Here is a 57,671-nt window from a genome sequence, read left to right as displayed (position 1 = left end):
ATATAGATAACCACGCTTTGTTAAAAGCCGTTGAGAAATACCCGCAATTGCTCGAACGGCCGATTGCAGTGGCCGGCTGCCGTGCCGCGATAGGCCGGCCCTTGGAAAATATCGAGGCGATTTTGCCCGAGTGAGTTTTTGGAAATATGGTTTTTTCGCTTACCCGCAGCCGTAACGGTTTGCGTTATGCCTTATTGCGCGGATTTTTACTCAGCCTTTTTTTGGTGTCGGCCGCATTTGCCTATTGCGTGTGGCAGGTTTGGCACACCGGTAATCAAACGTTGGCGGCAGATACGCGCGCAGATGCTGCGGTTGTATTGGGAGCGGCGGCTTGGGATACGCGCCCTTCGCCTGTATTTCGCGAACGCATCAACCATGCTTTGGCACTATATCAGAGCGGCAGGGTGGAAAAGCTGGTGTTTACAGGAGGGTCCCCGAAGCCGGGCTTTATGACAGAGGCCGAAGTAGGACGCCGCTATGCGATCAAACAAGGCGTGCGCAGCCGCGATATCATTTTTGAAAACACCTCGCGCGATACTTACCATAATTTGTTCAATATCCGCCCTTTGCTACGCAGCCATGATATCCAAACCGTGGTGATTGTCAGCGATCCTTACCACTTGGCCCGTGCCGCTGCGATTGCCGATGATTTGGGTATAAATGCTTATACTTCTGCAACTCCTACCAGCCGCTACAGCGAGTCGCGAAAGAAAAGAGAATTTCTGATGCAGGAAAGCTATGCGCTTTTTTTATATTACGGCAGCAAAATGGCCGATGATATGTTGGGCTGGCTGAGGATTTCCTGAATATCAATCCGATACCCGCATGCCGCTGTAATCCTATCCGTTTTAACGCTACAATACGCCCATCTTTTCCAAGAGGCCGTCTGAAATGTATCCGTGGTTTAAACTGCTGCATGTCTTTTTTATTATCGCTTGGTTTGCGGGCTTGTTTTACCTGCCGCGTATTTATGTCAACCTGGCTCAGGTGGAGGCGGGCAACCGTGGGGAATACCAACGCCTGTTGGGTATGGCGGAGCGTTTGTTTAAATTTATGACGCCTTTGGGTATCGGCGCGGTGCTATTTGGCTTTGCCATTCCGTTTGTTACGGGCTGGTGGGGTTCGGGCTGGGTACACACCAAAGTAACGCTGAGCGTCATATTGCTCGGCTATCACTTTTACTGCTACCGCTTGTTGGCAGACTTCAAAGAAAACCGTAACCGCTATTCGCATAAATGGTACCGTGTATTCAATGAGATTCCGGTAGTGGTGATGGCGCTGGCATTGTATTTGGTTATCTTTAAACCTTTCTAAATTTTTCTATCAAGGCCGTCTGAAAACATGACTGTAGAAATCGAGCGCCGTTTTTTATTGCAAAACGATCATTGGCGTACGCTGGCCGGCGCGCCTAAGATATTGCGGCAGGGCTATTTGAGCGTGGAGAAAGAACGAACCATCCGTGTGCGTATTATCGGCAACCGGGCATGGTTGACTTTAAAAGGCTATATTTCGGACGTTTCGCGCAGTGAGTTCGAGTATGAAATTCCTTTGGAACATGCCGAGGTGATGATGGATACTATGTGTCCGTTTAAATTGGAAAAATACCGTTATGAAATCGAATACGCGGGTTTTGTTTTCGAAATAGACGAATATTTTGGTGAGAACGTACCGTTGGTCGTGGCCGAATTGGAATTGCCGTCTGAAAGTACCCCTTTCGAACGCCCTGAGTGGCTGGGTGAAGAGATTACTGCAAACGGCATGTTTACCAATGCCTATTTAAGCAAACATCCTTATTCCACATGGCCTCGAAGCCGATAAATTTACGCCGACTAGTATTTGAAATTACACAAAAAACCGCCAAAGAGACGCTGCATCGTACGTTTGGCGGTTTTTTGTTGCATAATCATTTTTTTTGCTGCAAACTTTTGCAAAGAAAAGCACGGAATCTGCCGGGCAGATTCCGTGCTTTTCTTTTATGTGTGGCCGAGCAAGATACAAAGGGGAAGGTGATTCAGGCTGGCAGGATGCTAATGTAGTGCTGCATAGCCGAAAGAAGTACCGTTTGATTTTGAACGGCTATAAAAACAACAAAATTTCAAAGTGAAAGAGTGCGCTTGAAAAGGCGTAACCTCGGAGGTGTATCGTGTCAAAAACACAACAACAATCAGAACGTGCGACTTTCTCCAGCCGGCGGATGTTTATGTTCGCAGCCATCGGTTCGGCAGTCGGTTTGGGCAATATTTGGCGTTTTCCTTATGTCACCTATGACAACGGCGGCGGCGCCTTTATTCTGCCGTATCTTGTAGCCCTGCTAACCGCCGGTATTCCGCTTTTATTCTTGGATTATGCGATCGGGCATAAATACCGCGGATCCGCACCGTTGGCCTTTCGACGTTTGAGTAAAAGTTTTGAAACTTTCGGTTGGTGGCAGGTATTGATCAATGTCATTATCGCCATTTACTACGCCGTGATTATCGGCTGGGCGGCCAGTTATACCTACTATGCTTTTAACAGCGGCTGGGGTGCCGATCCTGCTGCATTTTTCTTCGGCGATTTTCTAAAGATGTCGAAAGAGGTGGGGATAGGTTTTGATTTTGTCGATACTATCGTAGGCCCGTTGTTGGGCGTATGGATTGCCGTATTGCTGATTATGGCTTTGGGCGTGCAGAACGGCGTGGGTAAGTCTTCGGTGTTCTTTATGCCCCTGCTGACCGTGATGTTTATCATTTTGGTGCTCAGCTCATTGACGCTAGACGGCGCAGCCAAAGGTTTGAATGCGCTGTTTACGCCGGATTGGAGTAAGTTGGCCGAACCAAGCGTATGGATTGCCGCTTACGGGCAAATCTTTTTTTCGCTGTCTATTTGCTTCGGTATTATGATTACCTATGCCTCATACCTGAAAAAGCAAACCGATCTGACCGGAGCCGGCTTGGTTGTGGGATTTGCCAATAGTAGTTTTGAGTTGCTGGCAGGTATCGGTGTCTTTGCCGCTTTAGGTTTTATGGCGGTTTCGACGGGCAAAGAGGTGAGCGAAGTGGCAACTTCGGGTATAGGTTTGGCTTTCATCGCATTCCCGACCATTATCGATAAAGCCCCTTTTGGCTCGGTAATCGGTGTGTTGTTTTTCGGCTCGCTTGTTTTTGCAGGCCTCACTTCTCTGATCTCGATTTTGGAAGTTATCATTGCTGCGATTCAAGATAAGTTGCGCTGGGGGCGTATTACTGCAACGTTTGCAGTCGGTTTGCCCCTGATGGTGATATCGACCATTTTATTCGGCACGACTACCGGCTTGCCTGTTTTGGATGTGCTGGATAAATTCGTCAATAGCTTTGGTATTGTGGCAGTCGGTTTTGCTTCTATCTGCTGTATCATGCTGACCAAGCGTTTTGATATGTTGGCAGCTCACGTTAATTCGGTTTCTTCGCTGAAGTTAGGAACAGGCTGGAAACTGTTTGCCGGCATTATCACGCCGATCGTATTGGCCTATATGTTGGTATCTGAGGTTTTCAAGCTGGCCAAAGAGGGCTATGAAGGCTATCCTGCTTGGTTTGTCGGTACGTTTGGCTGGGCTATGGCTGTCGGCTTGGTGGTGCTGGCTTTTATCTTGTCAAAATTGGCTTGGCACGACGGTGCTGATAATTACCGTGAAGGAGAAGAATAATGAGTACCGGTGCAATCGTGATGATGGTAATTGCTTTGGTAGTGATTTGGGGCGGTTTGGTTGTGTCCGTTCTGCGCCTTCCCAAAGAATAAATTGATATCCCTAACCTGCCTGTAAAGGCAGGTTTTTTATTTGCTGTTTGGTGGCAAAGTGGCGCTGCTGCTAAAATAGCGATTTAATGCTGAATATACAGGCCGTCTGAAGCGTGTAACGGATAGGGATCGGAATTTTATTTTCAGACGGCCTAAATCAAATAAGGAATCATGATGAACCGTAACGAACAACTCTTCAACCGTGCAAAAGCCATTATTCCGGGCGGAGTTAATTCTCCCGTGCGCGCATTCGGTAGTGTGGGCGGCGTACCGCGTTTTATTACCAAAGCCGAAGGAGCTTATGTATGGGATGCCGAGGGTAAGCGTTATATTGATTATGTCGGCTCGTGGGGGCCGGCAATTGTCGGGCATGCGCATCCCGAAGTGGTTGAGGCCGTGCGTGAAGCGGCATTAGGCGGGCTGTCTTTCGGGGCGCCTACCGAAGCGGAAATCGTGATTGCGGAAGAAATCGCTAAAATCGTACCGAGCGTTGAGCAGTTGCGTTTGGTCAGCTCTGGTACTGAAGCTACCATGAGCGCCATCCGTTTGGCGCGTGGTTTTACCGGTCGCGATAAAATCATCAAATTCGAAGGCTGCTATCACGGTCATTCCGATAGCTTGTTGGTAAAAGCAGGCAGCGGCTTGCTGACTTTCGGTAACCCCAGTTCTGCCGGTGTTCCTGCCGATTTCACCAAACATACGTTGGTGTTGTCATATAACGATGTCGCACAATTGGAAGAAACTTTCGCCGCTGTTGGTGATGAGATTGCCTGTGTGATTTTAGAACCTTTTGCCGGCAATATGAATCTGATTAGGCCGTCTGAAAACTTTATCCGTACTTTGCGCGCATTAACGGAAAAACATGGCGCAGTATTGATTTATGATGAAGTGATGACCGGATTCCGCGTAGCATTAGGCGGTGCGCAATCGCTGCATGGTATTAAGCCCGATTTGACTACCATGGGCAAAGTTATCGGCGGCGGCATGCCTTTGGCGGCATTCGGTGGCCGCAAAGATATTATGGCTTGTATTTCACCTTTGGGCGGGGTTTATCAGGCAGGTACATTGTCGGGTAATCCGGTTGCCGTTGCGGCAGGTTTGAAAACCTTGGAAATTATCCAACGCTCCGGCTTCTATGAAACGTTGGCTGACCGTGCCCGGCAACTGACTCAGGGTTTGGAGGAGGCTGCCAAAGCGGCAGGGGTAACTTTCAGTACCGATTTCATCGGCGGTATGTACGGTTTGTATTTTGCGGCGGAACGCCCGAACAGCTATACGGATATGACACGTTCGGATATCGAAGCCTTTAAACGTTTCTTCCATGGAATGCTGGATAAAGGTGTAGCTTTCGGTCCATCGGCATACGAAGCCTGCTTTGTTTCTGCCGTACATACGCCGGAGTTGATAGAAGAAACCGTAGCCATCGCACGGGAAGTGTTCGGCCAATCTGTTTGACATTTGTTTACAGGGGCAGGTATCAAGAATAAAACAGCGGGAGTCAGGCTGAATTGACTGTCCGAACGGTTTTTACTTGAATTACCTGTCTGTATATAATGAATGAGCGTGAAATTATTTTTATAAAAAATAGCCGTTTAGAATTTTAGTTTGCTTTTTTTTAGATAAAAGCTTGCGGATAGCGGGAAATTCTGTTTTAATACGCATCTCTCAGAGAGACAAGGCCAGATAGCTCAGTTGGTAGAGCAACGGATTGAAAATCCGTGTGTCGGCGGTTCGATCCCGCCTCTGGCCACCAAATAAACCGCTTTTAAAAAGCGGTTATTTTTTTGCCTTTTATTTATGTGGTAGAGGATAGAAATAAAGCTTCTGGCTGGAAGTGTACTCCTAACTTTTCAGACGGCTTGTCGGCAAAAAATGAAGATTACAATTTTGAGATAAAAAATATTTGAATAACAAAAAAACCGGGCGGTGTACGCCCGGTTTTTTTATACCGCTTTAGATTACAGAGAATAATACATTTCGAATTCGAGCGGATGAGGTGCCATGCGGATGCGTTTCACATCTTCTTCTTTGAAGGCGATGTAGCTGTCAATCCAATCTTGGCTGAATACACCGCCGCGAGTCAGGAACTCATGGTCTGCCTTCAGGGCGGCCAGCGCTTCTTCTAAAGAAGCGCATACGGTCGGCACCAATGCATCTTCTTCAGGCGGCAGGTCATAAAGGTTTTTATCAGCAGGATCGCCCGGATGGATTTTGTTTTGGATACCGTCCAAACCGGCCATCAACAGGGCGGCAAAGCACAGATAGGGGTTGGCCATCGGATCGGGGAAGCGTGCTTCGATACGACGGGCTTTGCTGCTGGCAACGTGCGGAATGCGGATGGAAGCCGAACGGTTTTTGGCCGAGTAAGCCAGCTTGGTCGGTGCTTCGAAATGAGGAACCAAACGTTTGTACGAGTTGGTGGAAGGATTGGTAATGGCATTCAGAGCTTTGGCATGCTTGATAATGCCGCCGATGTAATAGAGTGCCATTTCGGACAGGCCGGCATAACCGTCGCCCGCAAACAGGTTTTTGCCGTCTTTCCAGATTGATTGGTGAACGTGCATACCTGAGCCGTTGTCGCCCATAATCGGTTTGGGCATGAAGGTGGCTGTTTTGCCGAAATTATGTGCTACGTTGTGGATAACGTATTTCATGTCTTGAGTCCAGTCGGCGCGCTTGGTGAGCGTGCTGAACTTGGTGCCGATTTCCATTTGGCCGGCAGTCGCCACTTCGTGGTGGTGTACTTCGACAGGAATACCGATTTCTTCGAGAATGTTTACGCAGGCAGAGCGCAGGTCTTGCCCTGAATCTACGGGGGCAACCGGGAAGTAGCCGCCTTTTACTGTCGGGCGGTGGCCGGTATTTTGGCCGTCGTAAGAAGTACCGCTTGACCAAGCCGCTTCTTCGGAATGGATTTTATAGCGGGTGCCTTGCATAGAGGTTTCCCACTCGATGCCGTCGAATACGAAGAACTCGGGCTCAGGGCCGAAGAATGCGGTGTCGCCCAAGCCTGAAGATTTCAGGTAGGCTTCGGCGCGTTTGGCGATAGAACGGGGGTCGCGGTCATAGCCTTGGCCGTTTGCGGGATCAATCACATCGCAAGTAATGACAATGGTAGCATCATCATAGAAGGGATCGATATAGGCGGTATCGGCATCGGGCTTTAAAACCATGTCTGATGCTTGGATGCCTTTCCAACCGGCGATAGAAGAGCCGTCGAAGGCTTGGCCGTTTTCGAACCATTCTTCCGGATCTTCCAGTACGATGCGGGCGGGTACGGAAACGTGTTGTTGTTTGCCTTTAGTGTCGGTGAAACGTAGGTCGACGAAGCGGACTTCGTTTTCCTCGATCAGTTTGACAACATCTTTTACAGACATGGTTTTGCTCCTGATTGTTGGGAAGTATTACGATAAAAAGGCTGTTGCATACCGCTATTGTGCCACAAGCATGTCGTTAGAGGCACAGAGATTATGTAAAACATACCGCCGTGAGGTTTTTGTAATTAAACTTCATTTTAGCGGTTTTTGTATTTCAGACGGCCTTTTTCTCCGAAGCCGCCGTCATTCAAATGTTTAAAAGAAATATAAATTCCACTAGAAAAATTGTCAACAATTTATTCAAAAAATTTTATTGTATTACGCGGAGTGATTTTCGTTGGATTTAGTTAAACTACACGAAAGGATAGTGATAAAATCAAACCGCTTTCCATGTGGCAGTTTTATTCAAAAATAATGTAACGACCAAATTAGTGCGGCAAATTTTTTAACGTGCGCCGGTAGGCTAACTTGGTCAGCCTCCTTGCCGATATTCATTAAAGAGAGAAAATTAATGGCGAACCATAAGCCTCGTTATGCTGTTTTTGGCAATCCGATTGCCCATAGTAAATCACCGCAGATTCATGCCCGTTTTGCTTTGCAAGAAGGGGTGGAAATCGAATACGAGCGTATTTGGGCTGATGAAAGCGGTTTTGCAGAGGCAGTGGAAGCTTTTTTTGCAGCAGGAGGTTTGGGGGCAAATGTAACAGTGCCTTTTAAAACTGATGCTTATCACTGGGTGGATGAGCTTTCCGAGCGAGCCCGAGCGGCGGGAGCGGTGAATACGCTGATTCCGTTGGGCGGGGGACGGTTTCGCGGTGAAAATACGGACGGCCTCGGTTTGGTAAATGATATCGTATGCGGTTGTGGTGTGGATTTGGCCGGTAAAAAGATTTTGATATTGGGTGCCGGTGGTGCGGTACGCGGTGTGATTCAACCTATATTGGAGCAAAAGCCGGCAGAAATTGTGATTGCCAACCGTACTGCGGCTAAGGCGGATGGTTTGGCACGGCAGTTTGGTGTGGCGTCTTCGGACTTGGCTGATTTGCCCCATGCTTATTTTGATATCGTGATAAACGGCACTTCAGGCGGTTTGAGCGGGCAACTGCCCGAAATAGATGGGCGCGTGTTGGCTGATTGTGCTTTGGCTTATGATATGGTTTACGGTGCGGCGGCAGAAGCGTTTCTTGAATTTGCCCGTACCAACGGAGCCTGCCAAACAGCCGATGGCTTAGGTATGCTGGTCGGTCAGGCTGCGGCTGCCTATGAGCTATGGCGAGGCTTTGCGCCTGATGCCGATGCGGTTAAAGAATATATGCGGAAAGGTTGAAGGGGATGTTTAAATGGTTGTTGGCACTGCCTTTTGCGGCGGTGATCCTGTTTAATGCCTATGTTTATGGCAACATCATTACATATCGGGCAGTTGCGCCGCAGGCCAGCTCTTTCATGACGATGCGTATGAGTGAGTATCGTCAGGCAGGGAAACAAGTGGCTTTGGATTACCGTTGGGTGGCCTATGACGATATTTCCACTAATTTGAAAAAAGCCTTGATTGCTTCTGAAGATGCCAAGTTTGCCGAACACGGCGGCTTCGATTGGAGCGGGATCCGAAATGCAATGAAGCGTAACCAGAGCAGCGGGCAGGTTAGGGCCGGCGGTTCAACCATCAGCCAGCAGCTCTCGAAAAATCTTTTTTTGAATGACAGCCGCAGTTATATACGTAAAGTGGAAGAGGCTGCGATTACGGCCATGCTGGAGGCGACAACGGATAAAGACCGCATTTTCGCACTATATCTAAATATAATCGAATGGGGGCCGGGTGTGTTCGGAGCGGAAGCCGCTTCACAGTATTTCTTTAAGAAGCCGGCGGTGGGATTAACCAAACAGCAGGCGGCCCAATTAGCGGCGCGTGTGCCGCGACCTTTGTATTATGCGGAAAATCCGCGTGACCGTACGTTACGCAACCGGACTAATATTATTTTACGGCGTATGGGCTCGGCGGAACTGCCGGAAAATTAAAATGCCGCCCTTTGAGAAGATAAGGCCGTCTGAAACTTTCAGACGGCCTTAATTGATTCGTATATTGTATTAGAAAAGCTGATAAACGGTTGGCTGCATAAAACGGATACTTGGTGTTGAAAGATTGTAAAACCGTATTTTGAGTAAAATGGCACCGTGTTGGCCGGTGAAGTATAGAAGTGGTCGGAATAATCTGTTTGGTTTGTGTTACGGCAGATTTGGGTGCTTTAAATTCCCTTAAGGTTACCAACAAAAAATGCCGTCTGAAAGTTTCAGACGGCATTTCATGATGCATATCCATAGTAAGCTTAACTGTTTTTCAGCCCTAAAACGTCTTGCATATCAAACAAGCCTTTATCGTGGGCTCGCAGCCAAACAGCAGCACGCACCGCGCCTGAGGCAAAAGTCATGCGGCTGCTGGCTTTGTGGGTAATTTCTACCCGCTCACCGTCGGTAGCGAACAATGCCGTATGGTCGCCGACAATATCGCCTGCACGCACGGTGGCGAAACCGATGGTCGATGGGTCACGAGGGCCGGTATGGCCTTCGCGGCCATAAACGGCGCATTCTTTCAAATCACGGCCTAGCGCAGCGGCAACCACTTCTCCCATCCGCAGAGCGGTACCGCTGGGGGCGTCGACTTTATGGCGGTGGTGGCCTTCAATGATTTCAATGTCGTAACCTTCGTTGAGTACGCGGGCGACAGTGTCGAGTACGTGGAAAGTCAGGTTGACGCCCACGCTGAAATTGGCAGCAAATACAATGGCGGTTTTTTCCGCCGCCGCTGCAATCGCAGCTTTGCCCGCATCATCGAAGCCGGTGGTGCCGATAATCATCTTCACACCGTGTTGCACACATTTTTGCAGATGGCCGAGTGTAGGCTCGGGACGGGTGAAGTCGATTAATACGTCGCTTACGGCCAAAACGGCATCAACATCGCTGCTGATGGCAACGCCGGTTTTAATGCCTATAGCGTAGCCTGCATCAAGGCCGAGGGCTTCGGAGGCTGTATGTTCGAGTGCGCCGCTCAATACGGTATCGGGATGTTTGCTGACGGCTTCAATCAATACGCGGCCCATACGGCCGTTCGCGCCGGCAATGGCGATTTTCAACTGAGTCATAAAAATTCCTGTTTACGGATTGGCCTCGGAGGCAGTTTCGGTTTTTAACTGCTCGATGGCATATTCGATGGCATTACCTTCGGCACGGGTCAATCGGTCATCGGTGAAAAAGAGTGTAAGGGTACGCTGTTCTTCCAAAACACCATTACGTGCGGTGTTGTAAGTGTAGTCCCAACGGTCGGCATGAAACGGATCGCGCAGCAGCGGGGTACCGAGCAGTAGTTGCACTTGGTCGCGGCTCATACCCGGTTGCAGGGAAACCACCGCGCGCGGATCAAGCTGGTTTCCTTGCACGACTTGCAGCTTGTAAGAGGGGAAGTTGGAAACACGCTCGACTGAGCAGGCAGCCAGGCCGAGAAGGGCCGCCAAAGCTAGGCATAATGGTTTGTTCACGATGTTACCTTTCATGCGGTAGATGAGGTTTTAGGTTAGCGCGTATCGAAAATTTCGACAATTGAAAACCTTTATCATCTGATAGTGGGCAAAGCTGCTAAAAATGCGTATTATAACGACAATTATACTACACGGGTATGGAAACCATTATGGACAGCAATATCGCTCAATTAAAAGACAGCGGCCTGAAAGTGACCGGCCCGCGTTTGAAGATTTTGGATTTGTTCGAGCAGCATGCCGAAGAGCATTTGAGTGCCGAAGACGTTTACCGTATTTTGTTGGACGAAGGCATTGAAATCGGTGTGGCGACTATCTACCGCGTACTGACCCAATTCGAACAGGCCGGTATTTTGCTGCGCCATCACTTCGAAACCGGCAAAGCGGTATATGAATTGAATGCCGGCGGTCACCATGATCATATCGTTTGCGTAAAATGCGGTAAGGTTACCGAATTCCACAACGACGAAATCGAAAAACTGCAAGATAAAATCGCAGAAGAAAATGGTTACCGCATTGTTGATCATGCGCTGTATATGTACGGCGTATGCAGCGAGTGTCAGAAAAAAGACAAACGCTGAGCCTGTATTGTGCAAATGTTTCAGGCGGCCCGGGCGGAACGGTTCAGGCCGTCTGAAAATATATTGGTAAGGCCCGATTGGAAACTATGGATATTCCTGTGTTGGATCCCGGCATACCGTTCTTTCCCGATGCGGCGGAGGCAGTGGCACGGAGAGAGGGTTTGGTGGCGGTGGGCGGAAGTTTGCGCCCCGAATGGCTGCTGACGGCTTATCCGCAAGGTATTTTCCCGTGGTTTTCAGAGGGCGAACCGATTTGCTGGTGGGCGTTGGCACCGCGTACCGTGCTTTATCCTGATAAACTGCATATCGGCCGTTCATTGGCTAAAACACTGCGTAACAAGCCTTATGTGGTTACTGTTAACCGTGCGTTTGCCGAAGTGGTTGCCGCTTGTGCCGCCGCATCCAGGCCGGGGCAAAACGGTACTTGGATTACCCGTCGGATGCGTCAGGCTTATGAGGAGTTGCACCGTATCGGACACGCCCATTCTTTCGAATGCTGGTATCCTGATGGGGAAGGCTGTTTGAAATTGGCAGGCGGACTATATGGCGTACAAATCGGCAGCGTGTTTTTCGGTGAGTCTATGTTTGCCGCTGTTTCCGATGCCAGTAAAATAGCTTTTGCCCGAGCCGTACCTTATTTGGCGCAATGCGGTATAAAAATGATTGATTGCCAAATGGATACCGAGCATTTGGCACGGTTCGGTTCTGAAAACGTCGGCTTCGAATATTTTCAGACGGCATTGCAGCAGCTGACCGTGCAGCCGTTACAGCGTCCACTGCTTACCGAGACCATATTTTCCAACATCGGTTAAGTGGAAAAATTTTACCCGGCGGCTATTTAGTTGCTCAATAATACGATTTCAAAACAAGCACATTGTGCTTTTGATTAATCTCATTTCCAAGGAAGATTTATGTCATTACAAAATATTATCGAAACCGCGTTTGAAAACCGCGCCGATATCACTCCGGCCAGCGTTAGCGCCGAAGTCAAAGAAGCCGTATTGGAAACCCTGCGTCAGCTTGATTCGGGCGCGTTGCGTGTGGCCGAGAAAAAAGACGGTCAATGGGTTGTGAACGAATGGGCGAAAAAAGCCGTATTACTTTCTTTCCGTATCCAAGACAACGAAGTCCAAAACGACGGCGTAAACAAATATTTCGATAAAGTGCCGACTAAGTTTGCCGATTGGAACGAAGAAGAGTTTAAAGCCGCCGGTTTTCGTGCCGTACCCGGTGCAGTTGCCCGTCGCGGCAGCTTCGTGGCCAAAAACGTTGTATTGATGCCTTCATATGTGAATATTGGTGCCTACGTAGACGAAGGCACGATGGTTGATACTTGGGCTACCGTAGGCTCTTGCGCCCAAATCGGTAAAAACGTACACCTTAGCGGCGGTGTGGGTATCGGCGGTGTATTGGAACCGCTTCAGGCTTCGCCAACCATCATCGAAGACAACTGCTTTATCGGTGCGCGTTCGGAAATCGTGGAAGGCGTGATCGTTGAAGAAGGCAGCGTGATTTCTATGGGCGTATACATCGGCCAATCTACTAAAATTTACGACCGTGAAACCGGTGAAATCCACTATGGCCGCGTACCGGCAGGTTCGGTGGTGGTATCCGGCAGCTTGCCCAGCAAAGACGGCAGCCACAGCTTGTATTGCGCCGTAATTGTGAAAAAAGTGGATGCGCAAACCCGTGCTAAAACCAGCGTAAACGAATTATTGCGCGGCGTGTAATATCTGTATTGCACAGCAATGATGAAAAAATGCCGTCTGAAAACTTTTCAGACGGCATTTTCAATGGAAAGTTGGTTAACCAAGCCAATTCTAACAGCACGGTGTGAAAATATACCGGGAAATTTACAGCAAACCCACAGCTCTAAAAAATGCTGCATACGCTTCGGCTTTTTTCACCAAAGGCAAAGGATAGGCTCGCGAAGAAGAGGGCAAACGGAATAACTGCAATGCACGCCCGGCAAATACCGTTTCCGAGCATTGACCTATAACAGGCTTAGCCGTTTCAGGCGGCATCATCGTCAGCAGCGTTTCGGTTGCCAAATCGCCGGTTGTCATCACCGCCTTGCATTGTGGTATGGCTGCCAATAAAGCCGCCAAATCCACGGGTTCGACAATCTGTAAAAACTTATCCGCCGCATTGCCCTGCAAACGCCGTACCTGATAGCCCGTATCGCTGATGGCAATGCCTTTTTCAATGAGAAAATTCCGAATCAGTGCCTCTTTAAAAGCCTTGCCGCCTGCTTCGACGAAATAATCTTTGTCTGCAAAAAATACCAAGCCGAAGATCCGCCACATATCGTTTTGGAAGTTCGGATAATAAAAATCCATTTTCCAGCGCACACGCGGCGGTGGAAACGAGCCGAGCATCAATAGCTTGGCATGAGCAGGCAGAAAGGGGGGTAATGGATGGGTTTCTATTTCGTTCATTTTTTTCAGACGGCCTGCTGCCGATTTCTCGGCAGCACGGCTATGTCGATATTGTTTTTAAAAATCACAAAGGCTTACTGTTCGGCGGGTTTGGGCAGTTTGGGGTTGGAGTTGCCCCATACGGTGTATAAATCAGCCAACAGGGCGTCGTTGATTTCCTCTACTTCGCTTTGCGTGATTTCCGCGTTGCCTTGTTTGCCGAAAATCACCACTTCGTCATCCGCCTGAATATCGGGAAAATCGGTTACATCAACCATCGTCGTATTCATAGACACTTTGCCGACTACCGGCACTTTATGGCCGCGGATTAACACATGACCTTTGTTGGTGAATACGCGGCGGTAGCCGTCTGAATAGCCGAAGGGCAGGTTGGCCAGGCGCGAATCGCGTGTTAGGGTGAAGGTGCGGTCGTAGCCTACCGTGCTGCCTTTGGGATATGAGTTGACACTGCCGACTTTGGTTTTGAACGACATAATATATTCATACTCCGGCCGCTCGTATACCGGCTCGCCAAACAAAATACCGCCCGGGCGCACCATATCGTACCAGCCCTCAGGCACTTCCAACGATACAAACGAATTGGCGGCGTGAATGGTTAATTTTTTACGGTCGAGTTTGGCATACCGTACCAACCATTTCCAATCGCTGTCGAAAACCTTCAAGCCTTTTTTCACATCGTCTTTATCCTCTACCGGAAAATGCGTCATGATGCCGGCGATTTGCAGGTTCGGCAGTTTCGTGATGGCTACGGCTTCTTTTTTGCCGGTGGTAGACGACATATCCAAGCCGTTACGGTCCATGCCCGCCGAGTTGAGCGACAGATGGAAACGCAGTTTCTTACCCGCTTGTGCCGCCAACCGGTCTGCGGCTTGCGCTTGGTTTAAATTGCCGAACAGCTCTTCCATATCATATTTCAGGCCGTCTTTGATCTCGCCTAAAGAAGCCGTGCGCACCCGTGCGATCACACCTTGGTAACCGTGCGCACGTGCAACCCGCGCTTCTTCGTTGCTGGCGATGCCGATGCAGGGGATATCGTGTTTGATGATTTCGGGCATCAGCAAATCAATGCCGTTGCCGTAAGCGTCGGCTTTTAAAATAGCGCAGATTTTTGCTTTGCCGTTGAGGTGTTTTTTCATGGCTTCGAGATTACGCCCATAAGCGGCAGTATCGATTTCCAGCCAAGCGTTGGTATTGTCGCGGGTAACTTTCGAGGGCTGCTCGGAGGCAACGGTAAGCGGCGGGGCGGCCAATGCAGGAGCGCCAAGTAATGCAGCACTGATGCAGACAGCCAGAATTTTCGGTAAATGGGGTACAGACATCGTGTTTCTCCTTTTTAAAATAGAAAATAGGTGAAATGATTGGCAATATGGTATGAAAATAATTTGGGAACGCCGAGTGCTGCTTGAGAAATGTAGAGATTAAAAGTATCTTTTATTATCTGCAATATATTCAGATTAGGAATTCGAGTATGAATTAAGGCGGGTAAATATTTTTTAAGTAACCTATGGTCAATAATTCGGCAATATCACTTTCTCTCTGTTGTTCTTTTGATACCCGTCTAGCGGCATCGTAGAGTTCATATTCGTTCTCTGCTTTGTTATCCGCTTGCTTTTTAATGATTTTACCTGTTCCTTAAAAACATCACGGTCATTGAAAGCCAAAACATGATCCAGTTTTCTATCCAATCACGCAGGAAAACCTGTCTTTTGCGTATGGCTTGAACTTCGGTAAAATTCAGCTACATGGACACGATTCAGTTAATTGACTAATTTCGGTTTTATTCAAATAATTTAGAGCCTTTATTAATATCTTGTTTCCGTACTTATCTGCCGCTGATATGCTGCGTCAGCCCCATCAAAGGTTTGCTGGCAATCGGCACGCTGATAAAACAATTCGGCGGCAGTTTTCCCAGTAGCGGCAAAATGTAAAAATTAGCTTGTTTTGTATAATTTTGGAAAATTGTATGTTTTCGTTAAAGTATTGTCTACTGGTGGAATTGTATGCTACGAGGTGAACCAAGCGGTAGCCGACGACAATAATCATCGGCTGAGAGTAATGCTTCAACTGCCGTTTTACTTCGCGTCCACCTTGGGGTTGAACTTGTAAGAATTCTTTGCAAGTTGCTGTTTTACTGATTTCATTCTCCTAGTAAATAGCACGAATTATGTTGGGTAGCCGATTGCGTGAACCAAAGTTGACTTCCCAATTTGCGTAGAGCAAATTGGGCTAGGCCGTCTGAAGTGGTGTAGAGGATTAGGGTGTTGTTAGCCATAAGTTAAGTAGGAGAGATGAATATAAAGCTATTATTCAATTTATTTGGCATCGGCATATTGCTTATAATCAAACATACAGAGTAATTTTTTGTATTCAGTGTTTTTTTTATTCTCAAAGTTTTTAAGATAATCAATGACTTCGTCTTTCGAAAGTTTATCATGCCAGATACTCCAAGCAATTGCCCCATTTTTATATGTTGCAGAAATATTTTCATCATTAAGGATATCTTTAATAGAACAATGGTTATTTTTGCAGGGCTCTTTCATATCTCTAATAAAAGTTTCTAGTTTATTTTTTTGCTATTCTTTTAACGTACCTTCTTCCTGAATTTCTGTGCAAATTTTACTAAAGCCATAAATTGGGAAATATTGGGTAGAAGTTATTCTCTGTTTATTTATCAGGCCTAATATTTGCGAATCTTCCTCCTCAATAATTTTAAAATAATTAGACATCATTTCAGAGGTTGTTTGAAATTCGTATTTGATCGTTTTAGTTGATCCAATGGCAACTACTTTATCACTATTGTTCAAGCTATCCATATCCTCGGTAAAGTTAACCTTAATATTTCCTCCTGTATATATTTCTTTAGCTACTGATTGAAATTTACGAATATCCATTGCTGAAATTGGTAAGGTTAATGAGGAAAGAGCTTTATAAATCTGGGAGAAATTATCTGTTTTTATCTTGTTAATTCGTATGGTTGAGAATCCTGTTATGTCAATATCATGTTCGGTAATATCTTGATTATTTGAATTGGGTTCATATTCTACAAGTAAAAAATTACTTCGAATTTTTCTTGCTGTATCAGAATTAGATTCTACATATGTAAAAATTGTTTTTAAGATTTCTTTAATATTTTCGTCGCCAACGTTATATCCTAAAAATATAATTGGATTATGGATAAAAAGAGATAGAAGTTGTGCTCTTATAAGTTCATATTTTTCTTTAAATTGTTTGTAATCAGTCTGTGTGATAATAATTTTTGATGGGTTGTCAACGCATCCATGTATTTTATATATTGAACCATAGGGGTTGCTAAGAAGAATATCATTCCCAATCAGAGGATTGAATTCAAAAATATCCTGTGCTAAATTATCGTAATTTGTTGTTATAATTGACCCAACATTTTTTCTCGCTTTTTTTAATTCTTCTAATTCTATATTAGAATTTTCTTTGTATTCTAATTCAGAAAGGAGTTTGGATATATAAATTTTAAACCTACTTAATGGTTTTCCTTGGCGCATGCTATCAAAAAATTTGTCATTTATTTCTTTGAAATATCCATTGGGATCTTTTTCTAGAATTTCATTAAATTTACTTTCTAATTCTTCTGCAATTAATTCATATTTGAAATTTCCATTTTCTGAGTTTCGTGATTTTATATTCAAATATTCTTTATCGTCGCCAAATAGATCAATTGCAATTTTATATAATAAGCTATCCCAAGTATATGAGTTTTTTAAATATCTTAAACTCATTCCTGTTCCAATAAATAAAACTGGATGATTTGTATATGCTGACATGAATTCTTGTATGTTCATAAATTTTGATTTCTATAATGTGTTTTAAGTTTTAGGTTTATATCAACCTACGGGTTTATTTTTTCAGATAGTCTTATCTTTTTAACTTCGCAAACGCATCCGCCATAGCCGAGTTTGCAAGGGTATTGTTGCGTTCGTTTTTTAAGCCGCCGGAATGTTTTTGGTGGCGGTTTCGGGTTTCAGACGGCCTTTCGCTGTGTTTGCCCGATGTTCCTGCTTCATCATCCAGCCGCATAGTGAGTGCGATGCGTTTGCGGGCGGCATCTACTTCGACTACTTTCACTTTTACTACGTCGCCGGCTTTTACCACTTCGCGCGGGTCGGAAACGAATTTGTTTGACAGGGCGGAGATGTGGACGAGGCCGTCTTGGTGTACGCCGATATCGACGAATGCGCCGAAGTTGGCAACGTTGCTTACCACGCCTTCGAGAATCATGCCGGGCTTTAAATCGCTGATTTCGTTGATGCCTTCGGCAAATGTGGCCGTCTGAAACTCGCCGCGCGGATCGCGCCCGGGTTTTTCTAGTTCGGCGAGGATATCCATAACGGTGGGCAGGCCGAATTGTTCGGTAGTGTACTGGGTGGGTTTGATTTGTTTGATTTTTTCGCGGTTGCCGATCAGATCTGCGGCTTGGATGTGCAGATCATCGAGCATACGGGCGACTAAGGGATAGGCTTCGGGGTGGACGGCGCTGGCATCCAGCGGTTCTTTACCGCCGTTGATGCGTAAAAAGCCGGCGGCCTGTTCGTAGGTTTTTTCACCGAGGCGCGGTACTTTCAGCAGTTGGCGGCGGCTGTCAAATGCGCCGTGTTCATCGCGGTAGGCAACGATATTTTGGGCAAGCGTGCTGTTGAGGCCGGAGATGCGGGCAAGCAGCGGTACGGAGGCGGTATTCACGTCCACACCGACGGCGTTAACGCAGTCTTCTACGACGGCATCCAGTGATTTGGCAAGCTGGCTTTGGTTGACGTCGTGTTGGTACTGGCCGACGCCGATGGATTTGGGGTCGATTTTCACCAGTTCGGCCAGCGGGTCTTGCAGGCGGCGGGCGATGGAGACGGCGCCGCGCAGGGAAACGTCTAAATCGGGAAATTCTTTGGCGGCCAGCTCGGAGGCGGAGTAGATGGATGCGCCTGCTTCGGAAACAACGATTTTATGCAGCTGCATTTCGGGCAGGCCTTTTACCAGCTCGGCTGCGATTTTATCGGTTTCGCGGCTGGCGGTGCCGTTGCCGATGGCGATCAGTTTCACTTGATGCTTTTTAATCAGGTTTGCCAAAGCAGCCAACATATTGTTTTCTTGGTGCAGATATACGATGACGGTATCCAAGAGTTTGCCGGTATCGCTGACAACGGCGCATTTCACACCGTTGCGGTAGCCGGGGTCTAGGCCGAGGGTGGTCAGGCGGCCGGCGGGGGCGGCCAGCAGCAGGTCTTTGAGGTTGCGGGCGAATACGGTGATGGCATCGGTATCGGCGTTTTCTTTCAGGCGGTTGAAGGCTTCCAGCTCGAGGGAGAGAAAGATTTTGGCGCGCCAGGCCAAACGCACGGTGTCGCGTAACCATTTGTCGGCGGGGCGGCCTTTATCGTCGATGTTGAAGTGTCGGGCGATCAGTTGTTCGTATTCGCTTTGCTCGGTAATCGGGGTTTCGTCGGGTTGGTATTTCAAGGCCGTCTGAAGAATACCTTCGTTGCGTCCGCGCAATACGGCTAAGGCGCGGTGGCTGGGCATGGTGCGGACGGCTTCGCGGTGGTCGAAGTAATCGGTGAATTTTTCGCCTTCGTTTTCTTTGCCGGCGATTACTTGGGCGTGAATCTCGGCTTCGGCCCACAGTTTTTCGCGCAGACGGCCGATCAGCTCGGCATCTTCGGCAAATTGTTCCATCAGGATGGCGCGTGCGCCGTCCAGTGCGGCTTTGGTATCGGGTACGTTGTCGCCCAAATAGGCTTGGGCAGCGGTTTCGGGATTTTCAGACGGCGTGGTTAAGAGTAGGTCGGCCAAGGGCTGCAAGCCGTTTTCACGGGCGATTTGCGCTTTGGTGCGACGCTTGGGTTTGTAGGGCAGGTAGAGGTCTTCAAGGGTGGTTTTATTGTCGGCGGCTTCAATGGCGGCTTGCAGTTCGGGCGTGAGTTTGCCTTGCTCTTCAATGCTTTTTAATACGGTGGCTTTGCGCTCTTGCAGTTCGCGCAGGTATTGCAGCCGCTCGGCCAGGGTGCGCAGTTGGCTGTCGTCCAACACGCCGGTGGCCTCTTTGCGGTAACGGGCGATAAAGGGAACGGTGGCGCCTTCGTCCAGCAGTTCGACGGCGGCGGTGATTTGGGCGGTGGTGGCGGAAAGTTCGTTGGCGAGGATTTGGGTAATGTTCATTATCTGAATTAATAGTGTTATTGGAAAAAAGTAAGCATAACGGGCAGGGCGGGATTTGTCATCTGCAAGAGGCCGTCTGAAAAATACATTTTTATCGGAGCTTGGCGGCTAGATTAAAACTAGAGATCCGACTCCAAAAAAGTTGTGAAAAATGCGGGTGTTCGGCTTTGCAGGCGATAGGTTTGCGGCTAAAGTATCCGGCATCCCAAGAATAAGTTATCGGAGAAATGATGAATTACCAAGTGCCTTTAAATGAATTGCGTTTTGCCCTGCGGGTACACGGCAGCTTGCCTGAAGTGTTGGCTTTGCCTTCTTCAGACGGCCTCGATGCCGACACGGTGGATGCGGTGCTGGAGGAGGCCGCTAAGTTTGCCGAGCAGGTATTGGCGCCGACCAACCGTACGGGCGATTTGAACGGTGCCAAGCTGGTGTCGGGCAAGGTGGAGACTCATCCCGATTTGGTGCGCGCTTATGAGGAATACCGCGATGCGGGCTGGATTGGCTTGCGTGCGCCTGCCGAATACGAAGGACAGGGGTTGCCGGCGGTAGTGGCGGCGGCTTGCGAGGAAATGTGGTGTGCGGCGAATTTGTCGTTCTCGTTGCTGCCGATGTTGACTTTGGGCGCGGTAGAAGCTTTGCTGAATCATGCCGACGAAGCGCAAAAGCAGACTTATCTGCCCAAGATGAGCCAAGGCTTATGGAGCGGCACCATGAATCTCACCGAACCGAATGCGGGTACGGATTTGGGGCAGGTGGCGGCAAAAGCCGTGCCGAAAGAAAACGGCGCGTATGCGGTGAGCGGTCAAAAAATCTTCATTACTTGGGGCGAGCAGGAAATTACCGAAAATATCGTGCATTTGGTGTTGGCACGCTTGCCCGATGCATCGGCGGGCGTGAAGGGCATTTCGCTGTTTATCGTACCGAAGTTTTTGTTGGATGCCGAGGGTAATCCTGGCGAACGCAACCGGGTGTCGGTGGTAGGATTGGAACATAAACTGGGTATTCATGCCAGCCCCACTTGCGTGATGCAGTTCGACGAAGCCGAAGGCTATTTGGTCGGTGAGGCAGGCAAGGGTTTGGCGTATATGTTTACCATGATGAACCATGCGCGCTTGGGTGTGGGCATCGAAGGGCATGCGGTGGCGCAGCGGGCTTACCAAAATGCGTTGGCCTATGCCAAAGAGCGCGTACAAAGCCGCGGCATCGGCGGGCAAAGCCAAGCACCGGTAGCGATTATCAACCACCCCGACGTACGCCGTATGCTGCTGGTACAAAAAGCGACGCTTGCCGCGCAGCGTGCGCTGTATATGCGGGCGGCGGCCTGTATCGATACCATGCACGGGCATGAAGACGAGGCCGTGCGTGCCGAAGCTTCAGCCGTATTGGATTTTCTGATTCCGATTGTGAAGGCATGGAATACCGATAACGGTACGGTGTTGACTAATATGGCGATGCAGGTGTTCGGCGGTATGGGCTATATAGAGGAAACCGGCATGGCGCAATATGTGCGCGATGTACGGATTACGCCGATTTACGAAGGTACGAACGGTATTCAGGCTTTGGATCTGATCGGCCGCAAAACCGCCGCTAATAATGGAAAAACCGCCGAACTGCTATTGGCGGAAGGCGAAAGTGTTGCGCAGGAAATCGCCGCACAAGCCCCGGTAATGGCAGAATCACTCCGTCAAGCATTGACTTTGGCACGGCAAAGCGTGGCGGCGGTTGTGGCGCAGATGGCGGAAACACCCGAATTGGCAGCAGCGGTTTCGCATGCCTATCTGCATCAGATGGGCTGTGCTTTAGGAGCGGTGGCAATGGCGCGCCATTGGCTGGCGGCTCAAAACGAAGCGGTTGGGGAGGAAGAGTTTTATGCGGCCGAGCGGCATACGGCGCAGGTTTACTTTGCTTATGTGCTGCCGCAGATACAAACTTATGCGGCACAAGTGGTGAACGGCGGCGAAACCTTGATGGCCGTGCCTTTGTCGGCGTTTTGATACTGGACAAAAGGCCGTCTGAAAAATCATACGGAGATTTCCCCATAAAAAAGCAGGCTTGGATGCCTGCTTTTTCTTTTGCCGTGTTTTCAGACGGCCTGTAATGGTGATTTACAGAACGCGGAAAATTTGCAGCGTATCGGTACTGCCGCTCTCGCGCATACGCGAACCGCTGGTGATGATGTATTGGTCGCCGCTGTGTAAAACATTGCGTTCCAACAGCATGGCTTCTACTTCGTCCAAGGCGGTGTCGTGGTTGGTGCTGGTGGCCAAACGTAGCGGACGCACGCCGCGGTACATGGCCATACGGCGTTGGGCGGAAATACTGGGGGTGAGTGCGTAAATCGGCAGTTGGATGCTGTGGCGGCTGATTTCGAAGGCGGTGCTGCCGCTTTCCGTCAGCGCGACAATCGCTTTGGCTCCGATGGCGCGGGCGACTTGTACGGCACCGCTGGCAATCGCCAAGTTGGGGCTGACGGCGGCTTCTTGGTGTACGTCTTCCACACCGTTGAGAGAATCTTGTTCGGCTTCGGCGGCGGCACAGATAATCGCCATTTGGCGCACGGTTTCAAACGGATAGGCACCGATGGCGGTTTCGGCGGAACACATCACCGCGTCGGTTCCGTCCAGCACCGCATTGGCAACGTCGCTAACTTCGGCGCGCGTCGGCACGGGGTTGGTAATCATGCTTTCCATCATTTGTGTGGCGGTGATGCTGAAGCGGCGCAGTTCGCGGGCGCGTTTGATCATGCGTTTTTGCAGGGCGGGAACGGCGGCATTGCCTACCTCTACCGCCAAATCGCCACGGGCAACCATGATGCCGTCTGAAGCCAGAATGATTTCATCGAGGTTGGCAATGGCTTCCACGCGCTCGATTTTGGCTACCAAGCCCGGGCGTACGGCATCGCTGCCTTGCATTTCCTGTTCGACCAAATTGCGGGCAATCTGCATATCTTCGGCAGATTTTACAAAGCTGACGGCCAGATAGTCGCAACCGATGGAAACGGCGGTTTTGAGGTCGCGGAAATCTTTTTCGGTAAGCGCGCCGGCGGAAAGACCGCCGCCTTGTTTGTTGATGCCTTTGTTGGATTTCAGTTTGTGGCTGTTTTGTACGGTAGTGAGGATTTCATGGCCGCGTACTTCGTCTACGGTTAGTGTAAGCAGGCCGTCGTCCAGTAGCAGAATATCGCCCGGTTTGACGTCGTCGGGCAGGTTGCGGTAATCCAGGCCGACGCGTTCGCGGTTGCCTTCGCCTTCCAGTGCGGCATCAAGCAGCAACTTTTCACCGGCATTGAGTTCGATAAAGCCGTTTTCCAGTTTGCCGACACGGATTTTGGGGCCTTGCAGGTCGGCCATAATGGCGACTTCGCGTCCGGCACGGCGGGCGGCTTCGCGGACGATTTCGGCATTTTCGCGGTGGAATTCGGCGGTGCCGTGGCTGAAGTTGAAGCGGACGACGTTTAGCCCGCCGACGCGGATCATATCTTCGAGCAGCTCGACGTTGTTGCTGCCCGGACCCAGTGTGGCAACGATTTTGGTGTTGTGGCGGATGCGGGTGAGGTCGCGGATAGGTTTGCTCATACGGCTATTCCTTCAATAGGACTCGGTTTGGGTTTGTGAGGTTTAATACACCGTTGCAATACGGTGCCAAATCATTTGGTTTTCTGATGAACCGCCATCGTAGTGGCATAGGTTTGTGCAACCGGTGGATGGCGAAAGTCCGTTTATATTTTGGCGGGATGTTTGATTGCCGGCGGGGTATGCGGGTTGCGTAAAATCTTGGTGAAATTTTAACCTGAAAATTTAGATCACAGTTATAAAATTACAGTTTTTTATGATTTAGGCCAAGGTAGGCAAAAGAGTGGGGATCGAAAAAGTTTGGGTAATTCTATAATTTGAGAAAAAGGTATTTGTATCATAGTGGGTTGTAGAGCAGATTGGGCAGGCTGTACGATATTGGGAAGTAAGACATTGTGTAATATTACTTCAATATTTTGTGGAGAGGCTCGGACACTTATCAGCACACTAAAAGACCGGCGATGCTTATGATGAAGCATATGCCGGCTTTTTTGAGGAGTGGTCTGATAAACCCTTACTTATTTTCAAGGCCGTCTGAAGTTTGTTTGGCGGTTTTGAGATAGTTTTCCGATACGCGGATATAGTGGGCGGCAGAAGCAACCAATTTGCCTTTTTCTTCTTCGGTAAGCGGGCGGATTTGTTTAACGGGGGAACCGACATATAAAAAGCCGCTTTCCAAACGTTTGCGGGGCGGCACCAGGCTGCCGGCACCTATCATGACATCGCTTTCGATTACCGCATCATCTAGGATAATCGTACCCATTCCCACCAATACGCGGTCACCTATGGTGCAGCCGTGCAGCATCACTTTATGACCGATGGTAACGTCTTCACCGATAATCAGCGGCGAGCCTTCGGGTTTGGCCGCCGATTTGTGCGAAACGTGCAGCATGCTTAAATCCTGAATATTGCTGCGTGCGCCGATAACGATGTGGTTTACGTCGCCGCGCAATACGGCGCAAGGCCAAACGGAAACATGTTCGCCCAGTGTGACTTCGCCGATAATGACGGCGGTAGGGTCGATATAGCAATGTTCGGCAATTTGGGGTAGGTGGTCCAGATAAGGGCGGATAGGATTCATTGGTTGTCTCCGGTAGAGTGGGGCGCGCCGCATTCAAGCAGCGGCGGAAGCTCCGATGTCGGTTTTGTTCTTTTCAGGTAAAGGCCGTAGGGTTTTCAGACGGCCTCAGGCAGATTGTAACAGCTGGAGGCGATGGAACAAGCTTATCGTAAAAGAAAGCATTATAATCAAAGTAGTTTATCCGCTTTTGAAATGAGCTTGCCATGAATACAGTCGACCGTCTCAGCCGCCTGATTGCTTTCGATACCACCAGCCGTTTGTCGAATTTGGATTTGATTCGGGATTGTGCCGATTATTTGGATTCTTTCGGGTTGAAACCGTGGCTGGCTTATAACGCCGACCAAACGAAAGCCAATTTGTTTGTTACCGTGCCGGCTGAAAACGGCAGTACGGAAGGCGGGTTGATATTCAGCGGCCATACCGACGTTGTGCCGACAGACGGGCAAAAATGGCAGAGCGATCCTTATCGGGCGGATATCCGTGATGGTAAACTTTACGGGCGGGGCAGTGCCGATATGAAAGGTTTTATCGCGTCCGTGTTGGCTGCCGTACCGGATATGGTGTCTGCCCGTTTGGATAAACCGCTGCATATTGCGTTGTCTTATGACGAGGAAATCGGTTGTTTGGGCGCGCCGGTGATGATTGGTGAGTTGCAGCGTCGGGGTCTCAGCCCCGAGTATTGTATTGTCGGCGAACCGACTTCGATGCGTATGGTGGTGGCGCATAAAGGTATTCATACTTTCCGCTGTTGTGTACACGGTAAGGCGGTTCATTCATCTTTAACGCCGCAAGGGGTGAATGCTATCGAATATGCGGCCAAGTTGATTGTATTTATCAACGATTTGGCAGGCCGTCTGAAACAACGGCATGATAACGATCCGGATTATGACGTACCGTTTTCCACACTAAGCGTAAATACGATTGGTGGCGGCATTGCGAGTAATATCGTTCCGCAGCTATGCGAGTTTGAATTTGATTACCGTAATTTGCCGCACATGACGCCTGCCGATATTATCGGGCCGATAGAAACCTATATCCGCGAAGTACTTGAGCCGCAAATGAAGGTGATAGATGCGGCTTGCGGGATTGAAATGAAACATGGGGAAAATGTGCCGGCTATGCCCGAGGCCGAAGCACGGCTGCTGCATGATTTGATTAGCCGATTGGTAGAGGACTCCCGCCGTTTGAAAGTAGCCTATGCTACGGAAGGAGGGCAGTTTCAGCAGGCCGGTATCCATACTGTTATTTGCGGGCCGGGCAGTATCGAGCAGGCACATAAGCCGGATGAATATGTGGAGCTGGCGCAACTGGACCGTTGTGATGCATTTTTAAGAAAGCTGATTGCCGCATATAGCTGCTAGAGATGCGCTAAAGCAGAAGTAGGAAGTATATTTTTCAGGAAAAATGCCGTCTGAAAATTTTCAGACGGCATTTTATTATTTTAGCCCGAATAACTGTTTAGCTGCGCGATGATAAAAAACGGACGGTTTTGGCAAACCATCCGTTTGATGTAGCGGATATTTCGGATATTAGTCGAAAATATCACGAACTTTGTCAAAGAAAGATTTTTGACGCGGGGTTTGAGAGCGGTCAAGGCCGGTTGAAATTTTTTCAAATTCTTCCAGCAGCTCTTTTTGGCGCTCGGTCAGATTAATCGGCGTTTCCACTGCCACATGGCAATACAGGTCGCCCACCGCGCTGGAGCGCAGTGATTTGATACCTTTGCCCTTCACACGCATACGGCGGCCGGTTTGGGTTTCTTTGGGGATGCTCAATTTTACTTTGCCGTCTAATGTCGGTACTTCCACTTCGCCGCCCAAGGCCGCGATAGTGAAGCTGATGGGTAATTCGCAATGCAAATCCAAGCCGTTTCGCTCGAAGGTTTTGTGCTCTTTAACGCGCACGACAACATATAAATCTCCGGGAGGCGCGCCATTTAGGCCGGGTTCGCCTTCACCAGATAGGCGGATACGTTGGCCGTCGTCGATGCCGGCAGGAATGTTGACTTCAACCGTTTTGCTGGTTTTTACACGGCCTTCGCCACGGCATTTAATACACGGATCTTTGATTTCCTTACCCGAGCCGTGACAGGTCGGACAGGTTTGTTGCATTTGGAAAATGGCTTGGCGTACATGAATTGTGCCCGAACCGTGACAGGTTGAACATGTGCTTGCCGAAGTGCCGGGTTTGGCACCGGAGCCGTGGCAGACATCACACTCTTCGTATGTGGGAACGGTAATACGTTTTTTCACACCGAGGGCGGCTTCTTCCAAAGAGATTTCCACCGCATATTGTAAATCTGCGCCTTGGTAATTTTGTTGGCGTCCGCCACCGGCTGCCCCGCCGAACATTTGGCTGAAAATATCGCCGAAGTCGAAGCCTTGCGCGCCGCTGAATCCGCCAAAACCGCCGAATCCGCCCGCACCCATATTGGGGTCGACGCCCGCATGGCCGTATTGGTCGTAGGCACTGCGTTTTTCTTTGTCTGAGAGAATGGCATAGGCTTGCTGGATTTCTTTGAATTTGGCCTCCGCCTCGGCATTATCCGGATTACGGTCGGGATGATATTTCATGGCAAGTTTGCGGTAGGCCTTTTTGATTTCTTCATCGCTGGCACTACGTGCAACGCCTAAGGTTTCGTAAAAGTCTTTATTGCTCATAATTGTTTCAAGATGTAAGGGTTTGATTGCGGCTGAATATGTGGGCTGGTGGGAAAAACTCAAGGGGGCGGATAAATTTATCGTATTTTTCAGACGGCATCTGATGATGGTACCGTTGGGCAGATGGCTTAACCTCTTGGATGGGTGTTTCGCAAACAGCTACTTAGATAAGAATTTGGTTTGGCAGGGGATTGTTTGCCGTGCAGTAGGAAATATTGTCTGTGAGGTTTCACAATTTATCGGAAAGCATAAGCAAGCGGTTTGCATAATTTTAATATGGCTGACTTTAGATGCCGTCTGAAAATTGATATGCGGAATTATATTGTGCTTTGAATTTGAATTATTAAAGATCTGCACCGTTATTTTTCAGACGGCTTGTAGAGTGCTGAAACGGTGCAGTACTTAATCAGGGAATGGAATACAAATTATTTGGATATGATGCTTTGCTGCCATTTTTGAAGAAGTTTGAGCAAGGCTTCGGGTTGGGGGTGGCCGTTGTCAATTGCCTTTTGCAGCCAGATACAGGCAGTGCCGGTATCGGGGGAGACGCCGGCTCCGTGATAGTAAAGACATGCCAAATTGTATTGCGCCATGGTGTCGTTTTGGCGGGCGGCTTGCTCAAACCAATAGGCAGCTTGGGTCATATCGGTATCTACGCCTTGTCCGTTGTAATACATCATGCCCAAATTGGTTTGCGCTTTGTTGTGGCCTTGTTTCGCGGCCTCAAGATAAAGGCGGTGGGCTTGGGCATAATCGGGAGGAGTAGAGAGGCCGTAGTGGCAAGAGAAAGCTTTTTGATAGATTTGTTCGATATGCTGGTGTTGTAATACCTGTTGTTTGGTTTGTTCGTAGGTGTTGTTTGCTTTTAATGCTTCTGCCGCCAGTTGTTTTTGGCGGGCAATTAAATCTCCTTGTTGTGCGGCTTGGTCGTAATATTGGTCGGCCAAGACCGTATCGGCGGTTACGCCCAAGCCGTAGCGGTAAATATCTCCCAACAGACGTAAGGCCAAGGGGTGTTTGTGTTGTGCGGCATTTTCGGCATGGCTTCGGGCAAGGGCTGGGTTTCGTTCGGAATGCCGCCCGGTAAGGTATTGTTCTGCCAATATCGCATCAGCATGGGTATCGCCGTGTTCTGCCGCTTTTTTTAGCCACGCCAGTGCGGTTGCCGGATCGGCAGCAAGGCCATGACCGCCTTGCAATAAGATTTCTCCAAGGGCGGTTTGTGCGGAAATAAGCTCCGCTTCCGCGGCTTGCCGAAAATGATAGGCTGCAGCCTGCCAATCGGTATGAACGCTTTGTCCGTAGCGGTATTGGTTGCCAAGTTGCCAATGTGCGGGCGGAAAGTTTTGCTCCGCCGCTTGCCGGTAGTATTGATGGGCTTCAGCGGGATCGGGAGTAGCTGCGTGTTGATAGTATTGGGCAAGGCTGTATTGGCCGTAAGGATGCCCTTGTTCGGCAGTCCTGCTAGCCCATTTAAATACTTGATCTGTATGGTGTTGTATTTGATAGTATTCGAGCAGGTGGAGCTGGGCGGCAAGTAAACCGGATTCGGCCAGTTGTTCATAAGAATCTAACAGATCTGCCGTATTGATGCCTTGGTTTTCCTGCCATTGCAGCAAATTATATCGGGCGAAAAGATGCCCTTGATTGGCAGCTTTTTCGAGTAGTTTGAGGGCCTCGGGTATGTCGGCAGCGATACCGTTGCCATAGAAGTAACAGCCGGCCAATTGGAATTGTGCTTCAGGGTGACCTGAAGCGGCTGCTTGTTGCAATAAAGGTAATGCCTGAAAGTAATCGGGAGGTGTGGTGCGTAGGTGGGCAAGAGCGTGTTGGAATAATTTTTCACTTGTTGTATTCATAATATATCAATAATGGCAGGGGGCGGCGGATATTAAAGTACTGTAATGATGAAATATACAGCCTCTCTTTGCTCATGCGGTATTAGAGTAAATTTGAAGATTTATTTCTGTATCTATGATTGTGCAGCAGTCGAAAGGTATTCGGAGGGTTACTTTAACGGATAGAACCATGAAGATTTAATGGGACATCATACAAAAAAACTGCTGCTTAGTCAGCAGCAGTTTCCACTGGAGCGCGGCATGTCGTATGGTTTTCCGAGATTGTGTGAGTTATATGGTCAGGCAGGTTGACACGGCTGTAAAAGCTGCCATTTATTTGGGTAACATTGATATGGTACATCCGATAGGCGTGGAAGTATTCAGCATTCGGCTTTTGGGGGTTTTTCCAAAAATCTGCTAATTTGTTTTGGTCTGTAATCCCGGGAATGTCATAACTGGCTCGCCCCATAATTTTGACCGGCATATTATGGATGAGTGCGGATAAACCGCTGGTGCTGTTGATGGTAATCATACCAATGCCGTAGCGGAGCAATACCGGTAACGGAACATCGCGCACATAAAAGATTTTATTACGGCGTTCGGGGTGTTTCTTTAAGAATTTTTTGATGTCTTTTTGATAATCGATAAAGCCTCTATCCATCGGATGGTGTTTAACGATCAAGGTGACGTCTTTCGGAGCATGTAAAGCGAATGAATCCAAAACATGGTAAAGAAAATTTCGTACGGATGAAAAATCACTGTGCACGCGTACTTGGCTGTCATTAAATACCTGCAACGGTAAAATGTAGAATCGGCCAAACTTTCCACTCTTTACCTGCTCTGCAAATTTGTGGTCTTTAAACCAATAGTTGGCACGTTTGAAACCGGATAAAGTCCAAGAGCGGATGTAGTGCCCGATATCGAAATGACGATGGTGGATATAGTTTGGGTATTTACGTTTGAACAGATTAGCTGCTGCGTAATAGATTATGGCCGCGCGAGCCATAGGCAGGAATCCTCCGGGGACAGAGGGTGGTTCGTGGTAATTTTGTTCTTTTAATTTCGGATAGGCTTGTTTGAAAAAATCGACTTTCCGCGGCAGTGGGGAATAATCGTTTACGCCTTGTTCTTCTAAGGTAATATAAAAAGGTCGGAAATATCCTTCTTCAAAGGCCCAAAAGTTCAGATTTTTGGTGTTATCCGCCAATTCCTTAGCAATCAAATGGTAAGGACGTGTATCGCCGAAGCAGACAAGCGCATCGATTTGATGGCGTGAAATAAAATCGTTTAGAAATGTGTCGAAGGTTTGGTGGGTGCCTTGATAGCCGAATGTATCGGGTGTGGTTGCGGGATAAAATACTTCATCACCGTAGTTAAAGTTGATTTTAAAAACAGTTTTCCCTTGTTTTTTCAACCATTGGGCAAATTGATAGAAAAAGCCACCTAGCGGGCCTTGTAATAACAAGATACGGTTTGCCGATGAGGTTAATTTTTCTAAATTACTGGCAATGGAGTCAGGCATAACAAGCGGTTATAAAAATAGATGGGCGGTCTAATATATAACAAACTTTCATTTGAGTGAAAGGTAAAGCTGTTTTAATTTTCCCAATTGCTTGCTCAGCCAATTTCTATGTAGCAGATTGTTGCTTTTTTGCATACTTTTTTGTTTTTTAATAACTTCTATTGCTATATCTGGTGTTATTAATCTGCGGGTTTCTGGGTGGATGTAACTTGGATAGTGTATGAGCGTGCCTGCAATCAATTCTTCTAAACTCAATTTCCGACTGCGTCGGTCAATGGGTAAAAAATCATGTGTTAAGCCCCAGCCGGCATAGAAGGGTAGGCCGTAGCAATAAACCTGCTTGCCCCGTAAAAGTGCTTCAAAGCCGGTTAATGAAGTCATCGTATGTACTTCATCTGCATGTTCTAAGCAGGTGAGGATATCTATTTCCGCTACAATTTGGTCAGCATAAGATTTTGCATCCTTATCTGATACCCCACCGATACGGTTGCCGCTGACTACATCGGGGTGAGGCTTATACAAAATATAAGCATCAGGATTGGTTGCTCGTACGGTTTTTAGTAATTCTAAGTTGGTATAGATGGTGGGCGAACCGTAGCGGATCGAAGCATCATCTTCTACCTGGCCGGGTACCAGCAAAACTTTTTTATCGGTAGTAGGAAGCTGTAAGTCTGAACCTCCGATGTTGTATTTTGTAATTGCTGATTCTGTTAGGCTTTGCCGTAATAATAATGCCGTCTGAATGTCATTTTCTTCAAAGTGTTGGTTTTGTAGGATATATTCCAATCGAGACGGTGTTTGGGCATTGAAATAAATGCCTATATCATCAATAACCAATGACAGCGGTGGCACTAAGTTGGAACCAAGGCCGACAGAGCGGATAAAACCGTCTTCCATACGCAGTAGGGGGAGATTATTTTTAGCTGCATAAGTAGCCAGGTCATCATGGCCGCGTCCCCATGCAAGCAAGCGGGCTTGAGGAGAAAGCTGTTTTTTTTGTAGGCTTTTTAAGGAAGAAACAAAATGTAGGCGGCAGGAAGGTACATTGAAAAAAGGCTTCATAACAGCCCGTTTCCATAGAGACATCCCGATACAGTAAATATCGCCACGTAGTTTTTCATTCAAGCGGCGGGCAGCCGTTAAATAATTGATAACATCAAATAGAGAGCCGGTTTCACCGGTATAAGGGTTGATATAGCGGCTGTATTGTAAATATGCGCCGGCAAATAATTGTTCTAATGAACATGAGGTGCGCCGCCCGCTGCTTAGCAGGCGGGAAATATCAGGATGACGGTCATCACAGACTCCCCAGCCCGCATACCACGGTAGGCCGAAGGTGATGACGGGTTTGCCGCATAGCAAGCCTTCAAACCCCATTTGAGAGGTAACGCAGTAAATCTTATCAACCGCTTGCAAGAGAGAAATAGGGTTGATATCTTCCGCCAGTATACGAATATTCGATTGGTGTGGCGGTGTGGTCAGATAGCCTTTTTTCTTTCCACTTAAAACATCCGGGTGGGTTTTAATCCAAATTTCGGCATCAGGGTTCTCGGAGAGAGCGGCTTCCAGCATTTGGGTGAACGTTTGCTCATCGGCAGCACCGTATTTTACCGCCATATCGCCAAATGTTTGGTCAATAACCAATACGATTTGTTTTTCAGACGGCATGATTTTATGGGTAAGGCCGTCTGAAAAATCAGGGGCATGGTTATATTTGGAAAGGCGATTATTTACAATCAGATCAATAGCCTGACGGCTTTGTTCCAATATTTCAGACGGCATTTGGTCTGATTGGAGAAGTAAGTGTTCTAAACGTGATGGACGGGTGGTGTCGTAATAAATACCTAAATCATCAATTACCATCGAAAAAGGCGGCCAGCCTTCAACACCCAAGCCTAATGAACGGAGAAAGCCGTCTTCAAGATAAATGATAGGTTTTTTTAATACTGAGCGTATCCAGTGTTCACGGTTAGGATGTTTTTTCCCCCATAAAAGGAATTTTCCTTTACCCTGTTGTCCAGCGTGAAGGAGGAGATGGAGTTGTTTTTGTTGGCGCAATAGTCCTAAGCTTGAAGGATACATAATTATTTTGAATTGGCTATAACGGATTGAATGTTTTGTAAAAACTTGTTCCAGGTGAAGTTGTTCAAAACAAAATCCGCCCCCGCTTTGGCCATTTCCAAATCATTTTTAGACGGTCCGTACTTCAAACGTTCAAACAAAGCTACCGCTTCATTTTCATTGTTTACGATATGGCAATAGTCTTTAAATAACCTATCCATTGCCATGCTGGGTGTAGAAACTAAAATACCGCCGCAAGCCAAAATTTCCACTACCCTTCGTGAAAACATAGTGGGCGAATCTTCAATCGTGTTTACATTCAGTGATACTGCAAAATGGCGGTAGATATCGGCGGTTTGGGTATAATCTAAAGCGGACATGATTTTCAGGCCGAATTCCTGTTCGGGATAACGGTAGTTATCTGATTTTCTGTCTGAATTGCGGTCGAAAACAGTAACTGGCAAACCTGCTTTTAAAGCTGCAGAAAATAGCATTTCCTGACGTTCGCGGCGTTTACCGTGGATATGTTTGCTGAAGCTGCCGACAAAATTTGCTTCTAATTTTTGAAAATTAAATCCCTGGTAGTTATGGATACGGGGCTGGACGGGAAACATCGCCACATCAACCGTGGTTGAAGCAGGCACTACTGCCCGATACCGCTCCACACAATTTTCATCCACAGTAAAAATATGGTCGAAATGTTTGGCAGAATCGATAAAACGGTCGAAATGAACCGAATCCTCTTTATTCCAAAAAACGGTGGGAATCCCCTTATCTTTTGCAGACTGAACTAAACGCACGAGCTTTTCATTGGTACGTTTGGGGTGGTCTGGATAGGAAGCTATTTTGTATTGCCACTTTTTTTTGTAGCCGAACCAAGCGGATTCGACAAAGAGAAAAGTTGAATGATCCTTTGCTAGAGTAAACCATTTCTTGCGAGTAACTATTGATTCTAGTTTAAGTGAATCATAAGTAAGCATATCGCTTATGATATATATATTCATGTATTTTGATAGAAAATCTACTGTTATTCATTTAATGTAGTATTGTTTATTTTTAGAAAACAGCTGAACGAAATATTTATAAATATTGAAATTATATTCTTTTAAATTTAGGGTTTAGCGTACGCTTTTTGCTTCCATAATACATATAATCTTAATGCATTAGCTAACATTGCTTCTTGACGGTGCGGTTTATCAAAATGTAAAGGAATCATTGATAAAAACAGTAATATGGTTGCTGGCATAATTTCTTGGTTGGAAATTTCAGGTAATATTTGTTTTTTCATAAAAATCTGTTGGATTATAGATAATCTCTCGCTGAAATTGAATGAAATTTTAATGCCAATATCATCTGATTTTTCCAAAGAAAAAGAATCTGCAATAATGAAGTCATATAGACCAATAATGGAATGGCAGAGCTTTGCTAAATCATAACTTTGATTTCCGTAAATAGTAAATTCATTTTGCATGTTTAACCCTCTGGGATCAATCACTTTAATAGCATTGATTCTAGAGTCATACATAATATTGCTAAAGCATAAATCACCGTGAACGATAGCTGGTATTTCTGGTATGGCCAAGGCAGCATCAACACACTCTTGAGTAATTTCCCACAGGGATGCCAGCTCAATTCCATCATATTTGCATGGGAGATGTAGGTCTAGTTGAGTTTGTTTGGCATAGTTTTGTAAACGCTCAAAAGTTTTGTCAGCATATAATGCTACAGAATCTTGATGAATTTGGGTAAAATCCCGATCATTCAACTGACAGGCTTTTCGAGATTCACCCATATAATAGCTGATCAAACCTAAGATGTTTTCCCAAAATATAGCTGGATTCTTGCCGTGTACAAAAATCTCATTCAATGGTAAGCAGGGTAAATATTCGGTTTCATAGAATGGTTTACCATTTTGTTGTCCAAATTGAATCAACTGGGGCGTAAAGCGTTTTAGGCTTGATGGTAGCGCATTAAACCACTTAGCTTCGGCTTCGATTTTTTTTGGTAGTATGCCAGATTTCCACACTACACCATTTTTGATCTTGAGAGAGTTAAATGCTCGTTGTGTGGTTATGGTAGAACGAGAGCGAAAGTAAGTGTTAATATGTCCTAAATCAAACCAGTTATTTGTTTCTGGGTAGTGCATTTCAACTTGATCGGCGTATTTGTGTACAGCTGAAGTAAAACTTCCTTGAGCATTGGCTAAAGCTCGGATAAAGTTTCGAATAGATGAAAATGAAAAATAACCGCACCATACCAATGGGTTTTGAGTCGTAGACTTTTTTTCAAACTCCCATGCGTAGTCATCCTGTGTTCTCGCTAAAGAAATACAGTCTGAGATCGCTGGAAAATTGTCTAACAAGGTATCACCATGAAGAAGGCGTAGAGTTTCATTTTGATCATACTCTACGGTATTAAGTAGATACAGTAATGCCATACCTAGAGAGAGACCCTCTGTGACAAATACGACTTCTATTTTTAAAGTATCGATCAATTTTTGCTCTTCTAAACCTAAGCTAAACTCTTTAGGTAAAGATAAAATAATCTGTTCTTGTGGGAAGCTGTTGCGTAATGCTTGCACTTGGAATGAAAGAAGTTTTTTATTTCCAATAGGTAGGAATGATGGTGGAATCATACCGAATTCATTGCGAAATTCCGGAATAACATAGTCTGCGGAATTAATAATAATCATTTGGATTATTTCCTATCCATTTTGGTTAGACCCCTGATTTCATCATAGCTTAAGCGTACAAATTCATCAGGACGTATTGATCGATCATCTACATAAAAGCCGTCATGCCCACACCAAGGCTTTCCTACATATATTTCATCGTAAGGTACATTATGACGATTTAACCAATTAATAATAGTCGGTAAAGTATGAATATTAATCTTGCCAATATTTGCTTCGTAGGTACGCATATTGCGGCTAGAGCTGATAATAATTTCAAAACCTTGTTGCTTATATTCGTGTAATTTTTGGATTACTTCTTTAATTGGTTGGGCATTATCGTAGTCACTATTTTCTGTACGCGTGATAGTGTTGTCTAAATCCATAATTAGTCTTTTCATTTTTTATTTACCTTGCAGTAATGAATGGTATTCATCAGGTGTGCCACAGAACATAATTTGTTCATTGTCAATTAAATCGTAATAGACTATGAACTGTTGAGCAATTAAATCATTGTATAGGGGCGCAATGTAGTATTCATTTTTAGTGGTATTGTTGTTGGCTTGAGCGTCTAAAAATAATTTATCAAATATTTTTTTATGCTTGAAATAATATAAACCATCGCTACATAAATCAGAGATACGTTCTTTTTCTGCGGTACGGATAACTCTTTTACTGCTAGGATGCTCAGGCAGCGCAAATGACCAATGATCGCCCTTACCTTTAAATACTTCCAAATAACCGTCACATTCTTTTATCCATTGAGGTTTTTTGAAGTTAAGAATTCGAGAATCAATATTAAAAATATATAATTCTTCATCTGAATTAATATAAGTAGTGCCTTGATAAACAGTATCTGCCTGCCCTAAGGTTTCAGATGGCAAACAGATAAGATCGTAGTCTTTGATACCCAGCTTTTTCAATTCAGCTTTAATAAAAAAGCCTGTATCGCATACGTCTCGATAAATAAAGACGAACTTATCGCTTTGAAAATAGCGCTCAAATGATCGAACTGCCCAGCTGAACACAGTTTCATGTCCCAGCATTAATTGATATTTGGGTTTTTTATAACCGGCTTTGAAGAAACGAGAACTAAGTCCAGCCATAGGAATGACAAACATATTCTATCCTTAAATATGTACGTTCATTTGTTGAAATTCAGCAAAATTAATCAAACGTATACTTGCCAAGCGTGATTTTAGTAAAGCTGCGTTGTTTTCAACGATACTCAAACCGCTTAACCATGCCTGGAAGCCACAATTTAGATGTCCTTGATAAGGTTCTTGTTTGTAGAATGTATACATATATTCATAAGAGATAGAATCACGCTTATGGCAACTCAATAATGACAACATTGGCTCTGGCATCCCTATCCACAATTGATCACCTAAGCCAAAGCCCCATTCTTGGAACAGATAGTTTGGTGTATCGGTTAAAAGATTTTTTGATGATAAATCTTTTACAGAAATGGGGGCATCATCTTTAAAGAAATAGTCAGGGCGAATTTTTATAATTAAATCATATTGTTTAAAATAATCTTCATTTAAAGTTTCTATCCAATAACTGTTATGGTAATACATTTTTTCTGCATTACTCATTTTGTTATAAGGGTATTCTTGATGGTTTTTTAGATTTATTTTTAAATTATTGCACCATGATAATTGGTTATTTAGAATTTCTTGGATTCTTTCGGGTGAGTAGATTTGTGCTGTATATCGGTAAATTTCTTCATCAAATTTTGATAAATCTAAAGCATCTTTGTTCTCTATAATGAAATCACAGGTTGGTTTATCAAAAATACGATAGGTGTTTTGCAGGTTGAAACGAGTATAGCCCACTTCTTCCCAGGTACTAACATAAGCATCAATAAGTCCTAAGTGAGCAAACTTTTTAGCAAAGCGGGGGAGAGTATATTCAAAACCACGCAGCTGGCCACAAATTAGTAAAGCTACCTTTAATTTTGAAGTTTTAGGAAGCGTAGTACTAATTTTTTGTAGAGATTTAATACGTGCCTCTAAAAAAATGCGACTTATAGATCTATGATCTAGATTATGTATTTTTAAAAAATTTTGACAAATCTGAATTTCTTCAGTGGATGATACATTTTTGTTTTGAGTTAAGGCTTGTAAAAATGATAGTAAAAGCTTATCAGTGATCCTTTCTAAAATGTGATTGCCTTGTTGTATTAATAATTTCAGGAAATAATTTACTATAATAGGTTGGGTGAATACAAAATTAAGTTGGGTTTGTGTACAGTTTTGTAGTATATTCAGTATATCTTCAGGCTGAGCTTTTATAAAGGAACTAGGAGCAAAATATGCTACATTTACATTAAATATAAGTAGTTTATTTGGTTTAAATACCCAGTTTTGTTCCAATAAAAATGCATCCAATGCAGTGACAACATTTTTCCAGCTACCCCATGGTAACCCAGATGAGTCACGGTAACGAGCAGTACTAACTAAATCAGAACGCTCAAATTGCTCTAATAAATCAGTAATATTTAGTTGTTTTTTTGCAATTAGGCTTTCAATATTGGTTTGAGAGAAAATAATTTTAGTCATTTTATTCTAAGGTATTCGTAAAATTTAGAGTTTGTTATGTAGTAATGAAGATACTGTAGCATGAATTTCATTTAAATTAAACATATTTACTTTGCATAGATTGTTATGCTCAATATTAAACATTGGGCTGCCTTGTTCTGTTAATGCTAAAATTAATGATTGGCTACCTAGGTAGTCACTCAGTTTAGATGGTAGGTATGGGTTGTTTATTTTCAACCCTTTTGTTTCAGCATCCATTACAATCAAGCCATCAAATTGATCAGATAATGCCAAGAAGTCAAAATAGCCCACATATTTTTGTATCACAATCTGCTCTTTTAACTCTTCGGGTACATTATTAACAATAGATTCTGCTTCTTGTTGGGTATAAATATGTAGGTTCAGGAGTTTTTTCTCTGTTTCCGGTAATTGGCACCAAGCATCAATAAAGGGTTTGAAACCTCTGTTTACATAAAAAGAGCCAAAATACGCCAAATGGAATTTATCAGGATCTTTTTCCAGTTTTATTTGCGACAGTTGGTAAAAGCTTCTGTCTAAAGTGGGTTGGGGCTGAATAACCGCTTTATTGCGAATTGTTTCTCGTAAGTTTTCATCTGCATATGAAAGCATATAATCAAGTTGATTTTGATTGGTAAAGACCAACTCATCGGCATACAGATAAGGCAGTTTTTCACACCAGTAAAATAAGTTTTGCTTATCAGAAAGAGCGTGACTATGAGGAATAAAACCGTGTTTTTTTAACCAGCTGGTGGGAAGCTCTTCATAGCGTTCTTGTGCGGAAACATCCATCAGTATAGGATCAGAAAATTCAGCAATCCATTTCATTTGAGGGTATTTTATTTTTACTAAAGCCGCAGCGATATGAGAAGCTGGCCACATTGCACGGCTATATAAATTGCTATACATTTCTCGATGCTTCAACATATTATGCGTCGCATCTAATGTGCTATCAGCAAATTGGGCGATTGCGTTCCAGTTGGCAAATGATTGCGGTGCATTTAGTTCGTGATGTTTGCCTAAGTAGTATTCCGATATTCTCAATAGTTCCCTATCTGCTTCTCGGACCTGACTCATACTGTTAGTAATTAAATCAACGGGTTTTCCCATGGATCGAATTCGTTTGCTCATCACTACCCCAGAAGTATCAATATAAGGGGCAAAGCAGTAAGAAATAACCAAAGTGTCTGTAAACAAACTGTTTATTTGGCCTATAAACGGATTATGCAAATCTAATCGGGTAATATCTTGCAGGTATGTTTCATATTCTTGAGGGTGTTGTTGCAGATAGCGTTTTATAAAGCCGGCTTGTGCATCAATTTTGCTTTGAATAAATGTATCTATATGCTTATATTGGCTATTTTTTAATTCATCGATCAGTAGTTTGATAACTTCTAGGCGTTGTAATACATTGAAGTCATAAGATTCAGCTTTGCGTGAAATAGAGTTTTCCCGAATTAGGCGCTTGTAGCTGTCTTCTTCATAATGTGGAATTAAAGTGACTTTAGGCCGGAATTGGTTAAGTAACTGGCACCAATACACCACATCTTCACCGCTGCGCAACGAAGTGTTGTAGATGGTGTTTTTTACCATGAAAGAAGGGGCAAGTTTACATGCATTCATGGTCAGCGAAGAGGTTGTATCGAAATAACTTAAATCAGCTTTTTGAGCAGCCTTGTCTAACTGATCCATTATGCTACTGCGGATGACCTCTCCATTTAAGATATCTTCAATCCCGGTTACGGTAATAGTGTTGTATATCGCATATTGGTAGAGTGAATTCAGATAGTTTTCAGGCACGAAATCATCATCATCAATGAATGTAATCCAGCCTTTAGAAGCTTGTTGAATTGCATAATTACGTGCCTTGCTTACATTACCTTCTTCTAATTCAAAAATGCGGATACGCATCTGCGGTACTGTTTCTTTAAAGCGCTCGATTAAGGCGGGAGTGCTATCTTGCTCTCCATTAATAACGATTAGGATTTCAAATTCTGAAAATGGTAATGTTTGCTTAGCTAAAGATTGCAAGCATTTAATAATGGTTTTTTCACCTTGGTAGGTTGGCAAAATCACACTAATACCGTTTGAAAGCCCTGCTATATTTAAAGCATTGTGATAAGAAATTTCTGATTTATTATCCCAATGAACCAGCCCTAAAGCGACTCGGGTAGCGAATTGCGGTATAAGCAGGAATATATAATCATCTAAACTTTCGTCAGAGTTTAAGTAAAAATAATGTTTACCTAATCTTTGACTGAAAGGCAGATTGAGTGAGGGTTGAACACTTTTACCTTCTTCATTGTAGAAAGCTATCGTCAATAAGCCTTGTTTGGGATCTTGCGGGTGCTCTTTACTAAAGATATTGGTTTTGATAATAAGTTGGTTGAACTGGGAACAATCTATAACGGTTTCTATGCCGGTTTTGTCTAAAACAAGTATATCATCTTTATTGTTTTCGTTGAAATAAACTGTATTAAAGTTTGCCAAGTAAGGTGTATCCCTTGGCAAACTCCATTGCAAAACAGGCTTTTGGCTTTCCCAGCTGAGATATTTTTTGGGGGGTTGTTTAAGTGTCTCGTCGAAATTCAGGGAAACGAACGTTTTTTTTGCATTAGTATGGCGCTCTTTGTAAAGTGTACGAAGAGTGCTGCACATATCCTTGAAACCCTGCCAAGATTTAAAGCCAAAAATTAAGGCATAGCCCAAACGAAACGATTTAGTTTGTTTGCAGTTTTCTGCTTGTAGTATTGCTCTTTGGGTAGCTTGTGTTAAATTCTTTTTTTCTGCCGACCATTCTTTATACAGTGTTTCATATTCTTTTATTGTTTCTGTAAGTGATTGTTTTTCAGCAAGAAATGCTTTATTCTGCTCTTTTAGAAGAATCATTTTGTTTTCGTATTCCAGAGTTAATTCACGGAATGCCAAAAGACTTTTATGATATTTCTCTTTAATACTGGCTACTGTTTCCTCTTGAAATGATGATTGCATTTCTGTTTGTTGGAGTGAGGTGTTAGAAGAAACAGAAATTATTTTTTTTGCTTGTTTATGTTTTCTGTTATTAGATTTTACTTTTCTCATAAATGTCTCTAGAAAGTAAACACAAAATTGGCCTGTTTTCATTGATAAAACAAGCCAATTAATCAATTGGTTACCAAATACCTTTTGTATCTACAATAACCGCATCTACAGAGGCCGTCTGAATCGTTTTAAATTCTTTGTGGTCAACTAAAACTACTAAAACATCAGCTTCTTCCAATGCTTTATCCAGTTTGGTGTGGCGGATATTTTTGGCCGCAAGTTTGGCGGGCAAGGTTTCAACATTCGGTTCAACGGCCAAAATCTGATTGGGATATTTCTCGGCTAGTTGTTCGGTGATCTTTAAGGCAGGGCTTTCGCGCAAGTCATCGATATCAGGTTTGAATGCTAATCCCAAGCAGGCGATTTTGATGTCTGTTATGGTTTTGCTAGAATTTTTCTGCAGAGCTTCAATCACTGCATTGTTGACCTTGTCAATAACCCATTCAGGCTTACCATCGTTTACGAGGCGTGCGGTGTGAATCAGTTTAGCTAAGTCAGGTGTTTTGTTAACGATAAACCATGGATCGACAGCAATGCAGTGGCCGCCAACGCCGCAGCCTGGCTGCAGTATATTAACGCGAGGATGGCGGTTTGCAAGTGAAATTAATTCCCATACATTGATATCAAGTTGGTCACAGATAATTGAAAGTTCATTGGCAAAAGCAATGTTTACATCGCGAAAAGAGTTTTCTGTTAGCTTGCACATTTCTGCTGTTCTGGCATTGGTAATAATGCAATTCCCCTTGACAAAGGTTTTGTATAGAGCAGCGGCTTGTTCTGAACATTTTTTAGTCATACCGCCGATGATTCGATCATTTTCTATCAATTCCCTCATAACCTGACCAGGTAGAACCCTTTCGGGGCAATGTGCGATACGAATATCTGATGCTTCTCCAGTTTGCTGGGGGAAGGTTAGATCAGGGCGTGCCAAGGCAAGCCAATCTGCCATTTGTTCGGTTGCGCCAACTGGTGAAGTAGATTCGAGTATAACTAAACCACCTTTCTTTAATACGGGAGCAATTGCATTGCAGGCTGCTTTAATATAGCTTAAATCAGGTTCGTGATTATTACCTTTAAACGGTGTTGGAACAGCAATCAAAAATGCTTGCGCAGGCTCTGGAGTTAGAGTAGCTCGTAATATTCCTTTTGATACACAGTCGTGTACTGCGGTATCAAGATCAGGTTCTACAATATGGATTTTCCCTTGATTAATTATTTCAACTGCATGTTTATTTACATCAACACCAATAACATTGACACCATGTTGGGCAAAAACGGCAGCAGTTGGTAAGCCGATATAGCCGAGTCCAATTACCGAGATAGTATTAAATCTAGACATGATTTTCCTTTAATGATCTAAGTTTCAATTAATTTTTTTCAGTATATGCAATATTTTTTCCACTGCATTGCCATCTCCATAAGGGTTGTGGGAGTCTGCCATTTTGCTGTATTCCTGTGGTTCTGTGAGCAAGATATGGACATTCTTGACAATTGATTCTTGTGAGGTGCCAACGAGTTTAACAGTTCCTGCCGCAACTGCTTCTGGGCGTTCTGTTGTATCTCGCATTACTAAGACAGGCTTGCCTAATGAAGGAGCCTCTTCTTGTATGCCGCCGGAATCGGTTAAGATGATGGAAGAAATTTTCATTAGATATACAAATGAAAAATAATCTAATGGTTCGATGAGGTGAATATTCGCTCGATTTGCAAGTAGTTGATTAACAGGTTGGCGTACATTCGGATTAAGATGTACTGGATATACAAATTGTACTTCAGGATGCATGAGACTTAATGTTGATATAGCTTGACATATATTCTCAAAACCTTGTCCAAAATTTTCCCTACGATGTCCTGTAATTAAAACTATTTTACCATTATCCAAAAAAGCAAATTTTTCCTGATAATGCTGTATGAGGTGATGGTTTGCTTCTATTTTATTACATGCTAAGAACAGGGCATCAATCACCGTATTTCCTGTTGTGTAGATTGTATCTTCAGGGATGCCTTCATTTAGTAAATTTGTTTTAACATTTTCTGTAGGGGCAAAATGATATTTAGCTATGGCACCGGTAATTTTTCTATTTCCTTCTTCAGGCCACGGGGAATAGATATTGTGTGTACGAAGCCCAGCTTCGACATGAGCAATATCTATTTTATTGTAATATGCCGCGAGAGAAGTAGCTAATGTAGTTGAGGTATCTCCATGTACAAAGATAATATCAGGGCAGTAGTCATCAATAACATATTGTATTTTATTTAAAATATTAGATGTTATTGATGATAATGTTTGTTGGCCATTCATGATATCCAAGTCGTAATCAGGTGTAATGTCAAATAAATCTAAGACTTGATCTAGCATTTGGCGATGTTGTGCAGTAACGCACACTTTAAAATCAAAATTTTGTTGTTTTAAACCCTCTATTAAGGGTGCCATTTTAATTGCCTCGGGGCGAGTTCCAAAGACAATAAGTAGTTTTTTTTCCGTCATAGTGTTATGGTCTAATGTTAATGTTGTAGGGATAATAATTATTTGAATGAGTTGATTATTAAAAAATTAGCACTTTAATATATAGGCAGAGATGATTCAAAACGTTTGAAATAGCCTTATGAAGAGAAAGGTGTTTTAAGTTACATAAATATCTAACTTGAGTTTGTTTAAATTGAAGCCGCAATGTTTATTATGAAGTATATTGATAGAATAGTTTTAGGATGGTTCTGATAAATTTGCTATCAATAATATTATTACAATAGTAAATAACTTGGGAATTGTAACCCTAAGTTATAATATTGGCAAGTAGTCATTTGTTTTATGTAAATTTTATAGCTCACTAAATTTAGTAGAAGCTATAATATTATGGGATTCATAGAGTATTTTGGTTTGTTAAGAGAACTGATTTATTCTAAGAGTTCGGGATTTATTGTTATTTTCACACTCTTAAGCAATAAGTAAATGTGGATACGAAGCTGAGGACGGTGATTTTTGGAAGGTGAATGTTTATTTTAAAATGAATGTTTTTAAATTGATAGTTGTTTGGTATTAGTTTAATGCGTTGCAAAATGAAAATATGTTTTTGGAATATCCTACTTTTCAAAAGTGTTTATAAGTTTATAATAGGCAAATTGTACTTGTGTTGTAAGCACTGCCATCAATCAAAATTAACACTACTTTTTTTAAGGCAGTAGTGTTAATTTCAGATTTAGAATTTTGTTAAGTTAGTTAATTGTTAATATTGGCAAGGTTTTTACGATATCGTCGATAGCTTTTACTTGTACAAGAAAATCTTCTAAGTGCTCAAGTGGTAGGGCGCTTGCTCCATCACATTTTGCCTCGTCTGGGTTGGGGTGCGATTCTAGAAAAAGCCCACCCAGTCTTACAGCCATTCCGGCAAGAGCTAAGTCTACTACTTGATTGCGCCTTCCTCCTGAGATAGCAGAATTGGACTCGCGTTGTTGTAAGGAATGGGTGACATCAAAAATAATTGGTAGTTCGTTGCAGGTTGATTTCATTACACCAAAGCCTAGCATATCAACTATTAAGTTATCGTAACCAAAGTTACTTCCTCGCTCGCATAATATAATTTGATTATTTCCAGCTTCTTGAAATTTATCAACTATATTTTTAACTTGAGTGGGGCTTAAAAATTGTGGTTTTTTTATATTTATAACGCGTTGGGTTTTTGCCATTGCAATGACTAAATCAGTTTGGCGAGCTAAAAATGCAGGCAGTTGAAGTATATCGCATACTTCTGCAACAAGTGCACATTGCCATGGCTCATGAACATCGGTAATAATTGGAACATTAAATTTTTCTTTTAGTGCTCGGAATATAGTCAGCCCTTTATCGATCCCAACACCGCGGAATGAATGTATAGAAGAACGGTTGGCTTTGTCGAAGGATGCCTTAAAAATATAGGGAATGTCTAGTTTACTTGTAATTTCAAGGTACTTTTCACAAGCAAATAAGGTCGAATCTAAATCTTCTAATACATTAATTCCGCCAAAAAGAGTAAACGGTAAATTATTTCCTATGGTAATATTGTAATTTTGAAGTGTAATATTTTTCATGATGTTCTCTGGGACTGTAGCGTGTTAAAGTGTCGGAAGGTGAGTGAAGCTACCTTTGGTCTATATCGGGCTTAGGGAATATAATAATGAAAACTTGGGTATTGTATAGATAAAATATTTTTCTGTAAGGTATTTTAGGCATAGAATGTAATAAATCTTAATAAAACATTTCAAATTTTTTGGATACAGTGGGTTGTAAGATTGTTAGTGCGAATTTTAAGTGTAAGTTTATGAAAAAAATATTTTTAAGTACAATATTTTTCTGCTCAATATTATCAGGGTGTGGCATGTTGCCATCTTCAGGGCCAGGAACTCAAAAAGTGATTGGCTTGCAACAGGGTCACTCAAATATGTTGCCTGAAGTCCAACTAATTGAAGTAGATGAAGCTGTCACATCTATGATGTACAGAAAAAAAATTAGCCAATCTTTTGGACAGTTTGCGGGGACGGCTGTATCTTCTGGAACTGTTAATATTGGTGACATTTTAGATATTACCATTTGGGAAGCACCTCCGGCTGTCCTATTCGGCGGATCCTTGGGCGCGGCTGGTTCGGGCTCCGCGCAGTTGACTAAGTTGCCGGAGCAGATAGTTACAGCAAAGGGTATGATTTCGGTACCATTTGTAGGTGATATTTTCGTGGCGGGAAAAACACCCGTACAAATTCAAGATTTGATTAAAGGCCGTCTGAAACGGATGGCGAACCAGCCTCAGGTCATGGTGCGTTTGGCTCAAAATAATACAGCTAATGTATCTGTGATCCGTGCCGGCAATAGTGTGCGCATGCCGTTGACCCCTGCAGGAGAAAGAGTGTTGGATGCAGTAGCGGCGGTAGGTGGTTCTTCTACTAATGTTCAGGATACCAATATTCAGCTTACGCGGGGGGACGAAGTAAAAACGGTAGCTTTGGAAGAATTGGTAGCCAATCCGCGACAAAATATTTTATTGCGGCGTGGCGATATAGTGACGATTATCACTAACCCTTATACTTTTACTTCTATGGGTGCTGTTGGTAAATCACAAGAAATTGGTTTCTCTGCTCGAGGGTTATCTTTAGCGGAAGCAATTGGCCGTATGGGTGGTTTACAAGACAGGCGTGCTGATGCCCGCGGAGTGTTTGTATTTAGATATGTACCTTTGGGAGATTTACCTAGCGCTGACCAGGATAAGTGGTTGGCTAAGGGTTATGATATTGAAACGGAAGTGCCTGTAGTGTACCGCTTGAATTTGGCAGATGCCAACTCTTTATTTTGGATGCAGCGTTTCCCTGTAAGAAATAAAGATGTGTTGTATGTTTCTAATGCTCCGCTGGCGGAGGTGCAGAAATTTTTGCAGTTTGTTTTCTCTCCTGTGGTTAGTGGTGCGAATAGTATCAATAACATTGCCAACTAAATCCGTCCGAAGCTAAAAAATTTCTATTTTAAAGTTGTGAAAAATGTCAGAAAAAAATACGGCAAACCCTAATACACCCACAATCACCGCTGAGAATTTGGCAGCGGTAGAGGCAGAGAAAAAAGTTGTGGTAAATGGTGATTCGAAAAAGCCTAAGGGTTTAAAGAAGTTAAAAAAGCATACTTCACCATTATTTCTAATCACGGTATTACTACCTACCTTATGTTCTTTAATTTATTTTTCTTTTTTGGCTTCTGATCAATATACGTCGGAATCCAGCTTTGTTGTTCGTTCTGCCAGAAATCAAAGCTCACTCACCGGCTTGGGAGCTTTGCTCCAGAGTGCGGGTTTTGCCCGTGCTCAAGATGATACGTATACAGTTCAAGCGTACATGCGTTCACGTTCTGCTTTGAATGAGTTGCAAAAGCAATTACCTGTTCGTTCTTTTTATGAGAGCAAAGGTGATGTTTTTAGCCGTTTTAATGCGTTCGGCTTATGGGATTCCAATGAGGCTTTTTATCAATATTATGCCAAGAAGGTTGGTATTAACTTTGACTCTGTGGCGGGTATATCGGTATTAAGCGTTCAATCATTTGATGCCAAAGAATCGAAACAAATTAATGAAGTCTTATTGAAAAAAGGTGAAGAGTTAATTAACCAGCTTAATGATCGTGCCCGTAAAGATACTGTGGTATTTGCCGAGCAAAATGTACGTATAGCTGAGGAACGGGTAAAAGAATCTGCAGATAACTTGATGCTTTATCGCACCCAAAATGGTATTTTTGATTTGAAGGAGCAATCAGGCGTACAAATGGGTCTAATTTCAAAATTGCAAGATGAATTAATTGTAATTCAAACACAATTAGATCAGGTCCGTGCCGTAACACCCGATAATCCTCAAATCCCAGGCTTATTGGCGCGAGAGAAGAGCTTGCGTAAAGAAATTGAGATGCAGATGCAGAAAATTTCTGGTTCTGGTTCTAGCTCTATTGCCAGTAAAGCTGCCGAATATCAGCGTTTGTTTATTGAAAATGAATTGGCAGAGAAGCAGTTGGCTGCAGCTATGGCTTCTTTAGAGAGCGCAAAGGCAGAGGCTGACCGACAACAGCTTTATTTGGAAGTAATTTCACGCCCAAGCGAACCCGATATGCCCCAGGCTCCAAGCCGACTATATAACATTGTTGCTACGTTGATTATTAGTTTAATGATATATGGTATTTTAAGTTTACTGACTGCTAGTGTACGCGAGCATAAAAATTAATGAAAGCTTTGCATCAAACATCTTTTTTGGAGTCTGTACAGATTCAAAAACGCGTCATCGGTGCTTTGCTGATGCGTGAAATTATTACGAGATACGGGCGTAGTAATATTGGCTTTTTATGGTTGTTTGTTGAACCATTACTGATGACTCTGCTTATTGTCGTATTATGGAAGTTTTTACGGGCAGATCAATTTTCGACCTTAAATATCGTTGCTTTTGTGCTGACAGGATATCCGATGGCGATGATGTGGAGGAATGCTTCTAATCGTGCTATTGGCGCAATTTCTGCGAATGCCAGTTTGCTTTACCATCGTAATGTTAGGGTATTGGATACTATTGTTGCACGGATTGTTTTAGAGGTAGCGGGTGCCACAATTGCCCAAGTAGTGATTATGGCAATTTTAGTGGCTATTCACTGGATTGAAATACCCCAAGATATCTTCTATATGCTTTTAGCATGGCTTCTAATGGCAATGTTTGCGGCAGGGCTTGGATTTGTGATTTGCTCGATAGCGTTTAAGTTTGAGGCGTTCGGTAAAATTTGGAGTACGTTCAGTTTTGTTATGTTGCCTTTATCTGGCGCTTTTTTCTTTGTGCATACTTTGCCGGTTAAAGCACATGAATATATCTTGCATGTACCCATGGTACATGGGACGGAAATGTTTCGTGCGGGTTATTTTGGTACATCGGTGATTACTTATGAAAACCCTTGGTATCTTTTACTTTGTAATCTCATATTGTTGTTGTTGGGCTTGGCTATGATTAGTAAATTCAGCAAAGGAGTTGAGCCACAGTGATTTCTGTCGAGCATGTCTCTAAACGTTACCAAACCCGAAGCGGTTGGCGTACAGTATTGCATGATATTAATTTCAGACTTGAAAAAGGTGAAAAAGTTGGTATTCTCGGGCGAAACGGTGCGGGTAAGTCAACACTGATCCGTTTGATCAGTGGTGTAGAACCGCCAACAGAGGGTGAAATTAGGAGAACAATGAGCATTTCGTGGCCGTTGGCATTTACAGGAGCCTTTCAAGGCAGTCTGACCGGAATGGATAATTTACGCTTCATTTCTCGTATTTATAATGTAGATATTGACTATGTAAAGAACTTTACCGAAGAATTTTCCGAGCTCGGGCAATATTTATATGAGCCGGTAAAACGTTATTCTTCTGGTATGAAGGCACGTTTGGCGTTTGCATTATCTTTAGCAGTTGAATTCGATTGTTATCTGATTGATGAGGTGATCGCAGTAGGTGATTCTCGTTTTTCTGCCAAATGCAAATATGAGTTGTTTGAAAAACGTAAAGATAGATCTATTATCTTGGTTTCACATAACCATAGTGCTATGAAAGATTATTGTGATAATGCTATGGTTTTGGAGGCAGGTAGGCTACATCAATTTGACAATATGGATTTGGCATATAAATATTATAACTCACAGTTATGATTAGAGGCATTTTTGATGCCTATTCTCTTTAAATGAAATATATAAATAATGCCGTCTGAACCTATTATTTCAGACGGCATTATTTATTATAAGCAGGTTAATTCGCTAATTTTGCTAATTGGGCTTGTACTTTAGTCATTTTGTCATTTAAATCGGCCAACTCTGTTTTATCTTTTTCCACCAAATGCGCCGGGGCTTTTTCGGTATAACCGGGTTTCGAGAGTTTGGCATTAAGCTTATCTAATGCTTTTTGCAACTTCTCGGCTTCTTTGGTAAGGCGGGCGCTTTCGGCGGCTTTATCGATTTCGACTTTGAGCATGAGCCGTGCGTTTTGACAAACAGCTACAGGGGCATCATCACCTTCCGGTAGTTTATCAACTAATTTTGCTTCCGTGAGGCGAGTCATAGAAGGCAGATATTGCAGCAATTCTGTAGCTACGGTTCCTTCTACCAAAAGTGGTGCTTTTACATTAGGTGCGATACCCATTTCACCTCGCAGGTTACGTACGGCACCGATAAGTTCTTGCAGAGCAGCCATTTTTTCAAAGGAAGCGGGAACGATTTTTTCACTGTCCGCTTGGGGCCAATTTGCCAGCATAATGCTGTCGGTATGTTTGGCATTGGCCAAAGGGGCAACGGTTTGCCATAATTCCTCGGTAATGAAGGGCATAATCGGGTGTAGCAGGCGGAGAATAACTTCTAAAACGCGCACTAAGGTACGGCGTGTGGCGCGTTGGGTGGATTCGCAACCGCCTTGGATTTGTACTTTGGCCAGTTCGATATACCAGTCGCAGAAATCGTTCCATACAAATTCATACAGCGTTTGTGCGGCCAAATCGAAGCGGTAGGTATCAAAAGCTTCTGCTACGGCGGCTTCGGTTTGTTGCAAACGGCCGATAATCCATTGGTCGGCAAAGCTATAAGCTAAGGGTAGGCTTTCATCTTGACCGCAATCCTTATCCTCAGTATTCATAAGAACAAAGTTGGTAGCGTTCCATAATTTATTACAGAAATTACGGTAGCCTTCGGCACGTTTGAAGTCGAAATTAATGCTGCGGCCCAAGCTGGCATAGCTAGCCATGGTAAAACGCAGAGCATCTGTGCCGAAAACAGGAATACCTTCGGGGAATAATTTTTTAGTAGCCTCGATAACTTGAGGTGCTTTTTCAGGGCGGCGCAGGCCGGTAGTGCGTTTTATCAGTAGATTTTCCAAGCCGATACCGTCGATCAAATCCACGGGGTCGATAACGTTGCCCTCTGACTTGGACATTTTTTTACCTTCGTGGTCGCGCACCATGCCATGGATATAGACATCTTTAAACGGTACTTTGCCGGTAAAGTGGGTAGTCATCATAATCATACGCGCTACCCAAAAGAAAATGATTTCGTAGCCTGTTACCAAAACATTGCTAGGTAAAAAGGCTTTCAATTCGGCAGTTTCAGACGGCCAGCCCAGTGTGGAGAAAGGTACGAGTGCGGAGGAGAACCAAGTATCCAGTACGTCTTCATCGCGTGTGAGTTCGGTATTTTGTGCCAGTTTTTGCGCTTCGGTTTCGCTGCGGGCAACATAACAGTTGCCTTCTTCATCATACCAAGCTGGGATTTGGTGTCCCCACCAGAGTTGGCGGGAGATACACCAGTCTTGAATATTGTTCATCCATTGGTTGTAAGTATTTACCCAGTTTTCGGGGATAAATTTTACGGCACCGCTGTCAACGGCATGTTTGGCTTTCTGTGCCAAGCTCATGCCTTTGAATTCGCTTTCTGGTTCGGCTTGTACGCTACCGTCGGGTGTTGCGCTCATGGCGACAAACCATTGGCTGGTCAGCATGGGTTCGATCACCGAACCAGTGCGGTCGCCTTTGGGCGTCATCAAGGTGTGGGGCTTGATTTCAACCAATAAGCCTTGTGTTTCCAAATCAGCTACGATTTGTTTGCGTGCAGCAAAACGGTCAAGCCCGGCATAGGCTTTTGGTAAAGCGAAGTTTTCTTGTGCTTCACCTTTAAAGTTGAAAACTTCTGCTTGCGGCAGGATACGTGCTTGTAAGTCCAAAACATTAACCAAGGCGGTATTGTGGCGTTTGCCGACTTCGTAATCATTGAAATCGTGTGCGGGCGTAATTTTAACGCATCCTGTGCCGAAGTCTTTTTCAACATATTCATCCGCAATGACGGGAATACGGCGACCGGTAAGAGGTAACAGTAATTCTTTGCCTATAAGTGAGGCATAACGTTCGTCTTCGGGATGTACGGCTACGGCTACGTCACCCAAAAGGGTTTCGGGACGGGTGGTGGCGACGATCAGGCCGGCGGAGGGATCATCTGCTAGCGGATAGCGGATATGCCACATGCTGCCTTGCTCTTCTACGCTTTCCACTTCCAGATCGGAAACGGCGGTGCCAAGTACGGGATCCCAGTTGACCAAACGTTTGCCGCGGTAAATCAAACCTTGTTCAAACAAGCGTACGAATACTTCGGTAACTACTTCCGCACGTACGTTGTCCATAGTGAAATATTCACGGCTCCAATCTGCAGAGCAGCCCATACGGCGCATTTGTTCGGTAATGGTACCGCCGGACAGGTTTTTCCATTGCCATACTTTTTCTAAAAATGATTCACGGCCCAAATCATGGCGGGAAATGTCTTGTTCGGATAATTGGCGCTCGACGACGATTTGCGTGGCGATACCCGCATGGTCTGTACCGGGAATCCAGCAGGTATTTCTGCCCTGCATACGGTAGTAACGGGTTAGGCCGTCCATAATGGTTTGGTTGAAAGCATGGCCCATGTGCAGGGTGCCGGTTACATTAGGAGGCGGTAATTGGATGGAGAAAGAAGGTTTTTCGGCATCCATATTCGGTTGGAAATAGCCGGCTTGTTGCCAGCGTTGGTAATGTTTGGCTTCGATTTCGGCGGGGTTGTATTTGTTTAGCATGGTTCTGCAGATTGAAATAATGTTTAATCGTGCGATTATAACGTAAACAGCCGTCTGAAACCTAGTTTCAGACGGCTGTTTACGTTATTTAAAATGTGGCCAAACAGCTTGGGTAGGATAAGTGTATCGGTCGCATTGCCTTGAAAAAAGCATCTCTGTAGCACTACGGACACAGATTGTTTGGCAGCATTTTACCTGATCCGATTTCCAAATTTTAGGTTTTCGGTGGGTATATCGGAAAATTAGCTTATCAATTGCTTGATGAACCGCTATCAGCGGTAAGAGTATGTATTTCCCGATTTTTATAGCGGAGCAGCTTTGGTATTATCCGTAGCCGCCGCTTAATTTATGATCTTACTTGCTTTTGGCTTCTTTTTTCAAAGCGGAATATAGATCGGGGTGGCGCTCTTTTAAGAGGGCGGCGATTGTCATATCGATACGGTTGACTTTAGCCAAGTCGATTTTTTCGATATGCACCAAACGGAGCAGTTCGCGTACGGGTTTAGGCATATTTCGGCCTGATTCGTAGCGTGATCCTCCTGATTGTGTGACACCGATACGGCTCCAAAAATCCATTTGGTTCAAGCCGAGTTTTGTGCGAATTTCACGGATATTTTCGATTTGCTCGAACGATTTCATAGCTAGAACTTTCCTTCTTCTCATTATGTTTTAAGGCAGAGCCGTTTTATTTACTGCGGACGCAGTTTCAGACGGCATCTGAATTATTTGCATAATTGTTTATTGTAACAACAGTAATAATAACACTTATTTTGAATAATGGCGCAATGAGTGATTTCAACATAAGTGATTGATGCAGTATAAGCGCTTATCAGTCAGATGCAAGAGGCGGGAATTAAAAAAAATCAAACTGATTGCTTTTATATTGACTATAAAGGAAAAGTTTTAACATAACTTTATAAATCAAAGGTTTCTATGGTTAAGTTTGGTGCCTTCACTCTATCATCATTAATATATAATTATTTCGATTGGGAGATTTTCTAATGAGAAAATTTTATAGAGTGATAGGGAACTTTTAGGTAAAAACAGGAGTGATTGTGAATAGTATTGATTTATCAGAAGTTGATATATTTTTTAATTTAAATGTCATGGAATAATGTGGCGGTAAATAGGGAATTTTTACCCATTTTAGGTTTTTTTTATATGGAAAATATCGGCAAATTTATCATGAATCAGGCGTGAAAGTATAAATGATGCTCATTATGTATATTGAATTTTTGCTTAGGCAAAATGAAACCAAGTGAGATAAATATATAAGGGTCTGTGAGATAAATGGGGTGATGGGGGATTTTGGTGGATGCTGTGGGATGGGGAAATTGTAACTCCGTTGCACAGGGTGCAATAAAATGAACGGGCTTATTTAGCCCGTTTTTTGATGCTCACAATCCTTTGCTGAGAGATTTGAGGGCAATGTCCAATAGGGAGCGTTCGGCTCCTTTTTGAAGTTGACCATTGCCGTTGATGGGAAGGTATGGGCGGGCGGGTATGGTTACTTTTTTTCTGCGCCCGGCCTGACCGCCGAGGTGATGGATGGCGGCATAGGGTTTGTTGCTGCCTATACGGGCGAAGTCGTTGCCGACTTGAGTGCTGATGCTGGCGGCGAGTTGGCCGGTTAGTTGTAGGGTTTTGCCGCCTTCTGCTATTACTCTTTTACTTTTCCCGTCGTCCTCACCCTCCCATTTTTGACCACCCCAATTTTCGTTTTCGAAGTTGTCTTCAGTCATGGATACCATTTCGGTGGCAATGGCTCGCATCATGGGGCGGGTGTTTGTGGCGTTTTTCAGCAGTTGGCTGAGGCCTGCATGTAATTGTTTTTCGTCTAGGCTGATTTCGATCATTTCATTTTAGCCTTTCAATAGTTGCAGCACCCAAGCCAAATCAGTGGCAGACAAAGCAGCTTTGAATTTGCTGTTACCCATCATGGTTTTTAAGGCAATGCGGGCGATGTCGGGATGAGCGGCTTGGGCTTTTTGAACAGCCACCGAAGCCATGCGCGAGAGCATGGTTTTGCCTTGGTTGGCGTTGAAGCCGGGGCTGGGTGCGATGAATTTGCCGTCGATGCGGATGCCTGTGCGCTGGGCATAGCGCTCTTCGCCGGTGTAGTCATTGCGGCCAATGTCTACGGTTTTGGTTTCCAACACCGGGTTGGGCAACACACGGTTTTCACCACGGCTGCGGGATAAGGGGCGCACACGGCAGCGGCAGCGGAAATCCAGCGGCGGATACATGGTATTCCAAACAGGGTCGGTAGCTTCATAGACCTTGCCGTGCAGCAGGCGGTGGCTTTCGCGGGTGCGGCTGTCGTTGATGGCGACGTATTGCCAATACGGGTGGGTATCCACGGAATCCATCATCTCAGCGTAGCGGCCTGCCATATAGGCCGACTGCATGTTGGTCAAATAGATGGTTTTGAGGCGGTGCGGGCTGCCGAGCTGAACGGTTTGGGCTTCGCCGGTGTCGGGGTTGGCCGTCTGAACGCGTCCCCACCAGCCTTTTGCTTGTAAAACGGGGGGGAGCTGTTGGTTGAACTGTTCCAAAGTCAGGCCATTTTCAGCGGCTTTCACTACGGCATCATATATATCGTTTGCTACGTCCATGCCTGCGGTTTTGGCCACGGTAAACGCAGTTGCGTGCGCGTCATCCAGCATGTCTTGCCAATCCCATGAAACAGTCACGCCTTTTTGCTTCAGATATTCGACCGCTGCTTCCGGCTCTAAGCCGAAAATTGCCTTGATGTCTTCCGGATTCATGCGCTCATCTCCTGCGCTGCTTCAATGCGGCCGACCAAATCCGACAGGAAAATCACACGTGCCAGCTCGTTTTGCAAACCGGTGTCATCCATATTCGGGAAATGTTCGGCCAAGCGGTCGAGGATATTGTCTTCTGTTTCGCCGCGCTGCAAATCCTGCACCAATACGGCAGTCAAATCTCGGCCTTGCTGGTTCAGACGATCTGCATCCGGGGCGAGCGTGTCTAAAATCAAGCCTGCATCGGTTTCCGAAAAATCCAAACCTTCGGCAAAATCAGCGGCGGTCGGGGTGATGGCATCTTCTTCAATAATATCGCCGTCTTCCAAGCCATAGGTGCGTTTCCAGTATTGGGAAGTGAATTTCACCCCAGCGCCGGACAACATATTGTCGCGCTCAGCACGCTCTTTCGTGCCTGCTTCTTCATTCTCAAATAGTTCGAATTTTGGGCAAACCACATCGCCGAAATTCAGCGATACCACCCACTCAATCAGCTCGTTAAACGCCGCTTCGACAATTCGGCGGTCACTGTCGCGGATGTCGTCGGCGATTTCCAGGCCTGCGCTGGCACTGGCATGGTTGGTATCTTTGTCGGTAGTCTGGTCTTGGCCGAGCAAGGCGATGTTGATGCCTGATTTGCACTCTTTAAGCAGCTTGTCGAAAGCATCTACTGATGATGATTTGCCGCTGGCTTCGTGAATTTCGACGCTTGAATCATTCGGAATCGTGCCGACCGAATTGCTGACTAAGGCTTCCAGCGCGTCGAGCAGCTTTTCGGTGTCGCTGTGGGTGTTGGAGCGCGGCTCTTTGCCAATCAACCATGGTGCACCGTATTTTTCGGTGAAGCTCACCCAGAATTTCAGGCCGCCGCGCTTGAACGTAACCAGCCAAAAGACCAAGCCCAAATCACCCAAGCCGTATGGATTAAGGTAGTCGTCTTCATGGCGTGGGCAAAGGAATTTATAAGGCGGCAGCGGCTCTTGGCTCAAGCCGTTTTCGGTGAAAATCAATTCTCGGTCATCATTAAAGGCAAACCACTCTTGCGGCTTGGCTACGATTTCAGACGGCAGCCATTGACTGCCTTTCTGCCAGATAACTTCGATGGGCTGATAGCCGAAAAAAGCGGCATTCATGATGTCTTTGCAGAGCTTATAGATATCGACATCAGCAACCAGCCAATTTTCGACAAAATCCAATACACGCTCATCGACGTCATCGCCACTTAATTTCCAATCCAGGCGGGCAACGGCGGCTTTTCGTCGGCGCACGAAGCTGCCGACCAGCTCATCGCGCAACAATTCGCGGTAAACCGAGATTTGCTTGCCCATCTTGCGCAAAATCGGGTCGGGATTCGGCAGCCAACCGCCGAAGCCGTTTAAAAATTGACGCGATACGGCGATGTGGCCGCTTAAATCCTCGGGTTTGAAGGTTACACTGCCGTGTTGGGTTTTGAGTTTGAAATGCGGTTTTTTCATTTTCAGACGGCCTTAAGGTTCATACATCAATTTGAAAACGGAATGCCAAATTATTGGAATAGAACGCAGCCACAGTAATACCATCTGCGCTGTTTTTTTAGGCTTGTAACGCGGATAAAAACAACCTACCAGCCACAATAACGGGTAAATCAGTACACAGTAGAGCACCATCAGTAACTGACAACAAGAAAGTACGGCCGTCATAATCAGGCAGATAAAGTAACTGAAAACAATGCACGGCAGAGAGGCCGCCAGCAATACCGTTTCGGGAAAGTTTAATTTGCTCATATTTAAAATCCTCTTGTCAGTCTGCTGCGGCGTTTGATTTTTCGGCTGGCCACGCGTACTGGCCCGGCATTGAGTTCACGGCTGGCATAATGTGCCAGCACTAAGGCAATCGCCGCGTCGCCGTGACGTTTTTTGCCGTCCTGCCCTTTGGTTCGGGTGTCGGGAATACGCGGCACGCCTTTGACCAGCTCAAACGCACGCAAATCAGCCAAGATGTCTTCGTCGCGCGGCAGGCCGTCGAGTGTGCCGTCTTCCAGTGCGGCTTTGAACGGCGCAGTGTGGCTGCGATACCAGTTTTCCGACAGCATCACGGCTTCCACCGTTTCCGCACCGAATGCATCACGCATGGCTTCGGCCAGTGATTGACCGTTGCCGCGCGCATCCAAGGCTGCGCCGCGCAGGTTGGGCAGCCCGGCCAGCAGGTGTTTCATAATCTGTTCCTGCTGGGCAAAGGGCATATTGCCCAGTTCCAAAATAAACGGTGGTTTCAAAATCAGGTCTTTGCCTTGCAACAGCGGCACGATCACGGTGCGGTCACCCGAGCGGGCAAAGTCTTCGCCGACAAAGGAAACTCGGGTTTTGTCCAAGCCATCCAGCAAGGGCTGCAGCTCATCGGCAATCCAGTCGGCCACTTCCGCCGCGCGGCGTGGCTCAGGCAACAGGCCGAAATCGTCGGTCTGGTCGTAGCGGATAACCGGCGTGTATGGTGTCATGCGGCTTTCAATCAAGGCACGGTTCAGCCATTTGCCGCCGCCGTTTTTCGGGATGCAATCCAACTCTTCAGATGCATCTTCTCCATAGAAATCGCGGATTTCTTTACACCACGCCGCTTCGCCTTCCGGCGTCCAATCTCGACCAAGGCGCAGGCAGATACGACGGTATAAACCTTGTTCGACGGCTTCGTCGAACGTGATACGGTGGAGTGAATACGGTTTTTTTCCGGCGAGGATGTCGGTAATCAGCTCGTTAAAGGGGTTGTCCACGCCGTCGTGGGTGGAGATGATATGCACCTGACCGCCCCACATCAGCAATGCCATTGCGGCTTTAAGTAGCTCGGACAACTGCTCGTGGAACGCGGCCTCATCAATAATCACGCGCCCCTGCTTACCGCGCAGGTTGCTGGGGCGGCTGGATAAGGCGGTAACGCGGTGGCCGGAAGCAAAGCGGATAACGAAAGCCAGCACGGATTTCTTATCATCGC

At 45.1% G+C, this 57,671-nt stretch carries 47 protein-coding genes, 1 tRNA gene and 1 pseudogene (1 of these 49 running past the window's edge); 20 read left to right on the top strand and 29 right to left on the bottom strand.

Annotated elements, in window-relative coordinates; all coding sequences use genetic code 11:
• The 8 genes from arsC to ACEPPX_RS09135 all read left to right on the top strand — a co-directional run.
• Positions 1 to 134, top strand: partial view of an arsenate reductase (glutaredoxin) gene (arsC, locus tag ACEPPX_RS09170; protein WP_416623769.1) — the end only. Its footprint begins 229 nt before the window's first position; 134 of the gene's 363 nt are visible here — the last part of the coding sequence; its start codon lies off the left edge, out of view; its stop codon occupies positions 132 to 134.
• A 12-nt stretch (positions 135 to 146) separates the two neighbouring features.
• Entirely contained in the window at positions 147 to 806 is a 660-nt protein-coding gene (locus ACEPPX_RS09165; protein ID WP_416623768.1) for a YdcF family protein, read from the top strand.
• An 85-nt stretch (positions 807 to 891) separates the two neighbouring features.
• Positions 892 to 1,314, top strand: coding sequence for a CopD family protein (locus tag ACEPPX_RS09160; RefSeq protein WP_416623767.1), 423 nt, complete (start codon positions 892 to 894; stop codon positions 1,312 to 1,314).
• A gap of 27 nt (positions 1,315 to 1,341) precedes the next feature.
• Complete coding sequence (locus tag ACEPPX_RS09155; RefSeq protein ID WP_416623766.1) at positions 1,342 to 1,818, top strand: CYTH domain-containing protein; 477 nt, start codon at positions 1,342 to 1,344, stop codon at positions 1,816 to 1,818.
• A 325-nt stretch (positions 1,819 to 2,143) separates the two neighbouring features.
• Complete coding sequence (locus ACEPPX_RS09150) at positions 2,144 to 3,661, top strand: sodium-dependent transporter (protein WP_416623765.1); 1,518 nt, start codon at positions 2,144 to 2,146, stop codon at positions 3,659 to 3,661.
• Positions 3,661 to 3,753: a methionine/alanine import family NSS transporter small subunit gene (locus ACEPPX_RS09145; protein ID WP_416623764.1), complete on the top strand. Its 93-nt coding sequence runs from the start codon at positions 3,661 to 3,663 to the stop codon at positions 3,751 to 3,753. Before ACEPPX_RS09150 ends, ACEPPX_RS09145 begins: the two co-directional genes overlap by 1 nt.
• Before the next feature lie 174 nt (positions 3,754 to 3,927).
• Positions 3,928 to 5,208, top strand: a complete 1,281-nt coding sequence (hemL, locus tag ACEPPX_RS09140) for a glutamate-1-semialdehyde 2,1-aminomutase (RefSeq protein ID WP_416623784.1) — start codon at positions 3,928 to 3,930, stop codon at positions 5,206 to 5,208.
• 222 nt (positions 5,209 to 5,430) lie between these two features.
• A tRNA-Phe gene (locus ACEPPX_RS09135) sits at positions 5,431 to 5,506 on the top strand.
• A gap of 205 nt (positions 5,507 to 5,711) precedes the next feature.
• On the opposite strand, the gene glnA is transcribed toward ACEPPX_RS09135, so the two are convergent.
• Complete coding sequence (gene glnA / locus ACEPPX_RS09130; RefSeq protein WP_047761739.1) at positions 5,712 to 7,130, bottom strand: type I glutamate--ammonia ligase; 1,419 nt, start codon at positions 7,128 to 7,130, stop codon at positions 5,712 to 5,714.
• 451 nt (positions 7,131 to 7,581) lie between these two features.
• On the opposite strand from glnA, the gene aroE reads away from it, so the two are divergent.
• Together aroE and mtgA are read left to right on the top strand one after the other, a co-directional pair.
• The gene (aroE, locus tag ACEPPX_RS09125; protein ID WP_416623763.1) at positions 7,582 to 8,397 is read left to right on the top strand and encodes a shikimate dehydrogenase; all 816 of its coding nucleotides are present in this window, start codon (positions 7,582 to 7,584) and stop codon (positions 8,395 to 8,397) included.
• Between the two features lie 5 nt (positions 8,398 to 8,402).
• Positions 8,403 to 9,086, top strand: a complete 684-nt coding sequence (mtgA, locus tag ACEPPX_RS09120) for a monofunctional biosynthetic peptidoglycan transglycosylase (protein ID WP_416623762.1) — start codon at positions 8,403 to 8,405, stop codon at positions 9,084 to 9,086.
• Between the two features lie 308 nt (positions 9,087 to 9,394).
• Here mtgA and dapB read toward each other — a convergent pair whose 3' ends face one another.
• Both dapB and ACEPPX_RS09110 read right to left on the bottom strand, forming a co-directional pair.
• Positions 9,395 to 10,207, bottom strand: coding sequence for a 4-hydroxy-tetrahydrodipicolinate reductase (gene dapB, locus ACEPPX_RS09115; protein ID WP_416623761.1), 813 nt, complete (start codon positions 10,205 to 10,207; stop codon positions 9,395 to 9,397).
• 12 nt (positions 10,208 to 10,219) lie between these two features.
• The gene (locus ACEPPX_RS09110) at positions 10,220 to 10,600 is read right to left on the bottom strand and encodes an outer membrane protein assembly factor BamE (protein WP_047761764.1); all 381 of its coding nucleotides are present in this window, start codon (positions 10,598 to 10,600) and stop codon (positions 10,220 to 10,222) included.
• A 149-nt stretch (positions 10,601 to 10,749) separates the two neighbouring features.
• Between ACEPPX_RS09110 and fur the strand changes: the two genes are divergently transcribed.
• The 3 genes from fur (at position 10,750) to dapD (ending at position 12,908) form a co-directional block, all read left to right on the top strand.
• A complete protein-coding gene (fur, locus tag ACEPPX_RS09105; RefSeq protein ID WP_082131271.1) occupies positions 10,750 to 11,178 on the top strand; it encodes a ferric iron uptake transcriptional regulator in 429 nt (142 codons plus the stop codon).
• Positions 11,179 to 11,264: 86 nt separating this feature from the next.
• Complete coding sequence (aat, locus tag ACEPPX_RS09100) at positions 11,265 to 11,990, top strand: leucyl/phenylalanyl-tRNA--protein transferase (protein WP_416623760.1); 726 nt, start codon at positions 11,265 to 11,267, stop codon at positions 11,988 to 11,990.
• A 99-nt stretch (positions 11,991 to 12,089) separates the two neighbouring features.
• Positions 12,090 to 12,908 carry a 2,3,4,5-tetrahydropyridine-2,6-dicarboxylate N-succinyltransferase gene (gene dapD / locus ACEPPX_RS09095; protein WP_047761732.1) on the top strand — a complete coding sequence of 273 codons (819 nt, stop codon included), beginning with the start codon at positions 12,090 to 12,092 and terminating at the stop codon, positions 12,906 to 12,908.
• 123 nt (positions 12,909 to 13,031) lie between these two features.
• Here dapD and ACEPPX_RS09090 read toward each other — a convergent pair whose 3' ends face one another.
• The 4 genes and pseudogenes from ACEPPX_RS09090 to ACEPPX_RS09075 form a co-directional block, all read right to left on the bottom strand.
• Complete coding sequence (locus ACEPPX_RS09090; RefSeq protein ID WP_416623759.1) at positions 13,032 to 13,616, bottom strand: uracil-DNA glycosylase family protein; 585 nt, start codon at positions 13,614 to 13,616, stop codon at positions 13,032 to 13,034.
• Between the two features lie 74 nt (positions 13,617 to 13,690).
• Positions 13,691 to 14,935: an alanine racemase gene (gene alr / locus ACEPPX_RS09085; protein ID WP_416623758.1), complete on the bottom strand. Its 1,245-nt coding sequence runs from the start codon at positions 14,933 to 14,935 to the stop codon at positions 13,691 to 13,693.
• Positions 14,936 to 15,928: 993 nt separating this feature from the next.
• A pseudogene (locus tag ACEPPX_RS09080) lies at positions 15,929 to 17,431 on the bottom strand (SIR2 family protein).
• A gap of 73 nt (positions 17,432 to 17,504) precedes the next feature.
• Complete coding sequence (locus tag ACEPPX_RS09075) at positions 17,505 to 19,799, bottom strand: Tex family protein (RefSeq protein WP_416623757.1); 2,295 nt, start codon at positions 19,797 to 19,799, stop codon at positions 17,505 to 17,507.
• A 230-nt stretch (positions 19,800 to 20,029) separates the two neighbouring features.
• Here ACEPPX_RS09075 and ACEPPX_RS09070 point away from each other — a divergent pair, with 230 nt between their 5' ends.
• On the top strand, positions 20,030 to 21,793 hold the full coding sequence (locus ACEPPX_RS09070) for an acyl-CoA dehydrogenase (RefSeq protein WP_416623783.1): 1,764 nt from the start codon (positions 20,030 to 20,032) through the stop codon (positions 21,791 to 21,793).
• A gap of 111 nt (positions 21,794 to 21,904) precedes the next feature.
• Here ACEPPX_RS09070 and pyk read toward each other — a convergent pair whose 3' ends face one another.
• The gene (pyk, locus tag ACEPPX_RS09065) at positions 21,905 to 23,374 is read right to left on the bottom strand and encodes a pyruvate kinase (protein WP_416623756.1); all 1,470 of its coding nucleotides are present in this window, start codon (positions 23,372 to 23,374) and stop codon (positions 21,905 to 21,907) included.
• 511 nt (positions 23,375 to 23,885) lie between these two features.
• Positions 23,886 to 24,452: a gamma carbonic anhydrase family protein gene (locus ACEPPX_RS09060; RefSeq protein ID WP_416623755.1), complete on the bottom strand. Its 567-nt coding sequence runs from the start codon at positions 24,450 to 24,452 to the stop codon at positions 23,886 to 23,888.
• A gap of 203 nt (positions 24,453 to 24,655) precedes the next feature.
• On the opposite strand from ACEPPX_RS09060, the gene argE reads away from it, so the two are divergent.
• Complete coding sequence (argE, locus tag ACEPPX_RS09055; RefSeq protein WP_416623754.1) at positions 24,656 to 25,813, top strand: acetylornithine deacetylase; 1,158 nt, start codon at positions 24,656 to 24,658, stop codon at positions 25,811 to 25,813.
• 168 nt (positions 25,814 to 25,981) lie between these two features.
• Here the strand turns inward: argE and dnaJ are convergent, their stop codons facing one another.
• Positions 25,982 to 27,112, bottom strand: coding sequence for a molecular chaperone DnaJ (gene dnaJ, locus ACEPPX_RS09050; protein ID WP_416623753.1), 1,131 nt, complete (start codon positions 27,110 to 27,112; stop codon positions 25,982 to 25,984).
• A 22-nt stretch (positions 27,113 to 27,134) separates the two neighbouring features.
• Here dnaJ and ACEPPX_RS09045 point away from each other — a divergent pair, with 22 nt between their 5' ends.
• A complete protein-coding gene (locus ACEPPX_RS09045; RefSeq protein ID WP_416623752.1) occupies positions 27,135 to 27,413 on the top strand; it encodes a hypothetical protein in 279 nt (92 codons plus the stop codon).
• A 124-nt stretch (positions 27,414 to 27,537) separates the two neighbouring features.
• On the opposite strand, the gene ACEPPX_RS09040 is transcribed toward ACEPPX_RS09045, so the two are convergent.
• The 12 genes from ACEPPX_RS09040 to kdsA form a co-directional block, all read right to left on the bottom strand.
• Positions 27,538 to 28,971, bottom strand: a complete 1,434-nt coding sequence (locus ACEPPX_RS09040) for a tetratricopeptide repeat protein (RefSeq protein ID WP_416623751.1) — start codon at positions 28,969 to 28,971, stop codon at positions 27,538 to 27,540.
• A 208-nt stretch (positions 28,972 to 29,179) separates the two neighbouring features.
• Positions 29,180 to 30,472 (bottom strand): capsule biosynthesis protein, encoded by a 1,293-nt coding sequence (locus ACEPPX_RS09035; RefSeq protein ID WP_416623750.1) that lies wholly within the window; start codon positions 30,470 to 30,472, stop codon positions 29,180 to 29,182.
• Between the two features lie 48 nt (positions 30,473 to 30,520).
• Positions 30,521 to 32,554 (bottom strand): capsular polysaccharide biosynthesis protein, encoded by a 2,034-nt coding sequence (locus ACEPPX_RS09030; protein ID WP_416623749.1) that lies wholly within the window; start codon positions 32,552 to 32,554, stop codon positions 30,521 to 30,523.
• A 2-nt stretch (positions 32,555 to 32,556) separates the two neighbouring features.
• A complete protein-coding gene (locus ACEPPX_RS09025; RefSeq protein WP_416623748.1) occupies positions 32,557 to 33,333 on the bottom strand; it encodes a CgeB family protein in 777 nt (258 codons plus the stop codon).
• Between the two features lie 311 nt (positions 33,334 to 33,644).
• On the bottom strand, positions 33,645 to 35,225 hold the full coding sequence (locus ACEPPX_RS09020) for a hypothetical protein (RefSeq protein WP_416623747.1): 1,581 nt from the start codon (positions 35,223 to 35,225) through the stop codon (positions 33,645 to 33,647).
• Between the two features lie 5 nt (positions 35,226 to 35,230).
• Complete coding sequence (locus tag ACEPPX_RS09015; RefSeq protein WP_416623746.1) at positions 35,231 to 35,605, bottom strand: HAD-IIIC family phosphatase; 375 nt, start codon at positions 35,603 to 35,605, stop codon at positions 35,231 to 35,233.
• Positions 35,606 to 35,608: 3 nt separating this feature from the next.
• Positions 35,609 to 36,325, bottom strand: a complete 717-nt coding sequence (locus ACEPPX_RS09010) for a glycosyltransferase family 2 protein (protein ID WP_416623745.1) — start codon at positions 36,323 to 36,325, stop codon at positions 35,609 to 35,611.
• Positions 36,326 to 36,334: 9 nt separating this feature from the next.
• Positions 36,335 to 37,768: a hypothetical protein gene (locus ACEPPX_RS09005; RefSeq protein ID WP_416623744.1), complete on the bottom strand. Its 1,434-nt coding sequence runs from the start codon at positions 37,766 to 37,768 to the stop codon at positions 36,335 to 36,337.
• Positions 37,769 to 37,792: 24 nt separating this feature from the next.
• The gene (locus ACEPPX_RS09000) at positions 37,793 to 40,846 is read right to left on the bottom strand and encodes a glycosyltransferase (protein ID WP_416623743.1); all 3,054 of its coding nucleotides are present in this window, start codon (positions 40,844 to 40,846) and stop codon (positions 37,793 to 37,795) included.
• A 70-nt stretch (positions 40,847 to 40,916) separates the two neighbouring features.
• Positions 40,917 to 42,185 carry a UDP-N-acetyl-D-mannosamine dehydrogenase gene (wecC, locus tag ACEPPX_RS08995; RefSeq protein ID WP_416623742.1) on the bottom strand — a complete coding sequence of 423 codons (1,269 nt, stop codon included), beginning with the start codon at positions 42,183 to 42,185 and terminating at the stop codon, positions 40,917 to 40,919.
• 24 nt (positions 42,186 to 42,209) lie between these two features.
• Entirely contained in the window at positions 42,210 to 43,334 is a 1,125-nt protein-coding gene (gene wecB / locus ACEPPX_RS08990) for a non-hydrolyzing UDP-N-acetylglucosamine 2-epimerase (RefSeq protein ID WP_416623741.1), read from the bottom strand.
• Between the two features lie 725 nt (positions 43,335 to 44,059).
• Positions 44,060 to 44,911, bottom strand: a complete 852-nt coding sequence (gene kdsA, locus ACEPPX_RS08985) for a 3-deoxy-8-phosphooctulonate synthase (protein ID WP_047760028.1) — start codon at positions 44,909 to 44,911, stop codon at positions 44,060 to 44,062.
• 230 nt (positions 44,912 to 45,141) lie between these two features.
• Here kdsA and ACEPPX_RS08980 point away from each other — a divergent pair, with 230 nt between their 5' ends.
• Genes ACEPPX_RS08980 through ACEPPX_RS08965 form a run of 4 tightly spaced genes read left to right on the top strand, consistent with a single transcriptional unit; the run spans position 45,142 to position 49,007 of the window.
• Positions 45,142 to 46,302 carry a polysaccharide biosynthesis/export family protein gene (locus ACEPPX_RS08980; RefSeq protein WP_416623740.1) on the top strand — a complete coding sequence of 387 codons (1,161 nt, stop codon included), beginning with the start codon at positions 45,142 to 45,144 and terminating at the stop codon, positions 46,300 to 46,302.
• Between the two features lie 43 nt (positions 46,303 to 46,345).
• Positions 46,346 to 47,563, top strand: a complete 1,218-nt coding sequence (locus ACEPPX_RS08975) for a capsule biosynthesis protein (RefSeq protein WP_416623739.1) — start codon at positions 46,346 to 46,348, stop codon at positions 47,561 to 47,563.
• Positions 47,563 to 48,360: an ABC transporter permease gene (locus tag ACEPPX_RS08970; protein ID WP_416623738.1), complete on the top strand. Its 798-nt coding sequence runs from the start codon at positions 47,563 to 47,565 to the stop codon at positions 48,358 to 48,360. The genes ACEPPX_RS08975 and ACEPPX_RS08970 overlap by 1 nt, the downstream gene beginning before the upstream one ends.
• Complete coding sequence (locus tag ACEPPX_RS08965) at positions 48,357 to 49,007, top strand: ABC transporter ATP-binding protein (RefSeq protein ID WP_416623737.1); 651 nt, start codon at positions 48,357 to 48,359, stop codon at positions 49,005 to 49,007. Before ACEPPX_RS08970 ends, ACEPPX_RS08965 begins: the two co-directional genes overlap by 4 nt.
• Positions 49,008 to 49,104: 97 nt before the next feature.
• On the opposite strand, the gene ACEPPX_RS08960 is transcribed toward ACEPPX_RS08965, so the two are convergent.
• The 7 genes from ACEPPX_RS08960 to ACEPPX_RS08930 all read right to left on the bottom strand — a co-directional run.
• A complete protein-coding gene (locus ACEPPX_RS08960; RefSeq protein ID WP_416623736.1) occupies positions 49,105 to 51,942 on the bottom strand; it encodes a valine--tRNA ligase in 2,838 nt (945 codons plus the stop codon).
• A gap of 354 nt (positions 51,943 to 52,296) precedes the next feature.
• Positions 52,297 to 52,581 (bottom strand): helix-turn-helix domain-containing protein, encoded by a 285-nt coding sequence (locus tag ACEPPX_RS08955; RefSeq protein WP_047760023.1) that lies wholly within the window; start codon positions 52,579 to 52,581, stop codon positions 52,297 to 52,299.
• Between the two features lie 758 nt (positions 52,582 to 53,339).
• On the bottom strand, positions 53,340 to 53,798 hold the full coding sequence (locus ACEPPX_RS08950) for a phage virion morphogenesis protein (protein ID WP_416623735.1): 459 nt from the start codon (positions 53,796 to 53,798) through the stop codon (positions 53,340 to 53,342).
• A 6-nt stretch (positions 53,799 to 53,804) separates the two neighbouring features.
• Positions 53,805 to 54,710, bottom strand: a complete 906-nt coding sequence (locus ACEPPX_RS08945) for a phage minor head protein (protein ID WP_416623734.1) — start codon at positions 54,708 to 54,710, stop codon at positions 53,805 to 53,807.
• Complete coding sequence (locus tag ACEPPX_RS08940; RefSeq protein ID WP_416623733.1) at positions 54,707 to 56,182, bottom strand: DUF935 domain-containing protein; 1,476 nt, start codon at positions 56,180 to 56,182, stop codon at positions 54,707 to 54,709. The genes ACEPPX_RS08945 and ACEPPX_RS08940 overlap by 4 nt, the downstream gene beginning before the upstream one ends.
• Positions 56,183 to 56,194: 12 nt before the next feature.
• Positions 56,195 to 56,470 carry a hypothetical protein gene (locus tag ACEPPX_RS08935; RefSeq protein WP_416623732.1) on the bottom strand — a complete coding sequence of 92 codons (276 nt, stop codon included), beginning with the start codon at positions 56,468 to 56,470 and terminating at the stop codon, positions 56,195 to 56,197.
• Between the two features lie 2 nt (positions 56,471 to 56,472).
• Positions 56,473 to 57,671, bottom strand: a 1,199-nt coding sequence (locus ACEPPX_RS08930) for a terminase large subunit domain-containing protein (RefSeq protein WP_416623731.1), incomplete at its 5' end; no start/stop codon positions are given.

Origin of the sequence: Neisseria sp. S1, assembly GCF_048060015.1 — a bacterium.
Lineage (GTDB): Bacteria > Pseudomonadota > Gammaproteobacteria > Burkholderiales > Neisseriaceae > Neisseria > Neisseria arctica.
The sequence above is the reverse complement of the archived record's forward strand: the minus strand, read 5'-3'. Positions and strand labels throughout refer to the sequence as shown.

What these genes read in the sequence shown, in the direction of transcription:
- ACEPPX_RS09165 (WP_416623768.1), top strand. Translation starts at nt 147, where the DNA reads ATGGTTTTTTCGCTTACCCGCAGCCGTAACGGTTTGCGTTATGCCTTA.
- ACEPPX_RS09160 (WP_416623767.1), top strand. Translation starts at nt 892, where the DNA reads ATGTATCCGTGGTTTAAACTGCTGCATGTCTTTTTTATTATCGCTTGG.
- ACEPPX_RS09155 (WP_416623766.1), top strand. Translation starts at nt 1,342, where the DNA reads ATGACTGTAGAAATCGAGCGCCGTTTTTTATTGCAAAACGATCATTGG.
- ACEPPX_RS09145 (WP_416623764.1), top strand. Translation starts at nt 3,661, where the DNA reads ATGAGTACCGGTGCAATCGTGATGATGGTAATTGCTTTGGTAGTGATT.
- hemL (WP_416623784.1), top strand. Translation starts at nt 3,928, where the DNA reads ATGAACCGTAACGAACAACTCTTCAACCGTGCAAAAGCCATTATTCCG.
- glnA (WP_047761739.1), bottom strand. Translation starts at nt 7,130, where the DNA reads ATGTCTGTAAAAGATGTTGTCAAACTGATCGAGGAAAACGAAGTCCGC.
- aroE (WP_416623763.1), top strand. Translation starts at nt 7,582, where the DNA reads ATGGCGAACCATAAGCCTCGTTATGCTGTTTTTGGCAATCCGATTGCC.
- mtgA (WP_416623762.1), top strand. Translation starts at nt 8,403, where the DNA reads ATGTTTAAATGGTTGTTGGCACTGCCTTTTGCGGCGGTGATCCTGTTT.
- dapB (WP_416623761.1), bottom strand. Translation starts at nt 10,207, where the DNA reads ATGACTCAGTTGAAAATCGCCATTGCCGGCGCGAACGGCCGTATGGGC.
- fur (WP_082131271.1), top strand. Translation starts at nt 10,750, where the DNA reads ATGGACAGCAATATCGCTCAATTAAAAGACAGCGGCCTGAAAGTGACC.
- aat (WP_416623760.1), top strand. Translation starts at nt 11,265, where the DNA reads ATGGATATTCCTGTGTTGGATCCCGGCATACCGTTCTTTCCCGATGCG.
- dapD (WP_047761732.1), top strand. Translation starts at nt 12,090, where the DNA reads ATGTCATTACAAAATATTATCGAAACCGCGTTTGAAAACCGCGCCGAT.
- ACEPPX_RS09090 (WP_416623759.1), bottom strand. Translation starts at nt 13,616, where the DNA reads ATGAACGAAATAGAAACCCATCCATTACCCCCCTTTCTGCCTGCTCAT.
- alr (WP_416623758.1), bottom strand. Translation starts at nt 14,935, where the DNA reads ATGTCTGTACCCCATTTACCGAAAATTCTGGCTGTCTGCATCAGTGCT.
- ACEPPX_RS09075 (WP_416623757.1), bottom strand. Translation starts at nt 19,799, where the DNA reads ATGAACATTACCCAAATCCTCGCCAACGAACTTTCCGCCACCACCGCC.
- ACEPPX_RS09070 (WP_416623783.1), top strand. Translation starts at nt 20,030, where the DNA reads ATGAATTACCAAGTGCCTTTAAATGAATTGCGTTTTGCCCTGCGGGTA.
- pyk (WP_416623756.1), bottom strand. Translation starts at nt 23,374, where the DNA reads ATGAGCAAACCTATCCGCGACCTCACCCGCATCCGCCACAACACCAAA.
- ACEPPX_RS09060 (WP_416623755.1), bottom strand. Translation starts at nt 24,452, where the DNA reads ATGAATCCTATCCGCCCTTATCTGGACCACCTACCCCAAATTGCCGAA.
- argE (WP_416623754.1), top strand. Translation starts at nt 24,656, where the DNA reads ATGAATACAGTCGACCGTCTCAGCCGCCTGATTGCTTTCGATACCACC.
- dnaJ (WP_416623753.1), bottom strand. Translation starts at nt 27,112, where the DNA reads ATGAGCAATAAAGACTTTTACGAAACCTTAGGCGTTGCACGTAGTGCC.
- ACEPPX_RS09040 (WP_416623751.1), bottom strand. Translation starts at nt 28,971, where the DNA reads ATGAATACAACAAGTGAAAAATTATTCCAACACGCTCTTGCCCACCTA.
- ACEPPX_RS09035 (WP_416623750.1), bottom strand. Translation starts at nt 30,472, where the DNA reads ATGCCTGACTCCATTGCCAGTAATTTAGAAAAATTAACCTCATCGGCA.
- ACEPPX_RS09030 (WP_416623749.1), bottom strand. Translation starts at nt 32,554, where the DNA reads ATGTATCCTTCAAGCTTAGGACTATTGCGCCAACAAAAACAACTCCAT.
- ACEPPX_RS09020 (WP_416623747.1), bottom strand. Translation starts at nt 35,225, where the DNA reads ATGATTATTATTAATTCCGCAGACTATGTTATTCCGGAATTTCGCAAT.
- ACEPPX_RS09015 (WP_416623746.1), bottom strand. Translation starts at nt 35,605, where the DNA reads ATGAAAAGACTAATTATGGATTTAGACAACACTATCACGCGTACAGAA.
- ACEPPX_RS09010 (WP_416623745.1), bottom strand. Translation starts at nt 36,325, where the DNA reads ATGTTTGTCATTCCTATGGCTGGACTTAGTTCTCGTTTCTTCAAAGCC.
- ACEPPX_RS09005 (WP_416623744.1), bottom strand. Translation starts at nt 37,768, where the DNA reads ATGACTAAAATTATTTTCTCTCAAACCAATATTGAAAGCCTAATTGCA.
- ACEPPX_RS09000 (WP_416623743.1), bottom strand. Translation starts at nt 40,846, where the DNA reads ATGAGAAAAGTAAAATCTAATAACAGAAAACATAAACAAGCAAAAAAA.
- wecC (WP_416623742.1), bottom strand. Translation starts at nt 42,185, where the DNA reads ATGTCTAGATTTAATACTATCTCGGTAATTGGACTCGGCTATATCGGC.
- wecB (WP_416623741.1), bottom strand. Translation starts at nt 43,334, where the DNA reads ATGACGGAAAAAAAACTACTTATTGTCTTTGGAACTCGCCCCGAGGCA.
- kdsA (WP_047760028.1), bottom strand. Translation starts at nt 44,911, where the DNA reads ATGAAAAATATTACACTTCAAAATTACAATATTACCATAGGAAATAAT.
- ACEPPX_RS08980 (WP_416623740.1), top strand. Translation starts at nt 45,142, where the DNA reads ATGAAAAAAATATTTTTAAGTACAATATTTTTCTGCTCAATATTATCA.
- ACEPPX_RS08975 (WP_416623739.1), top strand. Translation starts at nt 46,346, where the DNA reads ATGTCAGAAAAAAATACGGCAAACCCTAATACACCCACAATCACCGCT.
- ACEPPX_RS08970 (WP_416623738.1), top strand. Translation starts at nt 47,563, where the DNA reads ATGAAAGCTTTGCATCAAACATCTTTTTTGGAGTCTGTACAGATTCAA.
- ACEPPX_RS08960 (WP_416623736.1), bottom strand. Translation starts at nt 51,942, where the DNA reads ATGCTAAACAAATACAACCCCGCCGAAATCGAAGCCAAACATTACCAA.
- ACEPPX_RS08955 (WP_047760023.1), bottom strand. Translation starts at nt 52,581, where the DNA reads ATGAAATCGTTCGAGCAAATCGAAAATATCCGTGAAATTCGCACAAAA.
- ACEPPX_RS08950 (WP_416623735.1), bottom strand. Translation starts at nt 53,798, where the DNA reads ATGATCGAAATCAGCCTAGACGAAAAACAATTACATGCAGGCCTCAGC.
- ACEPPX_RS08945 (WP_416623734.1), bottom strand. Translation starts at nt 54,710, where the DNA reads ATGAATCCGGAAGACATCAAGGCAATTTTCGGCTTAGAGCCGGAAGCA.
- ACEPPX_RS08940 (WP_416623733.1), bottom strand. Translation starts at nt 56,182, where the DNA reads ATGAAAAAACCGCATTTCAAACTCAAAACCCAACACGGCAGTGTAACC.
- ACEPPX_RS08935 (WP_416623732.1), bottom strand. Translation starts at nt 56,470, where the DNA reads ATGAGCAAATTAAACTTTCCCGAAACGGTATTGCTGGCGGCCTCTCTG.